Source organism: Scandinavium sp., from assembly GCF_036271055.1.
Taxonomy (GTDB): domain Bacteria; phylum Pseudomonadota; class Gammaproteobacteria; order Enterobacterales; family Enterobacteriaceae; genus Scandinavium.
In genome coordinates this window covers 1-57,671 of record NZ_DATBBJ010000081.1, presented here as the reverse complement: position 1 = coordinate 57,671, position 57,671 = coordinate 1, and the positions used below count along the sequence as shown (strand labels likewise).

Annotated in this window: 52 protein-coding genes and 1 other RNA gene (1 of these 53 running past the window's edge); 29 read left to right on the top strand and 24 right to left on the bottom strand. The window is 52.5% G+C overall.

What is annotated here, in order from left to right:
• The 6 genes from ebgR to ygjK form a co-directional block, all read left to right on the top strand.
• Window positions 1–944, top strand: the 3' portion of a protein-coding gene (gene ebgR / locus VH187_RS18525) for a transcriptional regulator EbgR (protein ID WP_329702923.1). Its footprint begins 40 nt before the window's first position; only the last 944 of its 984 coding nucleotides appear in the window; its start codon lies off the left edge, out of view; the stop codon is at window positions 942–944.
• A gap of 165 nt (window positions 945–1,109) precedes the next feature.
• Complete coding sequence (gene ebgA, locus VH187_RS18520; protein WP_329702922.1) at window positions 1,110–4,172, top strand: beta-galactosidase subunit alpha; 3,063 nt, start codon at window positions 1,110–1,112, stop codon at window positions 4,170–4,172.
• Window positions 4,172–4,621 carry a beta-galactosidase subunit beta gene (locus VH187_RS18515; RefSeq protein WP_329702921.1) on the top strand — a complete coding sequence of 150 codons (450 nt, stop codon included), beginning with the start codon at window positions 4,172–4,174 and terminating at the stop codon, window positions 4,619–4,621. Before ebgA ends, VH187_RS18515 begins: the two co-directional genes overlap by 1 nt.
• 57 nt (window positions 4,622–4,678) lie before the next feature.
• Window positions 4,679–6,112 (top strand): amino acid permease, encoded by a 1,434-nt coding sequence (locus tag VH187_RS18510; protein WP_329702920.1) that lies wholly within the window; start codon window positions 4,679–4,681, stop codon window positions 6,110–6,112.
• An 18-nt stretch (window positions 6,113–6,130) separates the two neighbouring features.
• Window positions 6,131–7,189 carry a protein YgjJ gene (ygjJ, locus tag VH187_RS18505; RefSeq protein ID WP_329702919.1) on the top strand — a complete coding sequence of 353 codons (1,059 nt, stop codon included), beginning with the start codon at window positions 6,131–6,133 and terminating at the stop codon, window positions 7,187–7,189.
• Window positions 7,190–7,202: 13 nt separating this feature from the next.
• Window positions 7,203–9,554, top strand: coding sequence for an alpha-glucosidase (gene ygjK, locus VH187_RS18500; RefSeq protein WP_329702918.1), 2,352 nt, complete (start codon window positions 7,203–7,205; stop codon window positions 9,552–9,554).
• Window positions 9,555–9,634: 80 nt separating this feature from the next.
• On the opposite strand, the gene lsrG is transcribed toward ygjK, so the two are convergent.
• The 6 genes from lsrG to lsrA are packed head-to-tail and all read right to left on the bottom strand — an operon-like array spanning window position 9,635 to window position 15,350.
• Window positions 9,635–9,928, bottom strand: a complete 294-nt coding sequence (lsrG, locus tag VH187_RS18495; protein ID WP_329702917.1) for a (4S)-4-hydroxy-5-phosphonooxypentane-2,3-dione isomerase — start codon at window positions 9,926–9,928, stop codon at window positions 9,635–9,637.
• A complete protein-coding gene (gene lsrF, locus VH187_RS18490) occupies window positions 9,925–10,812 on the bottom strand; it encodes a 3-hydroxy-5-phosphonooxypentane-2,4-dione thiolase (protein WP_329702916.1) in 888 nt (295 codons plus the stop codon). The genes lsrG and lsrF overlap by 4 nt, the downstream gene beginning before the upstream one ends.
• A gap of 11 nt (window positions 10,813–10,823) precedes the next feature.
• Window positions 10,824–11,837: an autoinducer 2 ABC transporter substrate-binding protein LsrB gene (gene lsrB / locus VH187_RS18485; protein WP_329702915.1), complete on the bottom strand. Its 1,014-nt coding sequence runs from the start codon at window positions 11,835–11,837 to the stop codon at window positions 10,824–10,826.
• A 1-nt stretch (window position 11,838) separates the two neighbouring features.
• Window positions 11,839–12,831 carry an autoinducer 2 ABC transporter permease LsrD gene (gene lsrD, locus VH187_RS18480; RefSeq protein ID WP_329702914.1) on the bottom strand — a complete coding sequence of 331 codons (993 nt, stop codon included), beginning with the start codon at window positions 12,829–12,831 and terminating at the stop codon, window positions 11,839–11,841.
• Complete coding sequence (gene lsrC, locus VH187_RS18475; RefSeq protein ID WP_329702913.1) at window positions 12,832–13,866, bottom strand: autoinducer 2 ABC transporter permease LsrC; 1,035 nt, start codon at window positions 13,864–13,866, stop codon at window positions 12,832–12,834.
• Window positions 13,863–15,350: an autoinducer 2 ABC transporter ATP-binding protein LsrA gene (gene lsrA, locus VH187_RS18470; RefSeq protein ID WP_329702912.1), complete on the bottom strand. Its 1,488-nt coding sequence runs from the start codon at window positions 15,348–15,350 to the stop codon at window positions 13,863–13,865. The genes lsrC and lsrA overlap by 4 nt, the downstream gene beginning before the upstream one ends.
• A 217-nt stretch (window positions 15,351–15,567) precedes the next feature.
• Between lsrA and lsrR the strand changes: the two genes are divergently transcribed.
• A complete protein-coding gene (gene lsrR / locus VH187_RS18465) occupies window positions 15,568–16,539 on the top strand; it encodes a transcriptional regulator LsrR (RefSeq protein ID WP_329702911.1) in 972 nt (323 codons plus the stop codon).
• A 37-nt stretch (window positions 16,540–16,576) separates the two neighbouring features.
• Window positions 16,577–18,151 carry an autoinducer-2 kinase gene (gene lsrK, locus VH187_RS18460; RefSeq protein WP_329702910.1) on the top strand — a complete coding sequence of 525 codons (1,575 nt, stop codon included), beginning with the start codon at window positions 16,577–16,579 and terminating at the stop codon, window positions 18,149–18,151.
• Window positions 18,152–18,220: 69 nt separating this feature from the next.
• On the opposite strand, the gene VH187_RS18455 is transcribed toward lsrK, so the two are convergent.
• Window positions 18,221–18,688: a DUF943 family protein gene (locus VH187_RS18455; RefSeq protein ID WP_329702909.1), complete on the bottom strand. Its 468-nt coding sequence runs from the start codon at window positions 18,686–18,688 to the stop codon at window positions 18,221–18,223.
• Window positions 18,689–18,690: 2 nt separating this feature from the next.
• Window positions 18,691–19,545, bottom strand: coding sequence for a YPO3983 family protein (locus VH187_RS18450; RefSeq protein WP_329702908.1), 855 nt, complete (start codon window positions 19,543–19,545; stop codon window positions 18,691–18,693).
• A gap of 407 nt (window positions 19,546–19,952) precedes the next feature.
• On the opposite strand from VH187_RS18450, the gene VH187_RS18445 reads away from it, so the two are divergent.
• From VH187_RS18445 to VH187_RS18430, 4 genes are all read left to right on the top strand, one after another.
• On the top strand, window positions 19,953–20,942 hold the full coding sequence (locus tag VH187_RS18445) for an alpha/beta fold hydrolase (protein WP_329702907.1): 990 nt from the start codon (window positions 19,953–19,955) through the stop codon (window positions 20,940–20,942).
• 49 nt (window positions 20,943–20,991) lie between these two features.
• Window positions 20,992–21,732 (top strand): response regulator, encoded by a 741-nt coding sequence (locus VH187_RS18440; protein ID WP_329702906.1) that lies wholly within the window; start codon window positions 20,992–20,994, stop codon window positions 21,730–21,732.
• Window positions 21,729–23,033 (top strand): ATP-binding protein, encoded by a 1,305-nt coding sequence (locus VH187_RS18435; protein WP_329702905.1) that lies wholly within the window; start codon window positions 21,729–21,731, stop codon window positions 23,031–23,033. The genes VH187_RS18440 and VH187_RS18435 overlap by 4 nt, the downstream gene beginning before the upstream one ends.
• Window positions 23,034–23,143: 110 nt before the next feature.
• A complete protein-coding gene (locus VH187_RS18430) occupies window positions 23,144–25,165 on the top strand; it encodes an NADPH-dependent 2,4-dienoyl-CoA reductase (RefSeq protein WP_329702904.1) in 2,022 nt (673 codons plus the stop codon).
• Between the two features lie 32 nt (window positions 25,166–25,197).
• On the opposite strand, the gene VH187_RS18425 is transcribed toward VH187_RS18430, so the two are convergent.
• From VH187_RS18425 to rlmG, 3 genes are all read right to left on the bottom strand, one after another.
• Window positions 25,198–25,611, bottom strand: coding sequence for a helix-turn-helix domain-containing protein (locus tag VH187_RS18425; RefSeq protein ID WP_329702903.1), 414 nt, complete (start codon window positions 25,609–25,611; stop codon window positions 25,198–25,200).
• Window positions 25,590–25,916 carry a type II toxin-antitoxin system HigB family toxin gene (locus tag VH187_RS18420; RefSeq protein ID WP_329702902.1) on the bottom strand — a complete coding sequence of 109 codons (327 nt, stop codon included), beginning with the start codon at window positions 25,914–25,916 and terminating at the stop codon, window positions 25,590–25,592. Before VH187_RS18420 ends, VH187_RS18425 begins: the two co-directional genes overlap by 22 nt.
• Before the next feature lie 206 nt (window positions 25,917–26,122).
• Window positions 26,123–27,259 (bottom strand): 23S rRNA (guanine(1835)-N(2))-methyltransferase RlmG, encoded by a 1,137-nt coding sequence (gene rlmG, locus VH187_RS18415; RefSeq protein WP_329702901.1) that lies wholly within the window; start codon window positions 27,257–27,259, stop codon window positions 26,123–26,125.
• An 85-nt stretch (window positions 27,260–27,344) separates the two neighbouring features.
• On the opposite strand from rlmG, the gene VH187_RS18410 reads away from it, so the two are divergent.
• The 4 genes from VH187_RS18410 (at window position 27,345) to sstT (ending at window position 31,622) form a co-directional block, all read left to right on the top strand.
• Entirely contained in the window at window positions 27,345–27,845 is a 501-nt protein-coding gene (locus VH187_RS18410; RefSeq protein WP_329702900.1) for a M48 metallopeptidase family protein, read from the top strand.
• Between the two features lie 72 nt (window positions 27,846–27,917).
• Window positions 27,918–28,916 (top strand): Gfo/Idh/MocA family protein, encoded by a 999-nt coding sequence (locus VH187_RS18405; RefSeq protein WP_329702899.1) that lies wholly within the window; start codon window positions 27,918–27,920, stop codon window positions 28,914–28,916.
• A 267-nt stretch (window positions 28,917–29,183) separates the two neighbouring features.
• Complete coding sequence (locus VH187_RS18400; RefSeq protein WP_329702898.1) at window positions 29,184–30,152, top strand: TerC family protein; 969 nt, start codon at window positions 29,184–29,186, stop codon at window positions 30,150–30,152.
• Between the two features lie 225 nt (window positions 30,153–30,377).
• The gene (gene sstT / locus VH187_RS18395; RefSeq protein WP_329702897.1) at window positions 30,378–31,622 is read left to right on the top strand and encodes a serine/threonine transporter SstT; all 1,245 of its coding nucleotides are present in this window, start codon (window positions 30,378–30,380) and stop codon (window positions 31,620–31,622) included.
• Between the two features lie 83 nt (window positions 31,623–31,705).
• Here sstT and VH187_RS18390 read toward each other — a convergent pair whose 3' ends face one another.
• Both VH187_RS18390 and uxaC read right to left on the bottom strand, forming a co-directional pair.
• Window positions 31,706–33,193: a UxaA family hydrolase gene (locus tag VH187_RS18390; RefSeq protein WP_329702896.1), complete on the bottom strand. Its 1,488-nt coding sequence runs from the start codon at window positions 33,191–33,193 to the stop codon at window positions 31,706–31,708.
• A gap of 24 nt (window positions 33,194–33,217) precedes the next feature.
• Window positions 33,218–34,630 (bottom strand): glucuronate isomerase, encoded by a 1,413-nt coding sequence (gene uxaC / locus VH187_RS18385; RefSeq protein WP_329702895.1) that lies wholly within the window; start codon window positions 34,628–34,630, stop codon window positions 33,218–33,220.
• A gap of 466 nt (window positions 34,631–35,096) precedes the next feature.
• On the opposite strand from uxaC, the gene VH187_RS18380 reads away from it, so the two are divergent.
• From VH187_RS18380 to VH187_RS18345, 8 genes are all read left to right on the top strand, one after another.
• Window positions 35,097–36,392: an MFS transporter gene (locus tag VH187_RS18380; RefSeq protein WP_329702894.1), complete on the top strand. Its 1,296-nt coding sequence runs from the start codon at window positions 35,097–35,099 to the stop codon at window positions 36,390–36,392.
• Between the two features lie 119 nt (window positions 36,393–36,511).
• Window positions 36,512–37,279 (top strand): transcriptional regulator ExuR, encoded by a 768-nt coding sequence (exuR, locus tag VH187_RS18375; protein WP_329702893.1) that lies wholly within the window; start codon window positions 36,512–36,514, stop codon window positions 37,277–37,279.
• A gap of 316 nt (window positions 37,280–37,595) precedes the next feature.
• Window positions 37,596–38,261: a DedA family general envelope maintenance protein YqjA gene (gene yqjA, locus VH187_RS18370; protein WP_329702892.1), complete on the top strand. Its 666-nt coding sequence runs from the start codon at window positions 37,596–37,598 to the stop codon at window positions 38,259–38,261.
• Entirely contained in the window at window positions 38,261–38,647 is a 387-nt protein-coding gene (mzrA, locus tag VH187_RS18365; RefSeq protein WP_329702891.1) for an EnvZ/OmpR regulon moderator MzrA, read from the top strand. Before yqjA ends, mzrA begins: the two co-directional genes overlap by 1 nt.
• 150 nt (window positions 38,648–38,797) lie before the next feature.
• Window positions 38,798–39,166 (top strand): DUF1090 domain-containing protein, encoded by a 369-nt coding sequence (locus VH187_RS18360; protein ID WP_329702890.1) that lies wholly within the window; start codon window positions 38,798–38,800, stop codon window positions 39,164–39,166.
• A 37-nt stretch (window positions 39,167–39,203) separates the two neighbouring features.
• Window positions 39,204–39,509 (top strand): ElaB/YgaM/YqjD family protein, encoded by a 306-nt coding sequence (locus tag VH187_RS18355; protein WP_329702889.1) that lies wholly within the window; start codon window positions 39,204–39,206, stop codon window positions 39,507–39,509.
• 2 nt (window positions 39,510–39,511) lie between these two features.
• Window positions 39,512–39,910 (top strand): phage holin family protein, encoded by a 399-nt coding sequence (locus VH187_RS18350; RefSeq protein ID WP_329702888.1) that lies wholly within the window; start codon window positions 39,512–39,514, stop codon window positions 39,908–39,910.
• Window positions 39,903–40,196: a YqjK-like family protein gene (locus VH187_RS18345; protein WP_329702887.1), complete on the top strand. Its 294-nt coding sequence runs from the start codon at window positions 39,903–39,905 to the stop codon at window positions 40,194–40,196. The genes VH187_RS18350 and VH187_RS18345 overlap by 8 nt, the downstream gene beginning before the upstream one ends.
• A 37-nt stretch (window positions 40,197–40,233) precedes the next feature.
• Here the strand turns inward: VH187_RS18345 and VH187_RS18340 are convergent, their stop codons facing one another.
• From VH187_RS18340 to VH187_RS18320, 5 genes are all read right to left on the bottom strand, one after another.
• The gene (locus VH187_RS18340) at window positions 40,234–40,770 is read right to left on the bottom strand and encodes a DUF1120 domain-containing protein (protein WP_329702886.1); all 537 of its coding nucleotides are present in this window, start codon (window positions 40,768–40,770) and stop codon (window positions 40,234–40,236) included.
• Entirely contained in the window at window positions 40,767–43,196 is a 2,430-nt protein-coding gene (locus tag VH187_RS18335; protein WP_329702885.1) for a fimbrial biogenesis usher protein, read from the bottom strand. Before VH187_RS18335 ends, VH187_RS18340 begins: the two co-directional genes overlap by 4 nt.
• Before the next feature lie 17 nt (window positions 43,197–43,213).
• Window positions 43,214–43,894: a fimbria/pilus chaperone family protein gene (locus VH187_RS18330; protein ID WP_329702941.1), complete on the bottom strand. Its 681-nt coding sequence runs from the start codon at window positions 43,892–43,894 to the stop codon at window positions 43,214–43,216.
• Window positions 43,895–43,981: 87 nt separating this feature from the next.
• Complete coding sequence (locus tag VH187_RS18325; protein ID WP_329702884.1) at window positions 43,982–44,668, bottom strand: DUF1120 domain-containing protein; 687 nt, start codon at window positions 44,666–44,668, stop codon at window positions 43,982–43,984.
• A 31-nt stretch (window positions 44,669–44,699) separates the two neighbouring features.
• Entirely contained in the window at window positions 44,700–45,377 is a 678-nt protein-coding gene (locus VH187_RS18320; protein ID WP_329702883.1) for a DUF1120 domain-containing protein, read from the bottom strand.
• Window positions 45,378–45,897: 520 nt separating this feature from the next.
• Here VH187_RS18320 and VH187_RS18315 point away from each other — a divergent pair.
• From VH187_RS18315 to VH187_RS18305, 3 genes are all read left to right on the top strand, one after another.
• Entirely contained in the window at window positions 45,898–46,290 is a 393-nt protein-coding gene (locus VH187_RS18315) for a DoxX family protein (RefSeq protein WP_329702882.1), read from the top strand.
• Window positions 46,291–46,361: 71 nt separating this feature from the next.
• Window positions 46,362–47,348 carry a glutathione S-transferase family protein gene (locus VH187_RS18310; RefSeq protein WP_329702881.1) on the top strand — a complete coding sequence of 329 codons (987 nt, stop codon included), beginning with the start codon at window positions 46,362–46,364 and terminating at the stop codon, window positions 47,346–47,348.
• A 106-nt stretch (window positions 47,349–47,454) separates the two neighbouring features.
• Window positions 47,455–47,820 carry a DUF805 domain-containing protein gene (locus VH187_RS18305; protein WP_329702880.1) on the top strand — a complete coding sequence of 122 codons (366 nt, stop codon included), beginning with the start codon at window positions 47,455–47,457 and terminating at the stop codon, window positions 47,818–47,820.
• A 44-nt stretch (window positions 47,821–47,864) separates the two neighbouring features.
• On the opposite strand, the gene VH187_RS18300 is transcribed toward VH187_RS18305, so the two are convergent.
• On the bottom strand, window positions 47,865–48,770 hold the full coding sequence (locus VH187_RS18300) for a LysR family transcriptional regulator (protein WP_329702879.1): 906 nt from the start codon (window positions 48,768–48,770) through the stop codon (window positions 47,865–47,867).
• A gap of 104 nt (window positions 48,771–48,874) precedes the next feature.
• Between VH187_RS18300 and VH187_RS18295 the strand changes: the two genes are divergently transcribed.
• Together VH187_RS18295 and VH187_RS18290 are read left to right on the top strand one after the other, a co-directional pair.
• On the top strand, window positions 48,875–49,576 hold the full coding sequence (locus VH187_RS18295; protein ID WP_329702878.1) for a pirin family protein: 702 nt from the start codon (window positions 48,875–48,877) through the stop codon (window positions 49,574–49,576).
• 21 nt (window positions 49,577–49,597) lie between these two features.
• On the top strand, window positions 49,598–49,774 hold the full coding sequence (locus tag VH187_RS18290; RefSeq protein ID WP_329702877.1) for a hypothetical protein: 177 nt from the start codon (window positions 49,598–49,600) through the stop codon (window positions 49,772–49,774).
• Window positions 49,775–49,811: 37 nt separating this feature from the next.
• On the opposite strand, the gene VH187_RS18285 is transcribed toward VH187_RS18290, so the two are convergent.
• The 5 genes from VH187_RS18285 to rnpB form a co-directional block, all read right to left on the bottom strand.
• Window positions 49,812–50,222 (bottom strand): Spy/CpxP family protein refolding chaperone, encoded by a 411-nt coding sequence (locus tag VH187_RS18285; RefSeq protein WP_329702876.1) that lies wholly within the window; start codon window positions 50,220–50,222, stop codon window positions 49,812–49,814.
• A gap of 140 nt (window positions 50,223–50,362) precedes the next feature.
• Entirely contained in the window at window positions 50,363–51,844 is a 1,482-nt protein-coding gene (locus VH187_RS18280; RefSeq protein WP_329702875.1) for a GGDEF domain-containing protein, read from the bottom strand.
• A 57-nt stretch (window positions 51,845–51,901) separates the two neighbouring features.
• Window positions 51,902–54,463, bottom strand: coding sequence for a bifunctional diguanylate cyclase/phosphodiesterase (locus VH187_RS18275; protein WP_329702874.1), 2,562 nt, complete (start codon window positions 54,461–54,463; stop codon window positions 51,902–51,904).
• On the bottom strand, window positions 54,456–57,062 hold the full coding sequence (locus tag VH187_RS18270) for an EAL domain-containing protein (RefSeq protein ID WP_329702873.1): 2,607 nt from the start codon (window positions 57,060–57,062) through the stop codon (window positions 54,456–54,458). The genes VH187_RS18275 and VH187_RS18270 overlap by 8 nt, the downstream gene beginning before the upstream one ends.
• A 359-nt stretch (window positions 57,063–57,421) precedes the next feature.
• An RNA gene (rnpB, locus tag VH187_RS18265) (RNase P RNA component class A) lies at window positions 57,422–57,671 on the bottom strand; the annotation flags it as partial.

Here is a 57,671-nt window from a genome sequence, read left to right as displayed (position 1 = left end):
CGCAGGCCACGGTGTCGCGCATTCTCAACGACGACCCGACGCTGAATGTCAAAGAAGAGACGCGGCATCGCATTCTGGAAATTGCTGAAAAACTTGAATATCGCGGCAGCAGCGCGCGTAAAAGCCTGGTGCATCACGATGCCTGCCATCATGTACTGGCGCTGTACAGCTACCGTCAGGAGCTGGAAATCAACGATCCTTACTATCTCGCTATTCGTCATGGCATCGAAACACAGTGTGAAAAACTCAATATCGGTTTGAGCAACTGCTATGAAAATCAGGGGCTTCCTGACGTAAATAAGATCAGCGGGATCCTGATTGTGGGCAAGCCCACGCCGCAAACCCGTCAGGCGGCAGAAGCGCTCAGCGACAATATCTGCTTTATCGATTTCCACGAATCCGGCTCCAGTTTTGATTCAGTGGATATCGATCTGGTGCGCATCAGCAAAGAGGTTGTCGATTTCTTCGTGACCCAAGGCGTTAAGCGGATTGGCTTTATCGGCGGTGAAGATGAGCCAGGAAAAGCAGACATCCGCGAGAAGGCGTTTGTCGAATACGGGCGTCTGAAAGGCGTGGTATCAGAGAAGGATATCTGGCGCGGCGGGTTTTCCAGTTCCTCTGGCTATGATTTGGCGACCAAAATGCTGGCGCAGAAAGACTTTCCAGAAGCGCTGTTCGTCGCCTCGGATTCCATCGCTATTGGCGTGTTGCGGGCTATCCATGAGAAAGGCCTCACTATGCCGCAGCAGATAAGCCTTATCAGCGTAAACGATATTCCCACGGCCCGTTTTACCTTCCCACCGCTGACTACCGTGCGCATTCATTCTGAAATGATGGGCAGCCAGGGCGTTAACCTGCTGCTCGAAAAAGCGCGCGATGGCCGGGCGCTGCCGTTGCAGGTGTTTGTCCCGAGTCGTCTGAAGCTGCGCGGCACCACGCGTTAAGTCTCTGTTCCTCTGCCCGGTAGCGCGATGCTTACCGGGCAATATCCCCTCTCCCCCAAAACTATTTTCGTGATCCGCTTAACTCATTTCGGTTTTACTGATTTTATTTAGTAAAATATTTACTAAACTCCCCAGCAATGATGTTTTTACCCACAGGGAGATGACATGAACCGCTGGGAGAATGTTCAACTTACGCACGAAAACCGGCTCCCGCCGCGCGCGTACTTTTTTGCTTATCACGATTTCGACCAGGCCCGCAGCTTTGCCCGCGAGGCCAGCAGTCATTTCCTGCTACTGAGTGGGCAATGGGCGTTCCGCTATTTTGACCATCCGCTTGAGGTCCCCGAGGAATTTCCTCACCAGCGAATGAACGACTGGGGCCAGATTAGCGTCCCGGCGATGTGGCAACTGGAAGGCCATGGCAAATTACAGTATACCGACGAAGGTTTTCCCTTCCCGATTGATGTGCCGTTCGTGCCGAGCGCCAACCCGACCGGCGCCTATCAGCGCGAGTTTACCCTCGGCGAAAGCTGGGACGCGCGCCAGACATTAATCAAATTCGACGGCGTCGAAACCTATTTCGAGGTCTATGTTAATGGTCATTACGTTGGCTTTAGCAAAGGTAGTCGCCTGACCGCAGAGTTCGATATTTCCGCTTACGTTCACACAGGCGACAACCTGCTGTGCGTCAAAGTCATGCAATGGGCTGACTCCACCTACATTGAAGATCAAGATATGTGGTGGACGGCGGGGATTTTCCGCGACGTTTATCTCATCGGCCGGGCGCTGACCCATATCGACGATTTTACCGTTACGACTACTTTCAACGATGACTATCTCGATGCGACTCTGGCCTGCCACGTCATGTTGGAAAATCTGACCGCACAGGCAGAATCCGTCACCCTCGACTATCAGTTGTTCGACAACGAACGCTGTCTTTATCAGGGCACGACGCATGGCACCGTCGGCCAGCGGCTGGCAATGGATTTCAGTCTCGATGTGCAGCACCCCAAACAATGGTCAGCCGAAACGCCGCACCTTTATCATCTGTTGCTGACCCTGAAAAACGCCGAAGGCGGCATTATTGAAGTCGTGCCGCAGCGCGTCGGTTTCCGCGATATTCAGGTCCGTGACGGCCTGATGTACATCAACAATCATTATGTGATGCTGCACGGCGTCAATCGCCACGATAACGATCATTGCAAAGGCCGCGCGGTGAGCATGGATCGGGTTGAAAAAGATCTGATCCTGATGAAGCAGCACAACATCAACTCGGTGCGCACCGCGCATTACCCTAACGATCCGCGTTTTTACGAGCTGTGCGATCTTTACGGCCTGTTCGTGATGGCGGAAACCGATGTGGAATCACACGGTTTCGCCAACGTCGGCGATCTGAGCCGCATTACCGACGATCCGACGTGGGAAAGCGTCTATATCGAGCGCATCGTACGCCACGTTCAGGCACAGAAAAACCATCCGTCGATTGTCATCTGGTCACTCGGTAATGAATCCGGCTACGGCTGCAACATTCGCGCAATGGCCCGCGCCTGCAAGGCGCTGGATGCCACCCGCCTGGTGCATTACGAAGAAGACAGAGATGCCGAAGTGGTGGATATCATCTCCACCATGTACACCCGCGTGCCGCTGATGAATGAGTTCGGCGAATATCCACACTCGAAGCCGCGCATAATTTGCGAGTACGCCCACGCGATGGGCAACGGCCCCGGCGGCCTGAGCGAATACCAGAACGTGTTGTATCGTCACGATTGCCTGCAGGGGCATTACGTCTGGGAGTGGTGCGATCACGGTATTCAGGCACAGGACGCTGACGGCAACTTGTTCTATCAATACGGCGGGGATTTCGGCGACTATCCGAACAACGCCAATTTCTGTCTCGATGGCCTGATTTATTCCGATCAAACCCCGGGTCCTGGCCTGCTGGAATACAAACAAGTTATCGCCCCGGTAAAAGTCCACGCCGTCGACCTCACTCGCGGTGAGCTGCGAGTAGAAAACAAGCTGTGGTTCAGCAACCTCGACGACTACAGCCTGCGTATTGATGTCAAAGCCGAAGGCGAACTCATCCATACTCAATCGCTGAAAATCATTGGCCTCGCGCCAAACAGCGCTCGCACCCTGCACATCGATCTACCGGAAACCGACGGCCGGGAAAGTTGGGTGAACGTCTACGTCACCAAAGACTCTGCGACGACTTACAGCGAAGCGAACCACCCTATCGCGCAATACCAGTTCGCGTTCGCTCCACGCACTTTGGTTGCCATTCCGTGGCTATCAGACAGTGCAACGCCGCTGGTCATTCGTGATGAACGCCTGGCCTGTACCGTGAGCGGGCACAACTTCCGGATGGTGTTCTCGCGTTTGAGCGGCAAACTCACATCCTGGCAGGTGAATGGCGAAGAATTGATTGCCGCAGAGGGCGAAATCAACTTCTTCAAGCCAATGATTGATAACCACAAACAGGAATATGAAGGGCTGTGGCAGCCGAACCACTTGCAGATTATGCAGGAGCATTTGCGCACCTTTACCGTTGAGCGCGATGGCGATGACGTCTGCCTCACCAGCGAAAGCATCATCGCACCGCCAGTATTTGATTTCGGCATGCGCTGTACTTATCGCTGGCGTGTGACCCCGGCAGGTGCGCTGAGCGTTGAGCTCTCAGGCGTGCCTTATGGCAACTATTCGCACATTATCCCCTGCATTGGCTTCACACTTGGCATCAATAGCAATCTTAACCAGGTGACGTATTACGGGCGTGGGCCGGGTGAAAACTATCCCGACAGCCAGCAGGCGAATCTGATCGACGTCTGGCGCAGTAATGTTGATGCCATGTTCGAAAATTATCCGTTCCCGCAGAACAACGGCAATCGCCAGCAGGTGCGCTGGGCCGCGCTGACCGATCGCCGTGGTCACGGCCTGTTAGTGGTGCCACAAAAGCCCATCCATTTCAGCGCCTGGCCTTACAGCGGCGAAGCTATCCACGCCGCGCGCCACTGCAACGAACTGGAGCGCAGCGGTCACATCACCTTAAACCTCGATCACCAACTGCTGGGGCTCGGGTCTAACTCCTGGGGCAGCGAAGTGCTGGACAGCTGGCGCGTGCGCTTCGATGCCTTCCGCTACGGCTTCACCCTGCTGCCAACCCACGGCAACGTGCAGACTCAGGCGTTTCATCTCACTCCTTCAGCCGCCGAAAGCGAGGCCGAATAATGGACATTATCAATAATCTGGAAGAGTTCAGCCGCCGCTATCACGGTGGGCGCAAATGGCAGCGCTGCGTAGAAGCCATTAACAACATCGACCGTATCCACCCCGGCGTCGCGCATTCGATTGGTGATTCGCTGAGTTATCGCGTGACGACGGACAGCACCACCGATGCGCTGTTCCTGGGGCATCGCCGCTATTTCGATGTCCATTACTATCTGCAAGGCGTGCAAAAAATCGAGTTTGCGCCGAAATCGCAGCTTCAGGTGGTGGAGTGCTACCGCGATGAAACCGACCGCGAGTTTCTGAAAGGCTGCGGCGACACGGTGCAAGTACATGAAGGTCAGATGGTGATTTGCGACATAAATGAAGCCTACCGTTTCATCAGCGACGGCGCGGTGAAAAAGGTGGTGCTTCGAGTCACCGTTGAAGACGGCTATTTCCATAACAAATAAAAAAATCCGGCGGCGCCGATGTAGCGCCGCTATCCTCCCTGTATCCGGAGATTCGTTATGTCAGAGTCCAAGCGTAATACGATTGGCAAGTTCGGCCTTCTTTCGCTGACCTTTGCCGCTGTTTTTAGCTTTAACAACGTCATCAACAATAATATCGAGCTAGGGTTGGCGTCTGCGCCAATGTTCTTCCTGGCAACGCTGTTCTACTTTATTCCGTTCTGCCTGATTATCGCCGAGTTTGTCTCGCTGAATAAAAACTCCGAGGCGGGTGTTTATGCCTGGGTAAAAAGTTCGCTCGGCGGGCGCTGGGCGTTTATTACCGCCTATACCTATTGGTTCGTGAATCTGTTCTTCTTCACTTCGTTATTACCGCGCGTCATTGCCTATGCTTCCTACGCATTTCTTGGCTATGAGTACATTCTGACGCCCTTTGCGACCGTGGTGCTCAGCCTGGTGCTGTTTGCTTTTTCGACGTGGGTCTCGACCAACGGCGCAAAAATGCTGGGGCCGATAACCTCCGTGACTTCCACGCTGATGCTGCTGCTGACGTTGTCTTATATTTTGCTGGCCGGTGCGGCGCTGATGGGTGGCGTGCAACCTGCGGATCCGATTACCGTGGATGCGATGGTTCCGAACTTTAACTGGGCGTTCCTCGGCATTACGACGTGGATCTTTATGGCCGCAGGCGGCGCGGAATCGGTGGCGGTGTACGTCAACGACGTGAAGGGCGGATCGAAATCCTTCGTCAAAGTGATCATCCTCGCGGGGATCGTCATCGGCGTGCTCTATTCCATTTCCTCAGTGTTGATCAACGTCTTTATCAGCAGCAAAGAGCTGAAGTTTACCGGCGGCTCGGTGCAAGTCTTCCACGGTCTGGCGGTTTATTTCGGTTTACCAGAAGTGTTGATGAACCGTTTTGTCGGCCTGGTTTCTTTCACCGCGATGTTCGGATCGCTGCTGATGTGGACTGCCACGCCAGTGAAAATATTCTTCTCCGAAATTCCGTCCGGTATTTTCGGTAAAAAGACCGTGGCGCTAAATGAAAACGGCGTGCCAGCGCGGGCGGCGTGGATCCAATATTTAATTGTTATTCCGCTGATGATTATTCCAACCCTCGGCTCGAATACCGCACAAGATTTAATGAACACGGTGATTAATATGACCGCCGCCGCCTCGATGCTGCCGCCGCTGTTCATTATGCTGGCCTATCTCAACCTACGTCGTAAATTAGACCATCTGCCACGCGATTTCAAAATGGGTTCGCGCACTACAGGCATGGTAGTGGTGTCGATGCTGATTGTGATATTTGCCATTGGCTTTATTGCTTCCACCTTCCCAACTGGCGGCAATATTCTGACGATTGTCTTTTACAACGTCGGTGGCATCGTCATATTCCTTGGTTTTGCCTGGTGGAAATACAGCAAATACGTCAAAGGATTATCCAAAGAAGATCAACGGACTGAAGCCTCTCCTGCTTCAACGATTTCCTGATAACGCCAGAATTCGACAATGAAAATAACACAATCTGTTTGTGGGGCACTCGCTGCCCTCTCTTTTTGCAACCCGGCGATGGCAGTGGAAGAAATTCGACCGGCGGAACATGACGACACCCGAACGCCTGAGCTTTCGGCTACCTCGTTTCGTTTTTATGGCGAAATGGGCATCGGCGGCTATATGGATCTCGAAGGCCCGGAGAAACATAAATACAGCGACGGCACCTACATCGAAGGCGGGTTGGAAATAAAACACGGCTCGTGGTTCGGTCTGATTTACGGCGAAGGCTGGACCGTACAGGCCGACCATCAGGGCAACGCCTGGGTGCCCGATCACAGTTGGGGCGGTTTTGAAGGCGGCCTGAACCGCTTGTACGGCGGTTATCGCACTGACGACAGCACCGAAATTATGCTCAGCCTGCGCCAGGATTCATCGCTCGATGACCTGCAATGGTGGGGCGATTTCACGCCGGATTTGGGCTACGTCATCCCCAACACTCGCGACATAATGTACGCCCTGAAAGTACAGAATCTGACGGGCAAACTGCGCTACAGCGTGACGGCTACGCCCGCCGGGCATCACGACGAAAGCAAAGCCTGGCTGCACTTTGGCAAATACGATCGCTACGACGATAAATACACTTATCCGGCGATGATGAACGGCTATCTGCAATATGAATTCATCGAAGGCGTGACGTGGATGAACGGGCTGGAAGTGACTGACGGCACCGGGCAACTTTTCCTGACGGGGCTGCAATCGTCTAATCTGGCTGCCCGCGCCTGGCATCATACCGGGCGTGCCAACGGTCTCAGCGAACCTGGCACCGAAACGGGCTTTATGGCCAGTGCGATGATTGAAGCGGTGAAAGGTCTCTATTTCTCAACCGCCTGGAGCTACGCCAAACACCGGCCCGACAACGCCGCTGACGAAACCACTTCGTTTATGCAATTCGGCATCTGGTATGAATACGGCGACGGGCGCTTTGCTACTGCTGCCGACAGCCGCTGGTACATGAAAACGGCCTCCGGTGATCCGAGCGATCAAGTTTTCCTGATGCAATATTTCTACTGGTAACAAGGACATGACCATGAAAACCACCTTTTCTCTCGCCCCGCTGGCCTGCGCGCTGTTACTGAGCCTGACGGCACACGCGACCACTGCCGACCAGTATAAAAACGTCATTAACCGCGTCGGTGCGCCGCAGTTTATGCAGGATTTCGACAACGACGACCACCAGCGCTTTAGCCCGTTCTTCGATCTCGGCGCGTGGCATGGGCATCTGCTGCCCGACGGCCCCGCAACGATGGGAGGCTTTCCCGGCCCCGCGTTGCTGACCGAAGAATACATCAACTTTATGGCCACCAATTTCGACCGACTGACGGTGTATCGCGGCGGGAAGAAAGTCGATTTCTCGATGCAAGCCTGGAGCATTCCTGGGGCGTTAATCCAGACACTGACCGCGCCCGGCGTGAAGATCGAGATGACGCTGCGTTTCGCCAGCGTCCGCACTTCGCTATTGGAAACACAAATAACCAGTGACACACCGCTGGTACTGCAATGGGACGGCGAGCTGCTGGAAAAACTGCAAGCCAAAGACGGTAAAGCAGTTTCCGATAAAACCATCGACGGTACTTTCCCGACCTATCATCGCCGTCTTGTCGCCACGCAGGATGGCGTGAACGTAACCTTCGGCAAAGTGCGTTCCACATGGGATTTACTGACCTCTGGTGACTCACAATATCAGGTGCATAAGTCGATCCCGGTTAAAACGACCGTCGATGGACATCGTTTCACCAGTACCGCCCGCGTGAACGGTTCGACGACACTCTGGACCACCTATTCTCACCTGCTGACCACCGAGGATGTGAGCCACGAGAAAGCACAAATTCGCGATATTCTCGCCCGTCCGTCACACTTCATGCGTGCTTCAGAGCAACGCTGGGAAGGGTATTTACAACGTGGGCTGACCAACCCGGACGCTACCGCACAGCAAACACGAGTGGCAGTGAAAGCCATCGAAACGCTGAATGGCAACTGGCGCTCACCCGGCGGCGCGGTGAAATTCAATACCGTGACGCCATCGGTCACCGGGCGCTGGTTCTCCGGTAATCAGACCTGGCCGTGGGACACTTGGAAACAAGCGTTTGCGATGGCGCATTTCAACCCGGATATCGCCAAAGACAACATTCGCGCGGTCTTCTCCTGGCAGGTGAAAGCCGACGATAAAGTGCGTCCGCAGGATGCGGGCTTCGTGCCGGATTTAATCGCCTGGAACCTGAGTCCGGATCGCGGCGGTGACGGCGGCAACTGGAACGAACGCAACACTAAACCAAGCCTCTCGGCATGGTCGGTGATGGAAGTTTACATAGTCACCCAGGACAAGGCGTGGCTGGAAGAAATGTACCCGAAACTGGTGGCCTATCATGACTGGTGGTTGCGCAACCGTGACCACAACCATAACGGCGTGCCGGAATACGGTGCGACCCGCGATAAAGCGCATAACACCGACAGCGGCGCGATGCTGTTCACCGTGAAAAAAGGCGATAAAGAGCAGACACTCTCCGGCCTCGAAAACTATGACGCCACCGTGAGCAAAGGCCAGTACGACAGCCTGCAAATTCCGGCGCAGGTGGCCGCATCATGGGAGTCCGGACGCGACGACGCGGCGGTATTTGGTTTCATCGATAAAGATCAACTTGATAAGTATGTGCAAAACGGCGGCAAACGCAGCGACTGGACGGTTAACTTCGCCGAAAACCGCGATGCTAACGGCACGCTGCTGGGCTATTCACTGCTGCAGGAATCGGTCGATCAGGCGAGCTACATGTATAGCGATAACCACTATCTGGCGGAAATGGCGACCATCCTCGGCAAACAGGAAGCTGCGGCCCACTATCGCCAGCTAGCGGATAAACTCGCGACCTATATCAATACCTGCATGTTCGATGCCAATACGGACTTCTATTACGACATTCGCATTGAAGCTAAGCCGCTGGCGAACGGGTGCGCGGGAAAACCTATCGTTGAACGCGGCAAAGGCCCGGAAGGCTGGTCGCCGCTGTTTAACGGCGCGGCCACGCAGGCGCACGCCGACGCAGTGGTGGCAGTCATGCTCGATCCGAAAGAGTTCAACACCTTTGTCCCGCTAGGTACGGCGGCGTTAACCAGCCCAGCGTTTGGCGCGGATATTTATTGGCGCGGGCGTGTATGGGTCGATCAATTCTGGTTTGGCCTGAAAGGCATGGAGCGTTATGGGCATCGCGATGCGGCACTGAAACTGGCGGACACCTTCTTCCAGCACGCCAAAGGGCTGACCAGTGACGGACCGATTCAGGAGAACTACAACCCGCTGACCGGGGCGCAACAAGGCGCGCCGAACTTCTCATGGAGTTCTGCGCATTTGTATATGTTGTATAACGATTTTTTCCGTAAGGAGTAGTTTTTCATTGCCCGGTGGCGCTACGCTTACCGTGCCTACGGTTTTGTAGGCCGCGTAAGCGCAACGCCATCCGGCATGTTTTACTCCGGCAACAACCCCACAAAGCTGCGTTTCTTACGCGGCTCCGACATCATCTCGTCGAGCTTTTCCACACACGCCAGATAGTGCGGGGTTTTCTTGTGTGCTAATACGGCGGCGTCATTTTTGTAGGCTTCGTAGATGAAAAAGCGGGTACTCACTTCGGGGTCCTGCAACACGTCAAAACGCAGATTTCCCGGTTCGGTGAGCGCCCCTTCGTGGTTGGCACGGAATACGTCTAGAAATTCATCGACCCGTTCCGGTTTGATGTTAATTTCCACCAGCGTCACGTTCATGCCTGCTCTCCCTGTTTTTCTTCCAGCCAGAACTGGTACGCCTCGCGGGCGCTCAGGTTGTCGTGCACCACTTTTTTCACGGCTTTCAGCATCGCCAGCGGCGCGCTGGACTGGAAGATATTGCGCCCCATATCGACGCCGGACGCCCCCTGATCGATGGCGCGCCAGCACATGTCGAGCGCTTCGTCTTCCGGCAGTTTTTTGCCGCCCGCAATCACAATTGGCACCGGGCAGCTGGCGGTGACTTTTTCAAAGCCTTCTTCCACAAAGTAGGTTTTGACGAACGTCGCGCCCATTTCTGCCGCGATGCGACTGGCAAGCGAGAAATAACGGGCATCGCGAGTCATCTCTTTGCCGACGCCCGTTACCGCCAGCACCGGCATGCCATAACGGTTGCCTGCGTCCACCAGCTTGATGATGTTGCTGATCGACTGGTGTTCATGTTCGCTTCCGATATACACCTGCGCCGCCACCGCCACGACGTTCAGGCGCAGCGCGTCTTCCATTGCCACCGCCACGCATTCGTTCGACAGTTCGCTCAAAATCGAGTTACCACCGGACGCACGTAGCACCACCGGTTTATTGGTTGCGGCAGGCACCTGGCTGCGCAAAATGCCACGCGTGCACATCAGCACATCGGTTTCGCCAAACAGCGGCGCAATCGACAAATCGATGCGTTCGAGGCCGGTGGTCGGCCCCTGAAAATAGCCGTGGTCAAACGCCAGCATCACTGTGCGGTTGCTGTGCGGATTGAAAATTCTGGCGAGGCGCGACTGCATCCCCCACTCCAGCGAACCGCAGCCTTTCAACCCGTACAACGTGTTTTTCTGTGGGCGGTCGAGCCCAAAATCTTTACCGTCTTTGATATCGTCTAAATCAGCCATTTTGCCCTCCCTCAGAAATCGTATTTGCCGATGTTCTCTTTAGTGAACACCACGCGTTCCGGCAGCAGCACTATGCCGTTGCCCTTCGCTTCATACTGGTAGCCCTGCACGCTGTTTGGTTCGACTTTCAGATCGCCGATGTCTTTCACCGCCACGCTGTCGCCAACGTTCAGATCACCTTTTTTCAGTAGATGATTGGCGACGTTCACCGCAATATTGCCCTGTTGGACGACATCCCACAGACCGAACGCTTTCACTGTACCTCGCTCAACATACGGGCGCATGACGTTAGGTGTACTGAAGCCGACAATCGCCACGCCCTGACGTTTGAGGTTTTCCGCCGCCTGGGCCGCCGCAGGTAAAGCATTTGCGTCCGGGGCGATGATCGCGTCTAAATCGGGATAGGCTTTCAGGATCCCTTCGGCGGTTTGCAACGATTTGGTGGCATCGTTATAGCCAAACTGGGTGGTGACCACCTGCCATTGCGGGTGATCTTTAGTGATTTTGGCTTTTGCCTCTTTCACCCACTGGTTCTGATCGGTGACGGTGGGGCTGGAATAGAAGAAGGCGACTTTGGCATCCGGCTTCGTCACTTGTTTGCCCGCCATGTCGACCAGCAGGCCGCCAAGCTGCTCCGGCGTGCCCTGGTTAATGTAGATGCTGCGACATTCCGGTTTGGTGTCGGAATCCCATGTCAGCACTTTCACGCCGCGTTGCATCGCACGTTTTAGCGCCGGGCACAGGCCGTCCGGCGATACCGCCGACACGATAATGGCGTTATAGCCCTGGTTCACAAAGTTGTTGATGAGCTGGACCTGACCGGACACACTCGGCTCCGTCGGGCCGTCGTAAGTGACGTCCACGCCCAGTTGTTTGCCCGCCTCTTTCGCACCGTTGCCACCGCTGGTGAAGAAGCCAACGCCCACCAGTTTTGGGATAAACGCAATGCGATCCGCTGCCTGCACGGCCGCCACGCTCATTGCCAGCGCCAGGGCGCTCAGTTGCACACACAGTTTTGCTTTCATCTCATGCTCCGATTGATTTGCGCGTAAGAAGCCGACGCCACACCGTGCGCACCGCTTCACGATGCAGGCTAAGCGAACGCCCCATCACGACCACCACCAGTAGCGCCCCGGAGAGCGCACTCGACACCTGATTGGGGATCCCGACCATCTGTAAACCCTGTTGCAAGTACCCCACCAGCAGCGCCGCCAATGCCGTACCGATAATCGACCCTGACCCGCCGTAAATATTAGCCCCGCCAAGCACCGCCGCGGTCAGCGCGGGCATCAGCAAATCGCGGCCCAAGTCCGAACGTGCCGAGCCGAAATAGGAGACCAACACCAGCGCCGCAATGGCGGAAGCGAGCCCCACGAGGCCATACAGCACGTACGGCATGCCGTTGACCGACAGCGCCGCATAGCGTGCCGCGCGCGGATTTTGCCCGAGTAAAAAAAGATGACGACCAAAGCGCCCGCGGTGAGCCAGCAGCCAGAAGAAAAAGGTGATAACGATGAATAGCTCCAGTGGAATGGGCAGGCCGAGCAGCGTCAGATTGGCGAAGGCGGTGAAACTGTCCGGGAAGCCGCCAATGCCTTCATAGCCTGTCGCGCCTGCCATGCCCGAAAGCAACAGTGCCGCGCCGCCGTAGAGATACAGCGTGCCAAGTGTGATCACTAACGGGCTGATGCCGGTGTAATGGATCAGGGCCGCGTTCACCAGCCCGCACAGCACGCCGAGCAGTAACGTGAGTGGGATTGCCACGCTCATCGGCCAGCCCGCCTGCATCATCACCCCAAGGGCTATCGCGCACAGGCCAATAGTGGAACCGAGCGAAATGTCGATCCCGCCACTAATGATCACCAGCGTCAGCGGTAGCGCCACGATGCCAATGCAGATGAAATCGCTGGTGCTGAACAGCAGCATGTTAGCGTCTAACATCCGTGGGTTCAGGGTGCCGAATAGCCCGATTTCCAGCACCAGTAAAATCAGCAGCGCGCTTTCCCAGTTGAGCTTCATTTACGCCACCTCTTTGCTTTTACGTTTAGGAAACGGGGCGACGTTTTTGCCGCCTTTGTTGCCCGGCTGAAAACGGCTGTATTTCAGTGCCCGTTGATGGCGGGTCAGCGCCTGACGCAGACGCCCGTCGAGTACTAAAACCCCCAGCAACACCAGCCCGGCGATGAAATCGTTCCACCATGCAGGAAGTTTGAACAGCACCAGCACGGTGTCGATTTGAGTGAGGAAGAACGCGCCAAGAAACGCACCCACCAGCGTACCGGTGCCGCCGAGCAGCGATACGCCACCGAGCACGCAGGCGGCGATGGCTTTCATCTCCAGTCCGCTGCCAGTTTGGTTCGGCACGAAGCCAATCTGTGCGGCAAAAATGATCCCGCCGCAAGCGGCCAGCATGCCGTTGAAGGTAAACGCCAGCATTCGCGTACGATTGACGCCCACGCCGAGCTGACGCGCGGCGGCGAGGTTATCCCCAACCGCGTAAAAATCGCGGCCAAAGGTTGTGCGTGCCAGCAGCCACGCACCCACGATAAGCAATGCCAACACCAGCCAGCCAAGCGGTGAAATGCCGACAAACCCGGGTTCTGACAATGCTTTCAGGCTATCCGGTAAACCTTCGATCCACTTACCGCCGGTCCATAGCAGCATGATCCCGCGATACAACCCGAGCGTACCGAGCGTCGCGACAATCGCCGGAATACGTAACCCGACAACCAGCAGCCCGTTGAACGCGCCCGCAAGCGCGCCAATCGCCAGCGCAAAAGCGATAGCTATCGGCAAACCGTAACCGCTGTTTAACGCCACCCCGAAGGCAATCGCACTCAGCCCCACTGTCGAACCGACTGAGACATCAATATTGCGCGTCAGCATCACCAGCGCCGCGCCGAGCGCCAACAGGCAAAGGATCTGCGAGCTGGAGAAGATCATCGCCAGCGTTTGCAGGCTGAAATACGACGGGTTCAGCGCCACAAGCACCGCAAACAACGCCAGAATGGCAAGAAAGGCGCTCAGTTCGCGGTTTTTCAGCAACGTTTTCATACCTGCCCTCCGAACGCTAAGGTCATCATCCGATCGACGCTGACTGCCTGCTGCGCCAGCTCGCCGCTCATTCGTCCCTGATGCATGACCAGCACCCGATCCGCCAGCCCTGGAAATTCATCCAGATCGCTGGAGATCATCAGCACCGCCACGTTTTGCGCCGCGACGCTTTTCAGCAACTGATAAATATCCGCACGGGCAGAAACGTCTACGCCGCGAGTCGGCTCGTCGACAATCAGCAGCAATGGATTGGCCTCCAGACAGCGCGCCAGCAGCACTTTCTGTTGATTACCACCGGAAAGCGTGCGCACCGGTTGATCGGCATTGTTCAGTTTGATCCCCAGCGCCCGGTGATATCGCTCCACCACTGCCGCCTCGCGTTTATTTTCCTGCCACAGTGATGGCTGATTAAACATCACCGTGTTCCAGCGGATAGATGCATCGAGGAACAGGCCGGACACCTGCCTGTCTTCCGGCAGATAGACCAGTCCGCTCGCCAACCGCGCACGCGTGCTGTCGCCGCTGATATCGCGATTCTCCAGCCACACGCGACCGGCTCGCACCGGACGTAAACCGTAAAGCGTTTCAGCCAGTTCAGTACGTCCGGACCCAACCAATCCTGCAAGGCCGACGATCTCCCCGGCGTGGATCTCAAAGCTGAGATCGATAAACCCTTCCCCGGTCAGATCCTCGACCCGCAGCACCGGAAAATCCTGCGCCTGAGTACGCCGATTACCCGGCAGCGCCAGCCATAGCTTTTGCGTGTCGCTCAGATCATTGTCACGGCTGGCGGGCGTCATCGCGGCAACCAGTTCGCTGTCTGAGTAATCTGCCGTTGCACCACTCAACACCACCGCACCATCGCGCATCACGGAGACATGACTTGCCAGCGCGCGGATTTCCGGCAACTTATGTGAAATGAACACGATCCCAACGCCGAGCGCTTGCAAGGCGCGTACCTGACGAAATAAACGATCCGTTTCACCTGGTGTTAATGACGCGGTAGGTTCATCAAGGATCAGGATCTGCGCCTCGCGCATCAGCCCGCGCAGGATCTCCACCATTTGCTGATCCGCCACTTCCAGCGTGCTGGCCGCCGCTTGCAAATTCAGCTGGCAGTTCAGCTGCTGCAATTTTTCCGCCAGCCGCGTTTCGATATCGCTCTGGCGCGGCAGACGAAAAAGAATGTTCTCCCGCACCGTTAAGTTGGGAAATAGCATCGGCTCCTGCGGCACCAGATAGATGCCCATCTGATGCGCCTGACCGGGTTTGAGGCGAGCAAAAGGTTTGCCATTTACCCGAAGTTCACCGTCATCTGCGCTTTCAACACCCGCCACGATCTTCATCAGCGTCGATTTTCCCGCCCCGTTGCCGCCCATCAATGCGTGCACTTGTCCTGAAAATAGCGTGAAATCAATGCCTTTGAGCACGGCGACGCCGGAAAACTGCTTGCGAATGCTACGGGCTTCAATCAGTGGCTTCATCGTCGCGCCTCGGCTGAACAAATGATTTTTTAAATTAATAATGTTCAAAAGCGTAGACCCTGAACTATATTTACAACCGTGCAAGGATCACAGTTTTCGTCTTTCGATCATCCTGCACAGGCTATGAGCAAGGAATGATCGGTTTTGCCAGTGACTTCACATTTTCAGTCCGCGCAACTGCGAACATATGATCTAGATTTTTATAAGAGTTCACTTTATGAGCGAAAAACGCATTACGGAAGAGAGCCGCTTCGCCGGACTGGCGCTGGCGGAGGAAGAGCTGGTGGCACGTGTGGCGTGGTGCTATTACCACGACGGTCTGACCCAAAACGATATCGGCGAACGGCTCGGCCTGCCGCGCCTCAAAATTTCACGTCTGCTGGAAAAAGGGCGTCAGTCGGGAGTGATCCGCGTGCAGATCAACTCCCGCTACGAAGGCTGTTTAGCGCTGGAAACCGAGCTTCAGCAGCGTTTTGGCCTGAAAATCGCCCGAGTGCTGCCCGCTCTGAACACGCCGCCGATGAACGTCCGGTTAGGTGTCGGCGCGGCGCAATCACTGATGGGCGTACTCGAGCCGGGTCAGCTGCTGGCGGTCGGTTTTGGCGAGGCGACCATGAGCTGCATTCAACACCTAAGCGGCTTTATCGGCTCGCAACAGATTCGGCTAGTGACGCTTTCCGGTGGCGTGGGGCCGTACATGACCGGTATTGGGCAACTGGATGCGGCATGCAGCGTCAGCATGATCCCGGCTCCGCTGCGGGTGTCGTCCTCAGACGTGGCAGAGATCCTGAAACGTGAATCCAGCGTGCGCGACGTTATCCTCGCGGCAGGTGCTGCCGATGCCGCCGTCGTCGGGATTGGCGCTATCGATCAACGCCGCGACGCGACAATCCTACGCTCGGGCTATATCAGCGAAGGGGAACAATTGATGTACGCCCGCAAAGGGGCCGTTGGCGATATTCTCGGCTATTTCCTGCAAGCGGACGGGAAACGGGTGGAAGGTCTTGAAATCCATAGCGAATTGCTTGGCGTGACCTTAGACGAACTGGCACAACTGCCAACCATCGTCGGCGTCGCCGGGGGAGAAGAAAAAGCGCAGGCCATTTATGCCGCCCTCATCGGCAAACGTATTAACGGCCTGGTAACGGAAGAGACAACAGCACGCGCGGTGCTGTCGCTGGCGGGATAACCGCCGCGCGCCGCGCGACAACAGCGAGGCGCACGTCATGAGTTACCTTTTAGCGTTAGATGCCGGGACCGGCAGTATTCGGGCGGTGATTTTTGACCTGGCTGGCCATCAGATAGCCGTGGGTCAGGCGGAATGGAAACATCTTAGCGTCGAGAATGTCCCCGGTTCTATGGAATTTGACCTGCATACCAACTGGCAGCTCGCCTGCCAGTGCATTCATCAGGCGCTGGAACGCGCACACCTGAACGCCGCCGATATTCAGTCCGTCGCCTGCTGTTCGATGCGCGAAGGTATCGTACTTTATGACCGCAATGGCGATGCCATCTGGGCCTGCGCCAACGTCGATGCGCGCGCCAGCCGTGAAGTGTCTGAGCTGAAAGAGATCCACGACAACCATTTTGAATCCGAAGTGTATGAAGTGTCCGGCCAGACACTGGCCCTCTCCGCAATGCCGCGCCTGTTGTGGCTCGCCCATCATCGCCCTGATATTTATCGCAAGGCCGCCACTATCACCATGATCAGCGACTGGCTGGCGGCAAAACTTTCCGGCGAGCTGGCGGTGGATCCGTCTAATGCAGGCACCACTGGCATGCTCGATTTGTTCAGCCGCGACTGGCGTCCGGCGCTGCTGGACATGGCTGGGCTGCGCGCCGATATTCTCTCCCCGGTAAAAGAAACAGGCACCGTTCTGGGGGCCGTCACTCAGGAAGCGGCGCAGCAATGCGGCCTGCGCGTTGGTACACCCGTGGTGATGGGCGGCGGTGACGTACAGCTTGGCTGTCTGGGATTAGGCGTGGTGCGTCCAGGGCAAACCGCGATACTGGGCGGGACGTTCTGGCAGCAAGTCGTGAATCTGCCGCAGGTGCGCACCGATCCGGAAATGAATATTCGCGTAAACCCGCATGTCATTCCCGGCATGGTGCAGGCCGAGTCGATCAGCTTCTTTACCGGGCTGACAATGCGCTGGTTCCGTGACGCGTTTTGCGCCGAAGAAAAACTGATTGCCGAGCGTCTCGGCACCGACACCTACGCGCTGCTGGAAGAGATGGCGAGCCGCGTTCCAGCGGGCTCTCACGGCGTGATGCCGATTTTCTCCGACGCGATGCATTTCAAACAGTGGTATCACGCCGCCCCGTCGTTTATTAATCTCTCCATCGACCCGGAAAAATGCAATAAAGCCACGCTGTTCCGCGCGCTGGAAGAGAACGCGGCGATTGTTTCGGCCTGCAATCTGACGCAGATTTCGCAGTTTTCCGGCGTGAAATTCGACAGCCTGGTGTTTGCGGGCGGCGGCTCAAAAGGCGCGTTGTGGAGCCAAATTTTAAGCGACGTAACCGGGCTGCCGGTGCGCGTGCCGGAAGTGAAAGAAGCCACTGCGTTGGGTTGTGCAATTGCGGCAGGTGCAGGAGCCGGACTCTATGCCGACATGGCGAGCGCAGGCGAAAAACTGGTGAGCTGGAGTCGGGTCTTTACGCCGAACCGCGAACACCGGGAGCTGTACGACGGAATGAAAGCCAAATGGCAGGCGGTGTACGCCGATCAATTGGGACTGGTCGACAGCGGGCTTACGACATCGATGTGGCAGGCGCCGGGGCTACATAAACAAGGGTGATATATTCGTTAACGGTATATTCAGCAGGTCGTTATTTTTGTCCTGCTGAATGAGAAAGCGCCGCGACAATTAATCAGGTTTGCGTTCAATTTTTCCATTACCGATTTTCTGGTAGGCTGGCCCACCATACCCAATATCAAAATCAGTAACGCCGTGATTATAAAAATGGACGACCAAAAGTGTATTTTTCTCAATACAGTTTTTCTCCTCCTTTATCGTGTCAAAGCAGAGTAAATCCTCGTGTGGATTTTCACGTAAGCTCATAAATCCCGCTCCAACATCTAAAAAAGTTATTTCATAAATATTTCCCTTTAGCGTCGGGTGATTTTTTTCAAGCTCTTCCCTATGTGTTAAAAACCAGTTAATCCGATCCCTGTCTAACCAAGGCAAATGATCAACAACAATATCAAACATTACTCCTTTATAGGAATCTATATACAGCACCTTGACCGGACGCTGTGACCATAAAATGTATAGAGCGATACAAACCATGATAACAACGGCGAATGAAATAATCCCCTTCCGTTTCTTAGTCATGTTTATCCTTTAACCATGATGCTAGCATTGAAATTTGTAAAAAAAGGTTTGAATGCAAAATCTCGATGCCGCTGAAGAAAAAACCATATACGGAAAAATCTAAAATTCCGATATAGCGGATTACGAATATCAACAACATCCAGGCCGAAATGGTCCTGTGCATCAAATTGAACCCATGCATCCCACCCCATAGCATGCTTATGGATGCTTATAATTTTTATTCTCTGAGAATTCACATCATGAATCGTGATACCTAGGCCATTAAACCGATCTGTGGCTCTGTTAAATTTTGGAAGCCTCGACTTAAATAACTCTCGTTTAATTCTATCTAGCAGATTTACCTGTCTCTCCAGACTCATTCTCTTGCCAAACTCGATATCAATATTGTTTGTTATAATTGATAAGGGGCTATCAATGCCACGCTCCTGAACTAAACGTTTGAATGCTAAATTTAATGTACCGTTTGAGAACGAAGAACCGTTTCCATTATGAAGATGATCAATCATCTCACCTATAAGATATGAGTACTCCCCCCAGAAAGAAAACATGCTGGAAAGCTCTTTCATTTCATCAAATAAAATATGCACGCACTCCTCATGGCTGATTTTTCTGCCTCGAACGGATTGGTGATAAAAGTTATTATCAAATACACTATAATCTTGAGGTTTAGGATGGTCGTAACAGATCAGGTTATAGGGATCCACTTTGGCAGATATATCATCCAAACCAAGCGTTCGCAGTTGCTGCTCATCCATATCGCCGAATTGCATATCATCAGCTTCTGTATCATTAAATTTATGCTTTGTTTCAAAGACTGTACAAGGCAAATACATTGATAACAACATATTGTTTTGCATAACATTCTCTCCATGAATAGTTATGAGTGGTAATAATTCGGTGTCACTTTAGACAGTTCGCTATATAAAAAACAAATACGGGATCACATTCTCCATTATTTTCCCTACACTACGCTGACACATGTAGAGCCATCATAATTGTAAGCTGATTTTGTATCCCCGTCATATCTAAGACTCTCTTCATTCCCGCTAACGTTAAAGATGCGCAAAATGTAAAAAGACCTCGATTCACCCCTTCCCTCTCTTCAGGGCAGGCCATCAAGTCTCCCCAGCCACTTTGTATCGCAATGTATCTCTTGTCGCTTCGCACACACTCTCATGCAAAATTCCGCATTCTGAACACATGCTCTATACATGGCGGTGATGAAATGACCTCGTCAACTCAAACACCTCGCGGAGCTAACATCATGTTCAACAAATTGACGACTTCATCGCTGGTTGTGGCTTTATCTCTCTCCACCGTGGCGGCCTGTCAGGCCGAAGCGAACACTTTTGATTTCAATCATCAGCAGCACATTAATGCAGGTGTGCTAAACGTCGGCTATGTCGACATTGGACCAAAAGAGGGTCAACCGGTGATCCTGCTGCACGGCTGGCCGTATGATGCGCACAGTTTTGACGAAGTCGCCCCTCAGTTGGCTCGTCAAGGCTACCGGGTGATCGTGCCGGATCTGCGCGGTTTTGGCAGCACTCGCTTTATCTCCGCGACGACGCCACGCAACGGTCAGCCGTCTGCATTGGCGAAAGATGTCGTAGATTTGATGGATGCGCTGAATATCAAACAGGCGGTGTTCGCAGGCTACGACTGGGGCGCACGTACCGCTGACATCGTTGCCGCGCTGTGGCCGCAGCGGGTGAAAGCGCTGGTATCGGTCAGCGGTTATCTGATCAGCAGTCAGCAAATCGGCGAAAAACCGCTGCCGCCGAAAGCGGAGCAGCAGTGGTGGTATCAGTTCTACTTTGCGACTCCGCGTGGAGCTGCGGGCTATGCGCAAAACACACACGACTTTGCCAAACTCATCTGGCAGCAGGCGTCACCAGGCTGGAAATTCAGCGATGCCACCTTTGATGCCAGCGCCAAAGCGCTGGATAACCCAGACCACGTCGCGGTTACCCTCAGTAACTATCGCTGGCGTCAGGGGCTGGAAAAAGGTGAAGCTAAATACAGCGCTTACGAGCAAAAACTGGCGAAACTGCCCGCCATCAGCGTGCCCACTATTACCATCGAAGGTGATGAAAACGGCGCACCGCATCCGGATCCAAAAGTCTATGCCGCTAAATTTACAGGCAAATATCAGCATCTGACCTTCAGCGGTCACATCGGTCATAACCCGCCGCAGGAAGCCCCGCAGGAATTTGCCAAAGCGGTCGCCGATGCTGACGCGCTGGCGCAGTAAAGCAGCTATGCTTTTTCCTGCCCTTCCCTCTTCACATCAGGAGCTTCCGTTGGATCACATCGACCATATCCTGGTGGTCGACGACGATCGCGATATCCGCGAGCTGGTCGTCGACTACCTGCTGAAATCCGGCTACCGTGCCAACGGGGCGGCGAACGGCAAGGAGATGCGCGCCGCGCTGGATAAACAGCATGTGGACTTAGTGGTACTCGACGTGATGATGCCTGGCGACGATGGCCTGACGCTGTGTCGCCAACTGCGCAGCAGTGAGCATAAGGATTTACCGATCCTGATGCTGACCGCGCGCAGTGACGATACCGACCGGATCCTCGGCCTGGAAATGGGCGCTGATGATTACGTTGTTAAACCGTTTGTCGCGCGCGAGCTGTTGGCGAGGATCAAAGCGATTCTGCGCCGTTTTCGCACTATGCCGCCGAATTTACAGGTCACGGAAGCTGGACGGCTGATAGCATTTGGTGACTGGGAGCTGGATACCGTGACACGCCAACTGATCGACAACGACGGCACGCTGGTCGCGCTGAGCGGCGCGGAATATCGGCTATTGCGCGTGTTTCTCGATCACCCACAGCGGGTGTTGACGCGCGATCAACTGTTGAATCTCACGCAGGGCCGCGATGCCGAATTGTTTGAACGTTCAATTGACTTGCTGATAAGCCGTGTGCGCCAGCGCCTCAACGACGACGCACGCACTCCGGCATACATCAAGACCGTGCGCAGCGAAGGCTACGTGTTATCGATGCCGGTAACGATTAAAGCGTTACGTGAATGAGACTGTGGCCCCGCTCGCTTCTCGCCAGACTGAGCATTGTGGTGCTGGCTGGGCTCTTACTGGCAAATAGCCTGAGTCTGTCACTGGTGATGCTTGAACGCACCAATAGCGTGCGCAACGTGATGCTGGGGAATCTCGAATATGACGTCGCCACCAGCGTGGCGATCCTCAACAGGTTGCCCGCCGAAGAACGTGCGGCATGGCTGCCGAAACTGGCGCGCGGGAATTATCGTTATGAATTGGGAACAGGGGAAGCGGGCGTACCGCCCACGGATAAACGCTCCCGTGATGCCATCCGTTCTTTAACCGACACACTCGCCAATCAATATCCGTTGCATTTCACCGCCGTTCCAGGCCCGATATCGCATATTCAGGCCCATATTACGCTTCACGACGGCGCGCCGTTAACGCTGGATTTAATTCCCCACATGCCGCCGGTTGCCCGTTGGCTGCCCGTGGTATTAATCATTCAGCTGTTCCTGGTGCTGCTTTGCGCCTGGCTGGCGGTACGAATGGTTATCCGGCCTTTCACCCGCTTCACGCGCGCAGTGGAGGAGTTACAACCCGCGGCTGGCGAAGCCCATATTCTTCCCGAGCAAGGCCCTCACGAAGTCCGGCAGGCTGCGCGTGCCTTTAATGCGATGCAGGACAGAATTCAGGGGCATCTGAAAGAGCGCGCGCAGATTCTGGCGGCTATCTCTCACGATCTGCAAACGCCGATTACGCGCATGAAGCTGAGAGTTGAAATGGCCGATGATGCGGTAATGGGTGAAAAATTGATGCAGGATCTCGACACCATGACGCAGCTTGTGCGGGAAGGGATCGCTTATGCCCGTTCATCTGACCGACTGGAAGAACCCCGCCAGCGCATTGCGCTGCCCGCCTTTCTCGACAGCCTCGCCTGTGATTATCTCGATGTTGGGCACGCCGTGACATTCCATAACGATGTTCCCTCACTTGCTGTTTCAACCCGCCCACACGCTCTGCGGCGGGTACTCAGCAATCTGCTGGATAACGCTTTGAAATATGGCGGTAACGCTGATTTGTCACTCACGCAGCCTTCGCCCGATGCCGTGCAAATCACCCTCTGCGATAATGGGCAAGGGATCCCGGAAGCCGAACTGGAAGCCGTACTACAGCCCTTTTATCGAATCGAAAACTCACGTAATCGCACAACCGGCGGCACCGGACTCGGGCTGGCGATCGCTGCACAGCTCGTCGCGCAACTGGGCGGACGACTGGTATTAGCCAACCGTCCAGAAGGCGGTTTGTCGGTCAGCGTCACTTTGCCGATCACGTAATTTGACCCCCATCACAATCAACGCACGCCCCTTTTCCCTTTTTCCTCACGAACGCTAAATTAGTAACTCATCCGACCACATAACAATAAATTTACATACTGGAAGCGATTATGAGCCACTACCCGTCGTTATTCGCCCCGCTCGACCTGGGCTTTACCACGCTGAAAAACCGCGTCCTGATGGGTTCGATGCATACCGGTCTGGAGGAACGGCCGGACGGCACCGAGCGGCTGGCAGCGTTTTATGCCGAACGTGCCCGTCACGGCGTGGCGTTGATTGTCACTGGCGGCGTGGCCCCGGCGCTGTCGGGCGTCACGATGGAAGGCGGCGCGGTACTTAACGATGCAACTCAACTGGCGCACCACCGTCCTATTACAGAGGCGGTGCATAAAGAAGGTGGCAAAATCGCGCTACAAATTCTGCATACCGGGCGCTACAGCTATCAGCCGCGCCCGGTTGCGCCGTCAGCACTGCAGGCTCCAATTAACCGTTTCACACCGCACGCCCTGACACACGACGAAATTCTGGTGCTGATCGACGACTTCGCTCAGTGTGCGCTGTTGGCGCGGGAAGCGGGCTATGACGGCGTGGAAGTGATGGGTTCGGAAGGTTATTTGATTAACGAGTTTCTCGCCGCTCGCACCAACCAGCGCCACGATCAGTGGGGTGGCGACTGGCCGCGCAGAATGCGTTTCGCCTTGGAAGTAGTGCGTGCTGTACGCGAACGCGTGGGCGAGGAATTTATCATTATCTATCGCCTGTCGATGCTCGATTTAGTTGAGGGCGGTGGCAATTTCGATGAAACCGTTGAACTGGCGCAGGCCATCGAAAAAGCCGGGGCGACGATCATCAACACTGGCATTGGCTGGCATGAAGCGCGGATCCCGACCATCGCGACGCCAGTGCCGCGCGGGGCATTCAGCTGGGTGACACGCAAGCTGAAAGGCAAAGTGACGATCCCGCTGGTCACCACCAACCGCATTAACGATCCGCTGGTCGCAGACGAGATCCTCGCGCGCGGCGATGCGGATATGGTGTCGATGGCGCGCCCTTTCCTTGCTGATGCTGAACTGTTGTCGAAAGCGCAAAGCGGACGAGCGGACGAGATCAACACCTGTATCGGCTGTAACCAGGCTTGCCTCGATCAGATTTTTGTCGGCAAAGTGACGTCCTGTCTGGTGAACCCACGCGCCTGCCATGAAACACAAATGCCGATTACGGCGACATCACAGAAGAAAAACCTGGCGGTTGTGGGTGCAGGCCCGGCCGGACTGGCGTTTGCAGTCAACGCCGCCGCACGTGGACATCAGGTCACGCTGTTCGATGCGGCAGGGGAAATCGGCGGTCAATTCAATATCGCCAAACAGATCCCCGGCAAAGAAGAGTTTTACGAAACCCTCCGGTATTACCGCCGGATGATCGACCTGCACGGCGTGAAGCTGGAACTCAATCGTTTTGTAAATGCGGAACATTTGGCTGAGTTTGACGAAACGATCCTCGCGACCGGCATTGAACCGCGCATGCCTGATATCGACGGCATTTCTCATCCTAAGGTACTGAATTATCTTGATGTACTGCGCGATAAAACGCCCGTCGGACAGAAAGTGGCGATTATTGGCTGCGGTGGGATCGGTTTTGATACCGCGATGTATTTAAGCCAACCCGGTGAGGCCACCAGCCAAAACATCGCCGAGTTTTGCGTGGAATGGGGGATCGACACCAGTCTGCAACTGCATGGCGGGCTGCGTCCGGAAGGGCCGCAATTGGAGAAAAGCCCGCGACAGATTGTGATGCTTCAGCGTAAGGCCAGCAAGCCAGGCGAAGGGCTCGGCAAAACCACTGGCTGGATCCATCGCACTACCCTGCTCGCTCGCGGCGTGAAAATGTATCCATCCGTTAGCTACGAGAAAATCGACGACGAAGGACTGCACGTAACGATCGGTGGCGAACCGCAACTGTTGGCGGTGGATCATGTGATTCTGTGCGCCGGACAAGAACCGCGCCGCGATTTAGCTGATTCGCTACTTGCCTCGGGAAAACCGGTGCATCTGATTGGTGGCTGTGATGTGGCGATGGAGCTGGATGCGCGTCGGGCTATCGCGCAGGGAACGAAGCTGGCGCTGGAGATTTGAGCCAAACGGCTGGCATCTCCAATGCAGAGGTGTCAGTCAATAAACATGGCGGGGGAAATCCCGAAGCGTTTTGACAATTTTTTGGCATGTTCGAGAGTTAATTTACGTTTGCCATTCAGCACGCGGGAGACCATCGATTTACTGCCGATTTCCGGGAAATCGGAGAGCGTCAGTTGATACTGGTTAATCAGGGTATGGAGCATGGCAACGCCACTGGGCATAGAATTCATTAGAGCCAAAAATTCTGCAAATTCCGGCGCCGATTTTTCATAAACCGCGATGCTGTTGCAGGCTATATCTAACAATGGATGATCAGGATCGTTAAGAAGAAGGTATTCCACAAATTCAAGCGCTTCTTCGTGCTGCTCTGCGTTTTGTATCGCGAGCAGAAAGGGAGCTGTAGATGCCAGCACTTCGCCAGCCTTCAGAATGTCAGCAATAACCATTTGTTTTTCCTTTTCCTTCGGTGAATCGCTGTGAATGAATCGTATTCTTTGTGCGTAAAAACATGACGAACATAAAATTTCTGGCTTTCAAAAAAGATAAGCGCGACCAGGCGAAGTTCGTTATGTCCCAGATTAATCACGTAATATTTATCAAGGTACTTGAAATTATCCAGGGTTGAAAACACGGCCCTGAGATTATCTGGACCTTTAAAATAACCTTTGGAAACCAGCGAACCTAACGCCAGTAACTCCTGTTCGTGCTGGGGAAATTTCTTCGCAGAGGCCTTAAGCGTTAGCAAGTGCATTTCATCATATCCCTGATAATGTGGTTAGGCAATGAACAAAGTTGCCATAATGGCAACTTTCATTCGCCAGCATTCCAGGAAGAAATTACGGTAAAAAGGGGAAGAGAGACCAGAGGAGAAGCGGATTTAATGACTATAAATTAACGCGTTGCGAGCAGCATTCCAAAAAATGGCCCGACAGGCTATTACGCCGCCGGGCATTAAAACTAGCGAGTACGCCCTAACTTCACTGCTTTGAGGATCACAAACTTTTGGTTGGTGGCGACGGTGGTGCAGTTACCAAAAATCTTCTTCAGTTTGTGGAAATAGTCGAGGTGGCGGTTGGCGACGATCACCAGTTCCCCGTTGATTTTCAGGCAACGACGGGCATGGTGGAACATTTCCCATGCGATGTTATCGGTCAGCGCGTGCTGCTGATGGAATGGCGGGTTACACAATATCGCGTTGAAGCGGAACGGCTCTACACCTGACAACGCGTTGTTGATCATGAATTCGCAGCGGTCGAGCGCTTCTGGCATGTTGGTTTCAACATTCAGACGGCTCGAACTGACCGCCATTGGCGATTCATCCACAAAGACCACATTCGCCAGCGGGTTACGTTCCAGCAGGCTCAGGCCAATCACACCATTGCCGCAACCGAGATCAACGATCTCGCCTTCCAAATCTTTCGGCAGATGCTCCATAAAGAAGCGCGCGCCGATATCCAGCCCAGTGCGTGAGAAAACGTTCGCGTGGTTGTGGATGGTCCAGTCGGTGCCTTCCAGCGGCCAGCTGATCACTTGATCGACGTCTTTCAGAGCAGGCGCGCTGAAAGTGCTGTTAATCAGACGCGATTTTTTCCACGCCAGCGTAGTGGTGGTCGGACCGAGAATTTTCTCGAACAGTTCAATCGTCGAGTTGTGGATATCACGCGTTTTTGCACCCGCGATAATGCGTGTTTCCGGTGTCGCCACAGCACGTAATGCGCGCAGTTGCTGTTCAAGCAGTGCCAGCGTTTTCGGGATTTTGATCAATACAACCGCAGGTTCCTGCGGATATTCACCTGTGCTATCGCGGAAGGTGACGCTGTTTTCTGCGATATCGTTGTGGCGCAAGTTTTCGCGCGTTGCGAGCTCACTTAAGTACGAATCGCCGATGCTGTACGGTTGGTACTCTGCCAGCGCGCAGGCCAGTGCGCCAAAGGTGTCGTTAAAGACGAGGACCGGGCCGCTGATGTCAGTGCCGTCCAACTGTTGCAGCAGATATTCATCTGCCGCTTCCCACGCTTGCAGCGGGCTAACGTCGTCCGTTTCCGGGAAACGTTTTAAATTCAGTGAACGAAAACCGTTGTCTGATTGGCTCATCGGCCCTCCTGGATGGTAAAATTCGGTGGTGTCCCCTTTTCGGGGTGCGTGAGTATACCCTTTTTTCCCGCAATTCGAGACAAGCATGAGCGAACTGACGTATTTAAGCGGTTATCCCGAGCATCTTCTCGCTCAGGTTCGCACCCTGATTGCCGAGCAGCGCCTTGGCGAGGTGCTGCAAAAGCGCTATCCCGAGAAGCACGACATTACTAACGATAAAGCGCTGTGGGAATTCACGCAAAGCCTGAAAAACCGCTATATGCGGAGCGCCCCGCCGATCAACAAAGTGGCATTCGACAACAAAATCCACGTGCTGAAAAATGCGTTGGGTTTACACACAGCGATTTCCCGTATTCAGGGCGGCAAGCTCAAAGCCAAAGCGGAAATTCGCGTGGCGACCGTGTTTCGCCAGTCGCCGGAAGCCTTTCTGCGGATGATCGTGGTGCATGAACTGGCACACCTGAAAGAGAAAGATCACAACAAAGCGTTCTATCAGCTGTGCTGTCATATGGAACCGCAGTATCACCAGTTAGAGTTTGATACCCGCCTGTGGCTGACGGCGCTTTCGCTGCCGGGTTCTGCGTGAGTGCGCACTGGTTTTGTCATCATGGCGTGCTAAAGTGGCAAAAGGCCCCTTCTTCGGAGTACGTTAATTCTCATGATACGTTTCGCAGTCATTGGCACAAACTGGATCACTCGCCAGTTTGTCGATGCCGCCCATGAAACCGGCAACTATAAATTAACCGCCGTTTATTCCCGCAGTCTTGAGCAAGCCCAGGCTTTCGCTAACGATTATCTGGTTGAACATCTCTTCACTTCGCTTGAAGAGATGGCGCAAAGCGATGCCATTGATGCGGTGTATATTGCCAGCCCGAACTCCCTGCACTTCCCGCAAACCAAACTGTTCCTGAGCCATAAAAAGCATGTGATTTGCGAGAAGCCACTGGCGTCGAATATTTGCGAAGTGGAAGCCGCCATTGCGCTGGCGCGTGAAAATCAGGTGGTGCTGTTCGAAGCGTTCAAAACCGCCAGCCTGCCGAATTTCCTGCAGTTGCAGCAGTCGCTGAGCAAAGTCGGCAAGGTGCGTAAAGCGCTGATTAACTACTGCCAGTATTCATCGCGCTATCAGCGTTATCTCGACGGTGAAAACCCAAACACCTTTAATCCTGCGTTCTCTAATGGATCGATTATGGATATCGGTTTCTATTGCCTCGCCTCAGCGGTGGCCCTGTGGGGCGAGCCGCACAGTGTTAACGCGAGCGCTGCTCTGCTGGAGAGCGGCGTGGATGCCCATGGCGTGGTGGTGCTGGATTACGGCGATTTCAGCGTAACGCTGCAGCATTCCAAAGTCAGCGATTCTGTCCTGCCGAGTGAAATTCAGGGCGAAGAAGGCTCGTTGGTTATCGAAAAAATCTCCGAATGCCAGAAAGTGTCGTTCGTACCGCGCGGCGGCAAAGCGCAGGATCTGACTCAGCCGCAGCACATCAATACCATGCTGTATGAAGCTGAACTCTTTGCGCGTCTGGTGGAAGAGAACGAAGTTAATCATCCAGGGCTGACGGTGAGCCGTATTACCGCGAAACTGTCGACCGAAATTCGGCGTCAAACCGGTGTCGTGTTCCCGGCAGATGGCGTTAACGAGACGCTTCCCGCGTAAAGCTGTGTAAAACAATGGTTATGGGCCATTGACGCCATCAATGGCCTGTAATATTTTGACACACGCAAAGGGGAGTAACTTGTTAGCCGGTGGATCGTCATTACGGTGCGAAAGCATCCGGTCGCCGGGCAACAGGAAAGAGATTCGTTACTGATTTCTTTCCTGTTGTAAGTGAGACCTTGCCGAAAGGCGAGGTCCGAGCAAAAAATCCTGCAACGGCTATCGTCTTTTGGACGTTAGCCGTTTTTTTTGCTTAAGGGATAGATTATGAATACTGTCGGCACACCGTTACTTTGGGGCGGATTTGCTGTTGTGGTCGTCATTATGTTGGCGATCGATTTACTGCTGCAAGGCCGTCGTGGCGCGCAAACCATGACCATGAAACAGGCGGCGAGTTGGTCGCTGGTGTGGGTTACGCTGTCATTGCTGTTTAATCTCGCGTTCTGGTGGTATCTCGCGCAGACACAGGGTCGTGCGGTGGCAGACCCGCAGGCAATGGCGTTCCTCACCGGTTATCTGATTGAGAAAGCGCTGGCAGTCGATAACGTCTTCGTTTGGTTAATGCTGTTTAGCTACTTTGCTGTGCCTGCGGCGTTGCAACGTCGGGTGCTGATTTACGGCGTATTGGGCGCGATTGTGCTGCGTACGATCATGATCTTCACCGGTAGCTGGCTTATCTCGCAGTTTGAGTGGTTGCTGTACGTGTTCGGCGCGTTCCTGCTGTTCACCGGTATCAAAATGGCGCTGGCGAAAGAAGACGACGGCGGGATTGGCGACAAACCGCTGGTGCGTTGGATCCGCAGCCATCTGCGCATGACCGATAAAATCGAAAACGAACACTTCTTCGTGCGTAAGAATGGCCTGCTGTACGCCACGCCGCTGCTGCTGGTGCTGATTTTAGTTGAACTGAGTGATGTGATTTTCGCGGTAGACAGCATTCCGGCTATCTTCGCGGTGACCACCGATCCGTTCATCGTCCTGACGTCGAACCTGTTTGCGATCCTCGGCCTGCGTGCGATGTATTTCCTGCTGGCGGGCGTGGCAGAGCGCTTCTCGATGCTCAAATACGGCTTGTCGATTATCCTGGTGTTTATCGGTATCAAAATGCTGATTATCGACTTCTTCCATATCCCAATCGCTATTTCGCTGGGCGTGGTATTTGGCATTCTGGTGGTGACGCTGCTGATTAATATGTGGGTCAATCATCAGCATGATAAAAAGAAAATAGAGAACTAATTGTCATACGACCCGGCATGTCCGGGTCTTTTTTTTGTGGTTTATGTCAATTAACTGTTATGTGACAGTTAAAAAATAAGACATGGACGAAATAATCAGCATCTTCCCCTTCCCTGAAGCCTGAACATCCTTATACTCAACCATGCAAACATTTGTTACATCCTGTTAACTGCGACCGAAAGAGCCGCCGGGATGGAACCACATTACGACTGAAGGAAGAGTTTAATGACGACACAACGCCCCTCTGGCTTATTCCAGCGTCTCGCTGGTGGCAGCCTGGTAAAACAAATTCTGGTGGGCCTGGTTCTGGGTGTTTTACTGGCCTGGATCTCTAAACCAGCCGCCGAGGCCGTTGGCCTGTTCGGTACTCTGTTCGTCGGCGCGCTGAAAGCGGTCGCTCCGGTACTGGTACTGATGCTGGTTATGGCGTCCATTGCCAACCACCAACACGGACAAAAAACCAGTATTCGCCCGATCCTGTTCCTGTATCTGCTGGGAACTTTCTCCGCCGCGCTGACTGCTGTGCTGTTTAGTTTCTTGTTCCCTTCAACGCTGCACCTGAGCAGCGCTGCGGGCGATATCACGCCGCCATCAGGCATCGTTGAAGTATTGCGTGGCCTGCTGATGAGCATGGTCGCCAACCCCATCGACGCACTGCTGAATGCCAATTACATCGGGATTCTGGTGTGGGCCGTGGGTCTGGGCTTTGCGCTGCGTCACGGTAACGAGTCCACCAAAAATCTGGTGAACGATGTCTCCAACGCTGTCACCTTTATGGTGAGAGTGGTCATTCGCTTCGCGCCAATCGGGATTTTCGGTCTGGTGTCGTCCACGCTCGCAACGACCGGTTTTGAAACACTGTGGAGCTACGCGCATCTGCTGGTGGTGTTGGTGGGTTGTATGCTGCTGGTGGCGCTGGTGGTTAACCCGCTGCTGGTATTCTGGAAAATTCGCCGTAACCCGTATCCGCTGGTACTGATGTGTCTGCGTGAAAGTGGCGTGTATGCCTTCTTTACTCGTAGTTCTGCGGCCAACATCCCTGTGAACATGGCACTGGCTGAGAAACTGAACCTGGATCGCGATACCTATTCCGTTTCGATTCCGTTGGGTGCGACCATCAATATGGCGGGTGCGGCGATCACCATCACCGTGCTGACACTGGCGGCAGTGAATACGTTAGGTATTCCGGTCGACCTGCCAACCGCGCTGCTGCTGAGCGTTGTTGCGGCCCTGTGCGCTTGTGGCGCATCGGGCGTGGCGGGTGGTTCTCTGCTGCTGATCCCATTGGCGTGTAACATGTTCGGTATCCCGAACGATGTGGCGATGCAGGTGGTTGCTGTTGGCTTTATCATCGGTGTGTTGCAGGACTCCTGCGAAACCGCGCTGAACTCCTCTACCGACGTGTTGTTCACCGCCGCAGCCTGTCTGGCTGACGATGAGCGCCTGGCAAAAGACGCGCTGCGAAGCTAATCTTTGCCCCTTCCGCTTCCGAGTGGATGACACAAAAAGAAACGGCGCTTCAGATTATGAAGCGCCGTTTTTGTTTTAAAGCTTTAGAGCGTGACGCCAGATTTAAACAGCGCCAGTTCGCGGAAGTCATTCTTTTCGTTGCAGGTTTGCTTGCCGTTGGCGAACTCGACGATGGCATCGACGAATTCGGTCAGCAGTTCCGGCATCGCTTTGCCGTGGATTAACTGCCCGGCATCGAAGTCTATCCAGTGTTTTTTCTTCGCCGCCAGTTCGCTGTTGGTGGCGATTTTCACCGTTGGCACAAAACCGCCATACGGTGTGCCGCGTCCGGTACTGAACAGCACCATATGACAGCCCGCTCCGGCCAGTGCGCTGGTCGCAATGGCATCATTACCCGGTGCGCTCAGCAGATTCAGACCGTGGGTTTTCAGACGCTCGCCGTAGCGCAATACGTCAACCACCTGGCTGGAACCCGCTTTCTGCGTACAGCCGAGCGATTTCTCTTCCAACGTAGTGATCCCGCCCGCCTTGTTGCCCGGCGAGGGATTCTCGTAAATCGGCTGGTTATGCGCGATGAAGTACTGTTTGAAATCGTTCACCATCGTGACCGTCTTCTCAAACGTGGCTTCGTCGCGGCAATGGCTCATTAAAATCTGCTCTGCGCCAAACATCTCCGGCACTTCCGTCAACACTGTCGTGCCGCCGTTGCCAATCACATAGTCGGAGAAACGCCCGAGCATTGGGTTAGCGGTTATCCCGGACAAACCATCCGAGCCGCCGCATTCGAGGCCAAATTTTAGTTCGCTAAGCTTGCCCGGCTCACGTTTGTCGTGACGCATGACTTCATAAAGCTGATGCAGTTGCTCCAGACCCGCCTCCACTTCATCGTCCTGCTTCTGACAAATCATGAACTGCACGCGGTCAGCATCGAATTCACCCAGCGTTTCACGGAAAACATCGACCTGATTGTTTTCACAACCGAGGCCAATCACCAACACGGCCCCGGCATTCGGGTGACGCACCATGTTTTGCAGCATGGTGCGGGTGTTGATGTGATCGTCGCCGAGCTGTGAACACCCGTAGGTGTGGCTGAACAGGAACACGCCGTCGGTGCCTTCGGCATCGTTAGTCTCTTTCAGAAAACGGTTCTGAATTTGACGCGCAATGCCGTTTACGCAGCCGACCGTCGGCAGGATCCACAATTCATTACGCACGCCCACTTCACCGTTCGCACGGCGATAGAGTTGTACGTCACGATCGCCCGCCTGACTCAGTTCGGTATGAAGATCCGGTTGATAGCTGTACTCGTCCAAATCGCTGAGATTGGTCCGCGTATTGTGGGAATGAATATGTTCCCCTGGCGCAATGTCCGCCAGCGCATGACCAATCGGCAGACCATATTTGACGACGTTTTCGCCCTTCGCAATCGCGCAAAGCGCAAATTTATGCCCGCGCACGACATCGGACAACAGTCGTACTGTCTGACCTTCCACGGTCACTTCCTGCCCCGCCGCGATATCAGCCAGCGCGACGACTACGTTGTCCAGCGAATGGATTTTGATGTATTGCATATCAACCAACCTTAATGCCCGGTATTAGTTCAGTTCAATGGCGAAGTAGTCACGCGCATTGTTAAAGCAGATGTTTTTCACCATCTCGCCCAGCAGTTGGATATCCGCAGGTGCTTCACCCGCCGCCACCCAACGGCCGATCATCTGGCACAGAATGCGGCGGAAATATTCATGACGGGTATAAGACAGGAAGCTGCGGCTGTCGGTCAGCATGCCGACAAAGCGGCTCAACAGGCCGAGCTGCGCCAGTTGGGTCATCTGACGTTCCATGCCGTCTTTCTGATCGTTGAACCACCAGCCGGAACCGAACTGCATTTTGCCCGGCATCCCTTCGCCCTGGAAGTTGCCGATCATCGTACCCAGCACTTCGTTATCGCGCGGGTTCAGGCAGTAGAGAATGGTTTTCGGCAGCAGGTTTTCTTCGTTCTGTTTGCTCAGCAGTTTCGACAACTCTTCCGCCAGCGGACGGTCGTTGATCGAGTCAAAACCGACATCAGCGCCAATCAGTTTGAACTGGCGTTGGTTGTTATTGCGCAGCGCACCAATGTGGTACTGCTGTACCCAACCGCGACGAGCATATTCACCGCCAAGCCATACCAGCACAGCCGTTTTGAACTGCGCCACTTCACGCTCGCTTAGCGCTTCACCGGACAGGCGACGCGCCAGAATAGCGTCCAGCTCTGCGTCGGTGGCATCGGCAAACAGCACCACGTCCAGCGCATGATCCGACACTTTACAGCCGTGGGCCGCAAAGTGATCCAGACGGCGGCCCAGCGCAGTTTGCAGATCGCTGAAACGACGAATGTCGGTATCCGACACTTCGCCGAGCTTCGCGATGTAATCGTTAAAGGTTGCCTGCTCAATATTGAACGCCTTATCCGGACGCCAGCTCGGCAGCACTTTTACGTCGAAACTGGTGTCTTTGGCGACGATCGCGTGATGTTCCAGGGAATCGATCGGATCGTCAGTCGTACCGACCATCTTCACATTCATCTGCTTCATGATCCCACGCGCGGAAAACTGATCCTGCGCCAGCAGATCGTTGCACTGGTTCCAGATCTCATCGGCCGTCGACGGCGACAGTAATTTGCCGGTGATGCCAAACGGACGGCGCAGTTCGAGATGCGTCCAGTGATACAGCGGGTTCCCGATGGTGTGCGGCACGGTCGCCGCCCACGCATCAAATTTTTCACGGTCGGATGCGTCGCCGGTACACAGACGCTCAGCCACGCCGTTGGTGCGCATCGCACGCCATTTATAGTGGTCGCCTTTCAGCCAGATGTCATACAGGTTTTTAAACCGATAATTTTCGGCAACCTGCTGCGGCGGAAGGTGGCAGTGGTAGTCGAAAATCGGCTGGTCTTTGGCGTAGTCGTGATACAGACGGCGAGCAAATTCGGTGTCGAGCAGGAAATCTTCGGTCATAAACGGCGTCATTATCGTCTTCCTCGTTAAGAGTGCGTCAGATGCTTAACTGCAATGACGCAAAGTTATCACACCAATTCCCTGTCACCGAAAAATTTTTCGTGAGTCAGATCAATAAAAACGGACAAAAAAAGTAACCAGAAAGAAGTAAACAACGCGCTAAGCCGCATAGACTCAGGCTTTGCACGCCTGGGATAAAGACCCTACGGTTATTCCAGCATTTGTGACGGTTCTCACCTTTTAAAGTTGTATGACAAGTTATCGTTTGCCCCGTCGCAACCTATCAGCCGACGGAATGCATTACCGATGATTCAGTCATCGGAATTACCGGTACGGATACCGAATTAGCAGGATTACTGATGGCAAGGTTCGGGCCGTTACAGGTTATCTGTTACGCCCCCCGTTACTTAAACATCCTCCCTCCGCCGAGGAAGATGACCGCGCGGTGCGCGGATAATACAAAATGACGAGGTTTTAGATGCGTAAAATTAAAGGGTTACGTTGGTACATGATCGCACTGGTGACGTTAGGCACCGTGCTCGGTTACCTCACTCGTAACACCGTGGCTGCCGCCGCGCCAACCCTTATGCAGGAACTGCATATTTCCACCCAGCAATATTCTTATATTATCGCGGCTTATTCAGCGGCTTATACCGTCATGCAGCCTGTTGCAGGCTACGTTCTTGATTTGCTCGGCACCAAAGTCGGTTACGCAATGTTCGCGGTCCTTTGGGCTGTGTTCTGCGGCGCAACAGCGTTGGCAGGCAGTTGGGGTGGACTGGCCGTGGCGCGTGGCGCGGTCGGTGCAGCAGAAGCCGCGATGATCCCGGCAGGTCTGAAGGCCAGCTCCGAGTGGTTCCCGGCGAAAGAGCGTTCGGTTGCCGTCGGCTACTTCAACGTTGGTTCTTCCATTGGCGGCATGATTGCGCCGCCACTGGTCGTGTGGGCGATTGTGATGCACAGCTGGCAAATGGCGTTCGTCATCTCCGGCGTGCTGAGCTTCGCATGGGCGATGGCGTGGCTGATTTTCTACAAGCATCCACGTGACCAGAAAAAACTTACCGATGAAGAGCGTGATTACATCATCGGCGGTCAGGAAGCACAGCATCAGACCGACAACGGCAAGAAAATGTCTGCCTGGCAGATTATCCGTAACCGCCAGTTCTGGGGCATTGCGCTGCCACGCTTCCTGGCAGAACCGGCCTGGGGTACGTTCAACGCCTGGATCCCACTGTTCATGTTTAAAGTCTATGGCTTTGACCTGAAACACATCGCGATGTTTGCCTGGATGCCGATGCTGTTCGCTGACCTCGGCTGTATCGTTGGCGGCTATTTACCCCCGCTGTTCCAGCGTAAGTTCGGCGTGAACCTGATTGTTTCGCGTAAATTAGTGGTGACCATGGGCGCCCTTCTGATGATTGGCCCTGGCATGATTGGCCTGTTCACAAGTCCGTATGTCGCGATTGCCCTGCTGTGCGTCGGCGGTTTTGCTCACCAGTCACTGTCCGGCGCGCTGATTACGCTCTCTTCCGACGTGTTTGGTCGTAATGAAGTCGCAACCGCTAACGGTCTGACCGGCATGGCGGCCTGGACCGCGAGCACCCTGTTTGCTCTGGTCGTTGGTGCGCTGGCAGATACCCTTGGCTTCAGCCCGCTGTTTGCGGTGCTGGCAGTGTTCGACCTACTGGGCGCAGTGGTCATCTGGACCGTGCTGCAAAACAAACCGGCAGCCGAAAACGCACAGACCATCGGCGGCACGGCAACGCAGAGCTAAGCCTTATCACACCTGCGATGAAGCCGCCTTCGGGCGGCTTTTTGCCGTGAAGAAAGTGGAGAGTTTTCCATAAAAGTGGTATAACAAATCTCTCATGCCGTACGTTGCCTGGAGCGCAGATGGAAATCACGGAACCCCGCCGTTTATATCAACAGCTTGCCGCTGAGCTGAAAAATCGCATTGAGCAAGGCGTTTATCTTGTGGGCGACAAACTGCCTGCGGAACGTTTTATTGCCGATGAGAAAAGCGTCAGCCGCACGGTTGTCCGTGAAGCCATCATTATGCTGGAAGTTGAAGGCTACGTTGAAGTGCGTAAAGGCTCCGGCATTCATGTGATTTCCAGCACCGCCAAACACAACACCGTTCCGGATGAATCCCTCGAATTTGCCAATTACGGCCCATTCGAACTGCTTCAGGCCCGTCAGCTTATCGAAAGTAATATCGCCGAATTCGCAGCGACTCAGGTCACCAAGCAGGACATCATGAAGCTGATGGAAATCCAGGAAAAAGCGCGTAAAGAGAAGTGCTTCCGTGACTCCGAGTGGGATTTGCAATTCCACGTACAGGTCGCACTGGCAACGCAAAACACGGCACTGGCCGCCATTGTCGAAAAGATGTGGACCCAGCGCGTGCATAACCCGTACTGGAAAAAACTGCATGACCATATTGATCTGCGCACGGTCGACAACTGGTGCGACGATCACGATCAAATCCTCAAAGCCTTGATCCGCAAAGATCCGCACGGGGCAAAACTGGCGATGTGGCAGCATCTTGAAAACACCAAATTGATGCTGTTTAACGAAACCAGCGATGATTTTGAATTCAACGCTGACCGCTACTTATTTGCCGAAAATCCAGTCGTTCATCTCGATACCGCCGCGAAATAAGACTTTCCTTACCCTTAGCACGGCGCTGAGGGTAAGCAAACTCACTATTATGTCAGCCTGTGTAAAATCCCTCGCCCTCCCCGCCCTAAACAGTAAAAATCACTGTGCAACAATCTGCAATTTCTGTGACGTATAACCCGTGCCTTTGTTACACTTAGATGCATTTTGTCGTGGGCGGATTGGACTCTTCCAATTCGCATGAAACATGGAAAAGTTCGGAACGTGTTGCCAGCGTCCATAATCAATCAATAACTACTGACGTCCGGCAGAATAACGCGTTCAGGCGTGACATTAATCGATGTACCAGGAATCGTGAATGGAACTGTTAACTCAATTACTTAATGCTTTGTGGAGCCAGGATTTCGAAACCCTTGCCAACCCCTCCATGATAGGCATGCTCTACTTCGTTTTATTTATGATCTTGTTCCTTGAGAACGGATTGCTGCCTGCCGCCTTTTTACCGGGCGACAGCCTTCTGGTGCTGGTCGGTGTCTTAATTGCTAAAGGGGCGATGGGCTTCCCGCAAACGCTGCTGCTGCTGACGACTGCGGCCAGTCTCGGCTGCTGGCTGAGCTACATCCAGGGCCGCTGGCTCGGGAATACGCGCATCGTGCAAAACTGGCTGTCGCATCTGCCCGCCCATTATCACCAGCGCGCGCATCATTTGTTCCATAAACACGGGTTATCCGCTCTGCTGGTCGGGCGTTTCATCGCCTTTGTGCGAACGCTGTTGCCGACCATCGCGGGCCTTTCTGGCCTCAGCAGCGCCCGTTTCCAGTTTTTCAACTGGATGAGCGGCCTGCTGTGGGTGCTGATTCTCACATCATTGGGTTATCTGCTGGGGAAAACGCCTGTCTTCCTGAAATATGAAGATGCGCTGATGTCCTGTCTGATGCTGCTGCCGGTGGTGCTGCTGGTGTTCGGCCTCCTGGGTTCCGTGTTCGTCCTGCTGAAGAAAAAATACGGTAACCGGAGCGAATAATGGGATTCCGGAATATCACCTTTCGCCGTTTCACGCTCAGCCTCGGCGCACTACTCATGCTGTGCGCCCTGCTCTGGTTTTGGGCAGCGCTTCAGCAACGAGAGTCATCGCTGGCCATTCGTGCGGTGAATTCAAATATCAGTATGCCGGATGGGTTTTCCGTCTGGCATCATCTGGATGCCAACGGCATCCGTTTCAAGAGCATCACGCCGCAGAATGACACCTTAGTCATTAAATTTGAATCCAGCGACCAGAGCGCTGCCGCCAAAGCAGTACTGGATCGTACGCTGCCCCACGGTTACATCATTGCGCTTCAGGATGACGAAGACTCACTGACCCCGCAATGGCTTTCCCGCCTCCGTGACACCCCACATCGGTTCGGTTAACCGCCTTCCAGGATTCTGAATCTTTTCACAGGCTTTGGTGATTTGGTGTTTACTTACTATCATTGAGTAAGCGGAAGTCACTCTTATCATTTCATCGACTGGGTGGGGCAAGACTTGACATTGCCCACAACACAATGGAAGGTTTCACCTATGAAATACCGCACTTTTCTGGCTTTGGGCCTCGTCACTTTGAGTGCTGGCGCGTTTGCCACCACGCCGTGTCAGGAAAAAGAACAGGACATTCAGCGTGAAATTCACTACGCCGAGAAACACAAAAACCAAAGCCGCATTGATGGTCTGAACAAAGCGTTACGCGAAGTGAAAGACAACTGTAGCGACAAAAAACTTCGCGCCGATCATCAAAAGAAAATCGCCCACCAGAAAGATGAAATCACTGAGCGTCGCCACAGTCTCAATGAGGCCAAAGCCAAAGGCGATGCGGAAAAAATCAGTAAACGTGAACACAAGCTCGATGAAGCGCAGGAGCAACTGAAAGCGCTGGAGTCTCGTGACTATTGAATCAATGGAAGTCTAACGCCTTACACTGGAGAACATCATGTCAAAAGATACCACCTCAGAAAATCTGCGTAACGAACTGAAATCCCTGGCGGATACCCTGGAAGAGGTGCTGAATTCCTCCTCAGATAAATCAAAAGAAGAGCTGGGCAAACTGCGCAGCAAAGCAGAACGTGCGCTGAAAGATAGCCGCTATCGCCTGGGTGAAACCAGCGATGCTATTGCCAAACAAACTCGTGAAGCCGCAGCGCGTGCTGACGAATATGTGCGTGATAATCCATGGACTGGCGTAGGTATCGGTGCAGCCGTTGGGCTGGTGCTGGGTGTGCTGCTGACGCGTCGTTAATTATGGCTGACTCACATCAACACGGGCCGGGTAAAAGCGTATTTGGCATTGGCCAGCGGATTGTCACCATTATGGTCGAGATGGTGGAAACCCGTCTGCGGCTGGCGGTGGTCGAACTGGAAGAGGAGAAAGCTAATCTCTTCCAGATGCTGCTGATGCTCGGCCTGACCATGCTGTTTGCGGCGTTCGGGTTAATGAGTCTGATGGTCCTGATTATCTGGGCCATCGATCCTCAGTACCGCCTGGACGCTATGATTGCCACCACTGCTGTATTGCTATTGCTGGCACTTATCGGCGGTATCTGGACGATGGTTAAGGCGAAACGGTCGACGTTTATGCGTCATACCCGTAATGAGCTGGCGAACGATCGGGCACTGCTTGAGGACGACGAGCGTGAGTAGCAAACTTGAGTTGCACAAACGTAAAGCGTATCTGCTGAGCCAAATCCAACAGCAACGGCTTGACCTGTCTGCCAGTCGTCGTGACTGGCATGAGGCCACTGGCGTTTATGATCGCGGCTGGAATACCTTGCTCAGCCTGCGCTCATGGGCGCTGGTTGGCAGCAGCGTGATGGCTATCTGGTCGGTACGCCATCCCCGCTTTCTGGTGCGCTGGGCCCGTCGCGGCTTTGGTGCCTGGAGCGCGTGGCGATTGGTGAAAAGCACGCTGCGCAATCAACAACGCTAAGCTTTGCTTAGCGTTTTCTTTCCCACAAAAGCCTGCGTTATTGCGTCTCCACGCTGAAACGAAGATGGCTCTCTAACGTTGTACTGTCCTTAACCAGCGTATCTCGCTCACTCAGCGCAACAATGAACTTGAGTGTCATGGTAAACTTTTGCCCCTCCAGCATTCGATTTCCCGACATGGGCAAAATCCCGCGATCGTTAAGAATGAGTTTTTTATCTCGGGTCTCCCCACGGACAAGAAAGGGTGTATGGCGAAGGGTTCTGCCCAGTTGTACCGGTTTACCATCAAGTACTGCGTGGGTGGCCACCGCCGCAATCAGACTGTCGGAGGCAAAACGTAAACCGAATGGATGATCGCCAGAATGGGTAAAGATAGCCATGACGGTCGGTTTATCACACAGGGCCGTCAGCTGTACCTCACGCTCACTTAAGGTCTTCCAGCGTCTAAATTGACCGACATAATTTTTGTCGTGTACGTGACCATAGTTCAGCGTGGGTCTCGATAACGTTATCTGGCAGGCCCCAAAACTTGGTGACGCGCTAACCAGCAGCAGAAGAAGCAGCAAGCGCCTCACAAACACATTCCTTGTGCTTCTTCATAAATAGAATGGGCATCATGCTCTTTCGCCAACGCGTATTGGAGGGTGCATTGAATTTTCCCATCATCATCAATCAGATGTAGCCCGTGGATGTGCTCTGCGTCATTGAGATAAACCTGCCCATTGTCGACAACGGTGGTGACGTAGTTACCGTCGTCGTCTACCAGCGTGGCATTTTTCGGTAACGGGCGATGTGTCTTTTGCATGACGACCGTCAGCATCACGCGGCGAACGCTCAGAATGCTAAAGTCCATTTCACTCACTGAACCGTGACCTGCCGATACCATGTTTATCCCGTTGCTGACATCTACATTCTTCGGTAGCGAGTCTGTATTCATCTCTATGCGGGCCGCTTTATAAGCAGGCAATGACGGGACCACTGCCTTTCCCCAACGATCGGTCCAGATAGCGCCATCAGGCGTCATTATTTCGACACCGCCGACAGACTGCCCGACTGATGCAATACCAAACGTTTCCTGTACTGTATAGGGCGAGAATGTCAGGCCGGAATGATGAGCCACGACACCACCGCTGAACGTGAAGCTCCGATTAGTACCTGACGTCCCATCTTTTCCTGCCCCAACCGCAAGCTGGGTGTAATGCAGATTGCTGTTCAACGAGCCGTTGATATTGCGCTCGCCATTGCCGCTACTGCGTTCCATTGCCAGCGAATAGCTATTCTCCCGTCCAATATTGCCGGACGTCCCCAACCCACTGCGGAGCTCTTGCCCACTTTTGTGGGCATAGGTAGAAAGAGACTGGCTGCCAAGCGGGACCGAAAGCGTGAAAAATAGCATGTCGCCTGCGTTCGGGTTCCCCACCCCTTCGTTGGTCGCCTGACTGAGCAAATGCTGCCAGTTCAGGGATAACGACACCCCGAAGAGCGTTCTCCCCCACGATGCGGACAGATAGCGCGAATCAGACTCGCCATCACTTCCTTCACTGAGGCTGTAACTGAACGAGAAGGAGCCAAGCAATGCTGTCCCCCATGAGAGGCTACCGCTGTACTGACCGTTATATTGTGTGAAATCGTCATCAAGGGTATCTGAGAATTCCCGATAGCCGGGCGTATATCGCGTTGCGGATAACGTTAGGGTGAGTGCTTTTGTCATTGTGGCGTTAACGTTTACATTGATACTTTGCCCAGCATAGTCATGGAGTACGTCCTGCGATCCTCTCAGTGTGGCGTCCAGACTGAGATCGCTGTAGGGCGCAAATTCAAACTGTGTCGCCACGGAACGGTAGGCCTCTGCAAGCATACCGCCAGCACTGACGTTCAACCATGTTGTGAGATTCCAACCATCGGTGACGCTCGCAAGCCAAGGCTGGCGACCGTCTTCCGCTTGGTCCTGAGATTGCCCTAATGCAAATGAAAGGCCCTGAGGGGCAATCATGCGACCGCGCAACGCATCCGCCGAAACGGTGTAATGACTGCTTGAGCCATCAATTTCAATAACCGATACCTCAATCGCACTGCTGAGGCTCGTGACCGGCACATTATCCAGCGTAAAAGGCCCGGCAGGCACTAACGTTGAAAAGACCACACGCCCGAACTGTTTTACCTCCACACGCGCTTGTGCGGAATTCGCCATGCCCGTCACCGTTATCCCTTCGCCGTTCTTGTCCGAAAGCGCGCTTTCTGGCACAAACTGTATTCCATTGATGGCCGCACCCGACACTAACGCGCTGCTGATGTTGATTTGTCCGGCCTGCATGATTTTTTTAGTGTGCTCAAACGTATGCTGAACGTAGGTGTAAAGCAGTTCTTGGGATCGGGTATTATCCATCTGCGTCATTATTTGGCGGCTTCGCAAAAGCCAGTCATGCATATTGACGCCATCTTCGAGCGTGAGCTGATCGTAACGACTTGCCCCGCCGCTATAGCGTGACTGTGAGGACATTACGGAATAGTTGACCAATGCCGCGCTACCGCCGTGATTGATGCGTTCGGCAAGAGAATCGTCGGTGGCCAGTGCGTCTTGCGGAACCACGAGCAACAGGCTTTCCTCACCAGGTTTGGGCGTCACCACGGCGCTGGGATAATCGTTTCTGTAGTCGTGACACGCCATGTCCTCAGCCTTCCCAACAGGAAGATCGGAGGGCACCTTAAGGCCCGCATTTTGCAAAAATGCTTCGTCGACACAGAGTTCGCCCTTTTTGCCGAAAAAAGCCATTACGGTACCTTTTTCCTGCCCATTTACCGATAAGACAACGGACTTTCGCCCCGGCATGAATTTGGCAGAATCAGCAAAATACTGACCAAGCGATGTATCAAGCCCCCGGCTCTTTAATATCGCCAAATCAAACTCTAGCGCCTGTGCATGCGCGAGACCGGGAAGGAACAACGCCTGAGCCAATGAAAAAACGATCCTTCCACAGATCCATTGCTGTCGATGCTTCATTATTGGCTCAGGTTTTTTTAACGATGATTGAGTGGCGCGGTAACACTCTCAACCTGAATACCATAGCGACTGACCGGCATGAAGGTCACGTGGGTATTCCCGCCAGCGCCTGCACCACCTGACACCGTGAGCGTTTGTCCGGGAAGAATATAGTTTTTTTCCAGCTGGTATCGGGTGTGTGAGGGTAATAGCTCGTATTGCGGCGTCATTCGGACCACATACGCGCTGGGATTTTTGACCGTAAGGGTATCGCCTGACAGATTCCAGTTCAGCAGTGTCCAGGCATCTTTCACAATGGGCAGTCCGGCGGGATGAATAAGCACCGGCAGATCCTGGCGAATGTTAAAGCCCACTTTATTTTTGCCAGGCATTCTCTGCGGGATCCCCTCAAAGTGCACACGCTTGAGGTGCTCCGTTTGCAGTGGTTGCTGGGTTTGCAAAATAAAACGAATATGTTGCGTCTGCCCTGCATCTACACGCACGACCGGTTGCGTCACAATAAGATGAACGCCTTTATCGTCAGGCAAATCAACAATACTGGTATACAAAAGCCCCGCACTTTCATCGGTATTTTTAATGTTTATACTGCCGCCTTCCTCCGCCTCATTAATCATTAATAATGACGTCTCTGGCACCATACCGGCGGCATGTGAATGAAGCGAAAACAATCCTCCCACAATGAATAATGTGAGACACATGAAATTTTTAAAACCATTCATTATGCACCTGCTTTTATCTCAAAAAGAAAAACAAAACGTTCAGCGATGTTGCTGCCCTAATATTGACTAAAGATAAACAACTGAAATGGTTAATGACCCTGCCAACGGGGTATCATCCGAAATATTCAATGCGTCCGTTCCTTGAATAGCGGCAGTGATTTTCAGTGGCCAGATATAAACCCGTGCGCTCATCGGTACCGCGGAGCTACTCCCGAGAGGTTCGCCAGATATGATATAGCCATTATCATTTCTGATCTCACCCGCCCCCGAGGGATACCAGGGCGAGTTTTGCGGATATTTGTACATCACCTTGAGAGGGTTTCCATCTCCGGTCACACGTTGCAGATCGGTATAGACGGCATACGCACCTAAATTAACGCCCTCTCGGGTTTTCCCCAGACCGAATTCATATCCCACGTCACTTAGATCGCCCGCTATAAATTTCGGACTTATTATCGTCAGTGCGTGTACGGAATCTTTTTTATTATCCGTCACCGACCAGCCGACAGGCGTTGCTTCAGCGCAGCTTATCGTTAAGGTCAAAAATTGCGAGCCCAGTTGATTGCTCTCTTTCTTATTCAGCTTACTTAAAGGAATATGACCGAAGTTAGCTTCGCCATTATGATCCAATGCGGGTGTGCAAGCTGGAGCATCAAACAGTGCCGTGATTGTCAGGTCAACGCTATCAGCCGCCAACACCGTTGTCAGCCACAACGCTGGCGCGACGACGATGCCAAGGAAAACAGGGTTCATCAGGGTCTGTCCGACATCATCATCGCAATAATCAGATATAGCTCAATGAAATCGTGACCATACCATCCAGATTGGTATCCTCCGTAATTTGCAAAACATCGGTTCCCTGCACGGCGGCTGTCACTTTGAGGGGGAAAATGCCCGTTTTAAACGCCTTCGGGGTCGTTTCCCCGGTCGCTCCCACGGTAAAAGTACGAACGCCCGATTTAGAAACACCTTTCGTACTTTTTTCCCATGCAGTGCCATTCCCATTACCGACATTATCGGCTTGCAGTAAATCCCCTGGGTTGCCATCGTAGGTCACACCATGCGTTTTTGCCGTGAGCGCAAATGACCCAAGGTTTACCATGCCGACGGTGCCTAAGCCATATTCCTCCGAGATCTCGGTAACATTACTGCTGTCTGCTGCGGCAGTCGTGATAGTCATCGCTTTGACCGAATTGCTGCGACCATCTACGGTTGTCCAACCCATGACCATCGCGTTGTCGCAGGTAATCGTCAGAGTAACGTTTCTTTCACCAAGCTGGTTAGCGTCAGTTTTATTGAGGCTGGAAATAGGGATATTACCGAAGTCGACTTCATTTTTATCCAGCGAGGGAGAGCACGCGGCATTCACCAGCACACCTTTAACATTCAATCGAGTTGAATCTGCGGCTATTACGCCAAATACAATACAGGGTAGGATCGCTAGCAGCAGTTCTTTCTTCATGGCACATTCCTGAGATATATCACTCAATTGTAGACAGGGGTCGTCATGCAAAATAAAATTTAACTTAATTGATGTGATGTATAAAAGAATAGCCAATCAGTACGATGCGTGAGGCGCTAATTGCAGCCTAACTTAAATTTCGTTCTCTAAATAAAATTCATGCTGCTTTATAATTAATACTGAAAACTAAAGTAGGGCTGGCGCTATTAATACCCCAGAATAACCTTAATGACAACAAGGTTGCGTAAATTATGAGAAATTCATACGCCTCCCTATATCAGGGAAATCATGCCAGCAAAGAAATGACGCTGCGCTTCCAACGCCTTTATTTGCCTTTAGGATCCGTCTCTCGCGCCGCCTCACTTTGTCAGATTTTTTGATTTAGTGTAGCAATTTTCCTTGCTAACAATCCCCCTCCGTCACGTTTACACTCCTTTCCATCGACAGCAAGCCCGCGGTATCCCCCCGGAATTGCACAATAAATCAATAAAACCGCCAAAATGGTTTGATGGAGAGTTAAATGAAAAAATTAGAAGATGTTGGTGCACTGGTCGCGCGTATTCTGATGCCAATCCTGTTCATTACCGCAGGCTGGGGAAAAATCACCGGTTACGCGGGAACCCAACAGTACATGGAAGCGATGGGCGTTCCGGGCGCACTGCTGCCACTGACCATTCTGCTTGAGTTTGGCGGCGGTCTGGCGATTCTGTTCGGTTTCCTGACCCGAACTACCGCGCTGTTCACTGCCGGTTTTACGTTGCTGACCGCATTCATCTTCCACAGCAACTTTGCTGAAGGTGTTAACTCATTGATGTTCATGAAAAACCTGACCATCGCGGGCGGCTTCCTGATGGTGGCTATCACCGGTCCTGGCGCATTCAGTATCGACCGTGTACTGAACAAAAAGTGGTAAGCCCACTATACTGACTGAAGCGTAAAGCGAGGATTTATCCTCGCTTTTGTCATTTTGAAGGAGAGAGAACCATGGGACAACTGATTGACGGCGTCTGGCATGACACCTGGTATGACACCAAATCTACCGGGGGACGATTCAAACGTTCTGTTTCGGCGTATCGCAACTGGCTGACCGCCGACGGTACGCCTGGCCCCTCCGGAGAAGGCGGATTTGCGGCAGAAAAAGATCGCTATCACTTATACGTTTCCCTGGCCTGCCCGTGGGCACATCGCACTTTGATTATGCGTGCGCTGAAAGGGCTGGAATCGTTTATCGATGTCTCTGTTGTTAACCCGCTGATGTTTGAAAACGGCTGGACCTTTGACGACAGCTTCCCGGGTACAACCGGCGACAGCCTGTATCAGAACGAATTTCTCTATCAGCTTTATCTGCACGCAGACCCCAATTATACCGGGCGCGTGACGGTGCCCGTTTTGTGGGACAAAAAGAACCACACCATCGTCAGCAACGAATCGGCTGAAATCATCCGTATGTTGAATACCGCGTTTGATGGTCTGGGCGCGCGTGCGGGTGATTACTATCCAGAAGCACTGCGCGGAAAAATTGACGAACTGAATGGCTGGATTTACGACACCATCAATAATGGCGTGTATAAAGCCGGATTTGCCACCAGTCAGGAAGCCTACGACGAAGCAGTGACGAACGTGTTTACGTCACTGGAACGCGTGGAACAACTTCTCGGCCAGCATCGCTATCTGACGGGCAACCAGCTCACCGAAGCAGACATTCGCCTGTGGACCACGCTGGTGCGCTTCGATCCGGTGTACGTGACCCATTTCAAATGCGATAAGCACCGTATCAGCGATTACCTGAATCTGTACGGCTTCCTGCGCGATATTTATCAACTGCCAGGCGTGGCAGAAACGGTGAATTTCGATCATATTCGCCATCACTATTACCGCAGTCATAAGACGATCAACCCGACTGGCATTATCTCCATCGGCCCGTGGCAAGATCTCGACGAGCCGCACGGACGTGACGTGCGCTTCCGCTAAGTATTCAGGGCATCCATTGATGCCCTTTTTTAATTCACCAATAACGACTATTCTTACCTCGATCGCTTAAAAAACAAGTGATTGACTGATTATCGAGGCAAGGAAAATGGACTGGTATCTAAAAGTACTGAAGAATTACATCGGGTTTGGTGGCCGCGCGCGTCGGAAAGAATACTGGATGTTCGTGCTGGTGAGCTTCATTCTGGCAGGCGTATTGAGCATTATCGACAAAATACTTGGCTGGGAGCGTGTGAGCGGTGAAGGCGTACTGGCAAGTATTTATGGCCTGCTGATACTGATCCCAACGTGGGCCGTACAGTTTCGTCGCCTGCACGACACCGATCGCTCAGCGTGGTGGCTGTTGCTGCTGCTGATCCCTATTGTCGGCTGGCTGGTTATCCTGGTGTTCAACTGCCAGAACGGAACGCCGGGCGACAACCGCTTTGGACCCGATCCTAAGCAACTACCCTAAAAGCAAAAAAGCGCCTTATCAGGCGCTTTTTCATTTTCAGTGGCTTACTTACGTACTTTGTGCGCGAACAACTTTGGGATTTCGCGCAAGCACCAGGCTTTCGCTTCACCCATGCTATCGCGACGCCACGCCATAATAATGTCCACTTCGTTGGTGTATTCCGGGCTGACGACACGCAGTCGCCCTTCCGCAATATCCTGCTCAACTAACGGATACGGCATCGTCGCCACACCCATGCCGGCTAACAGTGCCTGACGCTTATCTTCAATTGTACTGACCGTCAGTCGCGGCTGCTTGTCGAGCAACTGCACCGTCAATACCGGGCGCTCACGCGCAGTGTCAGCCACTGCCACGCCGCGATATTTCACACGCGTCACTTCCGATAACGGCTCCGGTTCCTGATGGATCGGATGATCCGGCGCGGCGACGTAGACGTTGAGCACCGAGTAAAGCTTGCGGGAGTTTATTTCCGATGATGAACGAAAATGCATGTCCGGGGCGATCACGATATCCGCTCGTCCCTGCTCCAGACGCTCCCAGGCACCGGCCAGCACTTCAGTGATGATCGACAGTTGAGTATTCGCTTTGAGGGCCAGTTTCTCGACCAGCGGGAAAATTTCCGGCGTAGGCACCAGCGCTTCAGCCACCAGAGTTAAATGCGTTTCCCAACCGCGCGCCAATGCTTCCGCGTCGGTGGTGAGCTTGTCGGCGGCTTCCAACAAAACCCGCCCACGTTCCAGCAACATCCGGCCAACGTTCGTAAATTTTGTGCGATGGCCTGAGCGGTCAAATAGCACCACATCCAGCTCTTCTTCCAGCTTCTGCATGGTGTAGCTCAACGCAGACGGCACGCGACCCAGCTCGTCCGCAGCGGCGGCAAAACTACCGCGTCGGTCGATAGCATCCATTACTCTTAACGCTTCCAGCGTCAATGCTCTCTCTTTAGCCATGGCGTTCTCATTCAGGAAATTTGAACATACCCGGCAGAATATCTGGCTAACAATGCAGCGTCCATAGCTTTACCATTGTTTTAGTGTAAAGAGAGGTCAAGAATATGATTACTACCCGAACAGCCAAACAGTGTGGACAAGCCGATTTCGGCTGGCTGCAGGCACGATACACCTTCTCCTTTGGACACTACTTCGACCCGAAACTGTTGGGATACGCTTCGCTGCGCGTCCTCAATCAGGAAGTACTCGGTCCCGGCGCATCGCTGCAGCCCCGTACATACCCGAAAGTAGATATCCTTAATCTGATTCTGGAAGGTGAAGCGGAGTATCGTGACAGTGAAGGGAATCACGTTCAGGCCAAAGCTGGCGAAGCGCTGTTGATAGCGACTCAACCCGGCATGAGCTATAGCGAGCATAATCTCAGCAAAGACAAATCGTTGACCCGCATGCAACTGTGGCTCGACGCTTGCCCGGAGCGAGAAAACTCACCAGTGCAGAAACTGACGCTCACTGACGGCGCGCAACAACTATTAGCCTCCCCGGACGGCAGCCAGAACAGCGTACAGCTACGCCAGCAGGTATGGATCCATCACATTCAACTGGAGAAAGGCGAACAACTCAGCTTCCAGCTCCACGGGCCGCGCGCGTATCTACAGTCGATTCACGGCACCGTTCATGCAGTAACGCCTCAAGCAGAGCGCGAAGGGCTCACCTGCGGCGATGGGGCTTTTATTCGTGACGAGGCTAACATTACGCTGGTTGCTGATACGCCGTTGCGCGCATTGCTGATAGATTTACCGGTATAACCCTGACGTCAGGCGGTCAATGTGAGCAAAAAGAAACAGAAGAAAGTACCGATAGCAGAAACCGTCGCTGAGCCAGAAGCACTGGCAACAGTCAGTGCTGCGCCATTGGCATTTGGTGCCGATGAGATGCTCGGCGAGCTGGAATCTATCGTCGCAGAAGCAGAGGTCAGACAGGCTCAGGATGCCAGCCTGATGTAAGAATAGCCCGCAAGCGACAGCATTGCGGGCTTGTTACTTAGTTGCTGATAGACTGAATCAAATCGTCCTGAATCTGCTTACGCTGGTCCGGCGTCAACAACTGGTTCAGATCAAAATAGTATTTCACGCGGTAGTAGCGCGTCTGCTGCTCAACTTTGCTGAACGCTTCAAGCTGATGCTTGACCGCCTTCTCGTTCCATTTTCCAGACTGGATAACGTCAATCAGCGCGCCATCTTTCACGTCTTTCATGGAAACCTGTTCCACGTTTTTTTCCATCGAGTCATGCAGGCTTTTGATTTGGGCCACCTGCTCATTGGTCAGCTTCAAATGCTGAACGATAGGGTCCTGAGAAGGTGCCGGAGCCACATCAGTATTGGCGGCCTGAGCCAGGCCGTTGAAGCCAATCATAGAAGCCGTCAGCAGTGCAATGCGAGTCAATTTGTTCATTATTAATGTCCTTAAAATAGTGTCGCGGGCATTATTCCCTGATGAGCAGTGTCAAACTATAAAAATTGATGAATACATATTTGAATGTAAAAGAAAAACGGTGGCATACCTGCCACCGTTTTCATCGTCAGAGCCCGGATTTATACGTTCGCAAGTTGTAACGAATCTTTCTGCATTTTTCGCTGTTTTTTCATTTCATACAGGTTTTCATCGGCCTTTTTATAACTCTCCGTAAAGCCATGAGTGAGCTCACTAATACCGAATGAAAACGAAAGAGGGATCGTCGTATTTTCAAACGGAAAATCAGACAACTCAGCAACGCGTCTATCCATCACCTGGCGAGCCTGCTCAGGAGTGGTATTTTGCAGCAGCAGGACAAACTCATCGCCACCCATTCTGATCAAATGATCGCCCTGTCGGACGGATTGCAATAAATAATCAGCAAAGAAGATCAGCGCCTCATCACCCGCATGATGACCCCAGGTATCATTGATGATTTTAAAATCATTTAGATCCATCGTGACCAGCACTGTGCTACGGCTATGGGCAATATTCTCCGTGACGATTTTTCCACCTTCACGTGACAACGCCTGGGTTAACGAATCGGTGGTGAGCTTATCCATCATCTGCTCGATGCGATGATGTGAGCGAATAAAAATAATGAAGAAAAATAGCATGACGATATTTGCGATGACGAAGCCTATTATCTTAATTCGGAGCAGTTCCAGCAGGTGAACACGAGTGCTCAAGCAGAAGCCATCCATCAGCTTGATATCCCCAAGGTCAAAATGCACCCGTGGCCAGTTTTCAGGGAAGATATTCATCGCAATATCATTACCCTTCGCACTATGAATGCTGATGTCATAGCCGTCCTTCTGCAGCCCCAACTCTTCAAAGGCATTGCGGAACAACAGGGCGAGATCGTTCTGAGTGTAGTCGGTGGCAATAATGCCCGACATTTTGCTGCCCTGCGCGCTGAAATCATTTATCACCACCGGACTGCCGATGGTTATGGTCGGCAATTGTGTCATCGAGTCTTCATAGACATTGCTGTAAAACAGTTCCGGAACGATAAACCCACGGTTATTTTTTAACATCGCTGAGGTATTTTCTACATACCCGGAGAGGCGAAAATGAGGGTTGCTACCATGAATTTTTATAGCCTTCTGGCTGTTAAACATATAGTAGTAGCCAGCATCTCCGTCGGTGTAATAGGTGGTGAATTTAGACTTATTACCGTCGCTAAAATTACGCCAAAAATAGCGCAGGATAGTGAATTTTTTGCGATGGGTAGCATCAATATCTGCCTTCCAGGCCGGGAGTTCACTGTCACTTAGACGGTCGTTAATCACCCCACTTAACTTATTAATATCCACACGCAGACTCGTACTCAGCATCTGATCAGGGAGCTGTAGCATTGAACCCAGATCGGAAGCGATACTGCGGTTGTTTTGCGTGTCCTTATTGATGACGCTCACCACCCGCGAAGTCACCAGTTCAATATTCGTTTTCGCACTTGAGAATGACAGGTACAGGATGAAAGCGTTCACCGTAACCAGCATCACCGTAAGCACTATCAAAAAGATTTTCTTTTCTGATTTAAGCTGATGCGTGTTTTTCATTTGTCGTCATCCTTTAAACGGTCATTCCCGAGAAACTCGTTACTCAACGTTGGGCACTTACACATCTGTCTGCACCCTAATCACGCCATCTTGTGGCGTCCAGGAAGAAAAACGCTGCGGGCGAGAATAGTAATAACCTTGCGCTTTCGCACACCCCATCGACTCAAGTTTTTCGCCCATTTCGACCGTCTCTATGCCTTCAGCAACCAGCGGCACACCAAAGGAGTGCGATAGCATAATCACCGATGAAATAATGGCTTCACTCTTCTGGTCGTCCAACACGCCCTTCACAAAATCGCGATCGATTTTCAGGCAATCGAAGGGCAACGAATGCAGATAGGACAAGCTCGAATAACCGCTGCCAAAATCGTCTATAGCCACGGAAAGGCCCAGACGGCGCAGATAATTGAGCGTTTCAATCACCTGTTGGCTGTCCTGCAACAGGACACTTTCGGTGATTTCGAGACAGATATTGCTGTTTATTAGTCCATTACGTTGAATACACGTCAGCAAATGCACGGAAAAATCCGGTTGCTGTAACTGCACAGCGGAAATGTTAACGTGCAATTTAAAATCAGTTGGCGCCCCGCGAAGAATAAAGTCTGAAAGCTCACGGCAAGCCTCTTCAATTATCCAGCGGCCCAGTTTAATAATGGTGCCGGTTCGCTCTGCAAGACCAATAAAGACATCCGGCGGCACAAAGCCTAGCGTGGGGGACTGCCAGCGAATCAGGCATTCTCCCTCAGAAAAGGTTTTCGTATCATTCAGACTGACAATGGGCTGGAGCACCAGATGAAAACCGCCATTCAGGAGATCTTCACGAAGGGCCTGGAACATCCGAATATTATTCAGCTCTGTTTCACGCATGTCTGGCGTGAACAGAACATATTCACGGTTGCCTCCAGAACGAATCTGCTGCAACGCAAGTCCGGCATTCATCATGCAGTCCGCGATATTCTCCGCCGTAAGCGTTGTCAGCATGGTCCCACCCTGGCCGGTAAAGACGTAGGAAGCCTCTTGTGGATCGCCAGGGATTTGTTTGGCTGGCGTATCCTGGAACAGAGAAGAAATTAAACTCCAGTATGTATCCAGGTCTTTTTGTTCGTTAATACCCGGGAACACCACAATAAACAGATCTTCTGAATAGCGGCAAAAGATGCTGTCAGCCGGGGCCAATTGGATAAGATGCTCGACAAAAAAGCAGATAAACTTTTTGGCATATTGATGTCCGAGCGTGCTTCTCATATCACGGAAGTTGGTCACGCGAATCATCAGTAATAAATTACGATTATCAAAAAGTCTCGGCTCGTTAAGGAAACCTTCACGCGTCAGTACCCCGGTATCAGGATCATTCTCAATACGTTTTTTCTGCTCATTGAGCATATCGGTAATTAAACCAGACGCGTTGCTTAATTCTTCTTCAAGAACCGCAATTTCAGTAAACAGCGTGCCTTCAGAGGCTGGCTCCCAGGATTGCTTTCCGAGCAAACGCGTCTTGTGTACCAAACGGTGCAATGGACGGAAGAAATGCCGCACAAACATGATCAGCATCGTCATAAAGAGAACCGTCATGAGCGTCAGCCAAATGAGCATTGGCGCATGTTCATTTCTGAAGAGTCGATAGGGATGCACATTCGGCGTGAGGATAACTAAAGACCAACGGAGCGAGCCTGAGGCATCACGCACAGGATGGGTTATGACAAAATAATCCTGCCCCTGATACGAAATGATGTGTGATGACCCTGAGGGCAAACTAACGCTTTTCATCATCGCCTTTAATTCAGGGAAAGAGTGAATATTGTTTAGCTTCTGCGGCTGTCCTTTATGCCCTGCTTGAGCAGGCGCTAAATATTCACTACGGGATGAAGAAACAACATTCTGGTCTTGATCAACCAACAGAATAGTACTTTCCTTTGTCGGCGTTGATTTCGTTAAGTAACGACTGATAGCGGAAGGGTTAATATCCGCAAATAAAACCCCGACAAACGACATACGTTGGTCATAGAGTGGTAAACGCCAACTCATTACCGATCCGTTACTCGTGGACATGTGATAATAATTTTTCGTCCAGAACGGTTTTTGATGCGTCATTGCATTGATAAACCATGCTCGCGAATAAATATTATACTGGTTCACATGATTTACCACGTCAGACTGCTCCGATGCGGTACGATAAATATTTAAGGTATCGGGTTTCGTTGGCGATGTTTTAATCAAAAATATATTGTCTGAATTACTATTCCGCTCATAGGCTATGTATTTCCCGCTGGCGGTCGCCAACCCAAGGCGAGAAATCGAATCCTGGCGAGAAAAATCACTGCTCAGCACATGTTTTAACTGCTGCTCAATGAGGGGAGCGTTGATATTTGAAGAGGCGTTCACCAAATCACGCATCAGAATCCCAGCCTGTCGAGGTTTATCCAGATACATCTCGATCCGGTGGCCTATAAACTGACTTTTTTCCGTTAGCGTTCTTTGCTCTAATTCGGTGAACCAGCTGCCTGTTTCCCGATGTTGAAGAAAGACAAATAGAGCCACCATCACCATAGCGCAAAGCATCAGCATAATGATCAGAGTCTTCGCGAAAGAAACTGGATATTTTTTCAATCTATTAGACATAAGATATCTCCGGCTGCGGACCGTTATTTGCGATTACCGCGTTCAGCGCATCTGTTTTGTTCACTTTCTCATACTCATCAAACAATGAAGTGAAAGGCGCGGGAATAGCAAGGTGGTAGCCCTGCACCTGATCGCAGCCCAGTTCAAAGAAATGTTCACGCATTTCCGCATCCTCGATGCCAATTGCTATCAATGGCACCTGAAAACCTTTCGCCAGAATCAGTAACGAATTGAACACGCTGATACTTTTTTCATTATTCAGTCGATTCGAGATCAAATGTCGCGAAATTTTAAGGCTGTCGAAAGGAATAGAATGCAGATAGGACAGGCTTGAAAAACCTGCGCCGAAATCATCCAGACAGATGGAAATATGGTGCCGACGGAGATAATTCAGAACCTCACAAGCCTGAGTCATATCCCGATTCAGCACACTCTCAGTAATTTCAATACAGATATTTTCATTCTTTAGACCATGCAGCTGGATGGTATCCATCAGATGCCATGCAAACCCTTCCTGCAGCAACTGAACCGCTGAAATATTGATGTGCAGTTTGAAGTTTTCTGACGCGCCGCGCGCGATCATTGCGGCCAGTTCCCGACACGCCTCTTCAATAATCCATCGCCCAAGAGGGACAATCAGCCCGCTTTCTTCTGCAATGGGGATAAAGTCTTCCGGAGGGATCTCGCCAAGCTGCGCAGAATGCCAGCGAACGAGGCATTCACCTGCCGTACAAAATGCTTGATCGTTTTGCCCAACGATTGGCTGTATCACCAAATAGAGCTCATTGCTGGCCATAGCACCACTGAGGGAATCATGTAAGTGGATATTGTTCAACTCAGTTGCCAACATCTCGGGTGAATACAACCGTGTTTGTGCATTACCTGATTTTTCCGCATGCCGCAGGGCAATCCAGGCATGCATCAGGATGTCCGTTATGGTTTCCGGTGTAATTTCCTGAATAACCATTCCAGCATTTCCCGCGAAAAGCGTATTGGTTTTACTGTTTTTGCCAACTTTACTGTTTAAAGAAAACAAAGAATTCAGCACGTTTTGATATTTTACGTAATCAGCTTCCTGATTAACCCCAGGGAAGACGATGATAAATTTATCAATATTATCTCGTGCTATAATGACATTTGTTGGCAGAACTGCTTGTGCTTGTTTAATAAACTCCGCAATAAACTCATCCGCATATTTATTGCCAAGCGTATTCATAATCGACTTCATGTTCGTCACGTGGACCAACGCCACCAGATTATGATGGTGATAAATCCGCGCGTCATTCAGCAAACCATTACGAGTATACAGCCCTGATGCAGGGTCGAATTCTATCTTATTGCGCATTTGCTCAAAGCTGTCAGAAAGCCGTTGTGACAAGTTTTTAAATCCAGACTCCAGCTCGGCAATTTCTTGAAACTGATTTTGACAGTTGCTTTCAGGCCACTGCCCGAATTCTAATTCTTTTGTTCGTTGTGCAATCTGACGTAACGGGGAGGTTATGCGGGACAACAACACATGTATCAAGGCCGCGCTAATCAGGAACGTTAAAATGAGTGCCACAATCATAAAATTATCATGCAGTTTAACGGTACTGATAATTGCAGAAGCAGGAACAATCACCACCGCTTGCAACTTTAATTCGCCGGATTGATCGGTGACAGGAAAACGGCTGGCAAAATATCGCTTATCTCCAAAGGTTAACTTGAGCACTTCATTCGGACTGACTTGCTTGAGGGACTTACCGATTTTCTCAACAACAGGTGATGCGTTTTTTGTCAAAGATGATAATGCCGCCGACGCATTTTCCGGTGCCGTTAATTTTTGCTCTGAAGAGGCGATGATTTGATCATGTTCATCAATAATCAGGACATTGCTCTCTTTGTACGGACGCAGTTTCCTTAGCATCTTATTCAGATTCTGTAGGTGCAACTCGCTGGCAATAACACCAATAAAATGGCCCTTGCCGTCGAATGCTGGAATGCTATAGGCGATCCCTAATTCCTTCGCGGTATTGAGATCACGATACACCGGAGTCCAGAGTGGTTTTTTGTTTTCATAGACAGACTGATACCATGGGCGTTTTTCCATGATGTAATCAGGTTTTTTCATTGCCACTGTAGACTGCGTCGACGCTCCAACATAGGAGGTCAGGATATTCTTCGTCGAAGCATCTTTTAATGTCAGATACTCTTCTTTCGCGTTTTCGGTCTTATGGCTAATACCGATATAATTGCCATGCAGGTCACCATACTGCAATAGATTAAGATCCACATCCCCTTGATAGATATCATTCATTATATTCATGATATCTTTATAAATATCAATAACTGCGGTATTGTCATCTTGATAATGCGTCAAAGAATCTCTTAGCATTGCATCTGCCTGATGCGGTATATCAATATAATTCTCTACGGCAGATTTAATCATATCTGTTTTGGACATAAAAAGATTATGACTCATGGTATCAAGCAGGCTTTGGCGATCCAAATAAATCACCGTTGAAACAATGACAAACACCATGCAATAAAATGCAATAAATAAAACCCTGATAGCGCTCGTTAGAGAGAAAGATGATGTTTTACAAGCATGTGAAATCATATGAGGCCCCAGGATCGCTAAAGATAAATGCAGATCATGCGCAGAGGATGCGTTAACACACAGGAAAGAGAGGTGACATCGGGGGACAAGATCTGGTTACATTTCCACGATTAGGGTATCACAGGCAAAAAAGAGCGCCATCGATAATACATTTAATAATAAATATGGCACAGGCAGAAGTGAATCACCTCTATAAGGTTTATTTCAATATTACTCTGGCATTTGATCCCTGTAATATACCGATCACTTCTAACCAATCCGCATATAAAAGTGGATTTATATTATATATAACATCTTCGACAGTCATTCATCTGCTACGCTACAAAAGCAAAACCCCGCCGAAGCGGGGTTTTATAAGAAGTTGAAGCTGACCGATAAGCCGGGTTCTGTCGTGGACAGTCATTCATCTAGGCCAGCAATCGCTCACTGGCTCAAGCAGCCTACCCGGGTTCAGTACGGGCCGTACCTTGTGAACCCCTATTTGGCCTTGCTCCGGGTGGAGTTTACCGTGCCACGAACTGTTGCCAGTCGCGCGGTGCGCTCTTACCGCACCCTTTCACCCTTACCTGATCCCGCTTGCGCGGGCCATCGGCGGTTTGCTCTCTGTTG

What these genes read in the sequence shown, in the direction of transcription:
- ebgA (WP_329702922.1), top strand. Translation starts at nt 1,110, where the DNA reads ATGAACCGCTGGGAGAATGTTCAACTTACGCACGAAAACCGGCTCCCG.
- VH187_RS18515 (WP_329702921.1), top strand. Translation starts at nt 4,172, where the DNA reads ATGGACATTATCAATAATCTGGAAGAGTTCAGCCGCCGCTATCACGGT.
- VH187_RS18510 (WP_329702920.1), top strand. Translation starts at nt 4,679, where the DNA reads ATGTCAGAGTCCAAGCGTAATACGATTGGCAAGTTCGGCCTTCTTTCG.
- ygjJ (WP_329702919.1), top strand. Translation starts at nt 6,131, where the DNA reads ATGAAAATAACACAATCTGTTTGTGGGGCACTCGCTGCCCTCTCTTTT.
- ygjK (WP_329702918.1), top strand. Translation starts at nt 7,203, where the DNA reads ATGAAAACCACCTTTTCTCTCGCCCCGCTGGCCTGCGCGCTGTTACTG.
- lsrG (WP_329702917.1), bottom strand. Translation starts at nt 9,928, where the DNA reads ATGAACGTGACGCTGGTGGAAATTAACATCAAACCGGAACGGGTCGAT.
- lsrF (WP_329702916.1), bottom strand. Translation starts at nt 10,812, where the DNA reads ATGGCTGATTTAGACGATATCAAAGACGGTAAAGATTTTGGGCTCGAC.
- lsrB (WP_329702915.1), bottom strand. Translation starts at nt 11,837, where the DNA reads ATGAAAGCAAAACTGTGTGTGCAACTGAGCGCCCTGGCGCTGGCAATG.
- lsrD (WP_329702914.1), bottom strand. Translation starts at nt 12,831, where the DNA reads ATGAAGCTCAACTGGGAAAGCGCGCTGCTGATTTTACTGGTGCTGGAA.
- lsrC (WP_329702913.1), bottom strand. Translation starts at nt 13,866, where the DNA reads ATGAAAACGTTGCTGAAAAACCGCGAACTGAGCGCCTTTCTTGCCATT.
- lsrA (WP_329702912.1), bottom strand. Translation starts at nt 15,350, where the DNA reads ATGAAGCCACTGATTGAAGCCCGTAGCATTCGCAAGCAGTTTTCCGGC.
- lsrR (WP_329702911.1), top strand. Translation starts at nt 15,568, where the DNA reads ATGAGCGAAAAACGCATTACGGAAGAGAGCCGCTTCGCCGGACTGGCG.
- lsrK (WP_329702910.1), top strand. Translation starts at nt 16,577, where the DNA reads ATGAGTTACCTTTTAGCGTTAGATGCCGGGACCGGCAGTATTCGGGCG.
- VH187_RS18455 (WP_329702909.1), bottom strand. Translation starts at nt 18,688, where the DNA reads ATGACTAAGAAACGGAAGGGGATTATTTCATTCGCCGTTGTTATCATG.
- VH187_RS18450 (WP_329702908.1), bottom strand. Translation starts at nt 19,545, where the DNA reads ATGCAAAACAATATGTTGTTATCAATGTATTTGCCTTGTACAGTCTTT.
- VH187_RS18445 (WP_329702907.1), top strand. Translation starts at nt 19,953, where the DNA reads ATGTTCAACAAATTGACGACTTCATCGCTGGTTGTGGCTTTATCTCTC.
- VH187_RS18435 (WP_329702905.1), top strand. Translation starts at nt 21,729, where the DNA reads ATGAGACTGTGGCCCCGCTCGCTTCTCGCCAGACTGAGCATTGTGGTG.
- VH187_RS18430 (WP_329702904.1), top strand. Translation starts at nt 23,144, where the DNA reads ATGAGCCACTACCCGTCGTTATTCGCCCCGCTCGACCTGGGCTTTACC.
- VH187_RS18425 (WP_329702903.1), bottom strand. Translation starts at nt 25,611, where the DNA reads ATGGTTATTGCTGACATTCTGAAGGCTGGCGAAGTGCTGGCATCTACA.
- VH187_RS18420 (WP_329702902.1), bottom strand. Translation starts at nt 25,916, where the DNA reads ATGCACTTGCTAACGCTTAAGGCCTCTGCGAAGAAATTTCCCCAGCAC.
- rlmG (WP_329702901.1), bottom strand. Translation starts at nt 27,259, where the DNA reads ATGAGCCAATCAGACAACGGTTTTCGTTCACTGAATTTAAAACGTTTC.
- VH187_RS18410 (WP_329702900.1), top strand. Translation starts at nt 27,345, where the DNA reads ATGAGCGAACTGACGTATTTAAGCGGTTATCCCGAGCATCTTCTCGCT.
- VH187_RS18405 (WP_329702899.1), top strand. Translation starts at nt 27,918, where the DNA reads ATGATACGTTTCGCAGTCATTGGCACAAACTGGATCACTCGCCAGTTT.
- VH187_RS18400 (WP_329702898.1), top strand. Translation starts at nt 29,184, where the DNA reads ATGAATACTGTCGGCACACCGTTACTTTGGGGCGGATTTGCTGTTGTG.
- sstT (WP_329702897.1), top strand. Translation starts at nt 30,378, where the DNA reads ATGACGACACAACGCCCCTCTGGCTTATTCCAGCGTCTCGCTGGTGGC.
- VH187_RS18390 (WP_329702896.1), bottom strand. Translation starts at nt 33,193, where the DNA reads ATGCAATACATCAAAATCCATTCGCTGGACAACGTAGTCGTCGCGCTG.
- uxaC (WP_329702895.1), bottom strand. Translation starts at nt 34,630, where the DNA reads ATGACGCCGTTTATGACCGAAGATTTCCTGCTCGACACCGAATTTGCT.
- VH187_RS18380 (WP_329702894.1), top strand. Translation starts at nt 35,097, where the DNA reads ATGCGTAAAATTAAAGGGTTACGTTGGTACATGATCGCACTGGTGACG.
- exuR (WP_329702893.1), top strand. Translation starts at nt 36,512, where the DNA reads ATGGAAATCACGGAACCCCGCCGTTTATATCAACAGCTTGCCGCTGAG.
- yqjA (WP_329702892.1), top strand. Translation starts at nt 37,596, where the DNA reads ATGGAACTGTTAACTCAATTACTTAATGCTTTGTGGAGCCAGGATTTC.
- mzrA (WP_329702891.1), top strand. Translation starts at nt 38,261, where the DNA reads ATGGGATTCCGGAATATCACCTTTCGCCGTTTCACGCTCAGCCTCGGC.
- VH187_RS18360 (WP_329702890.1), top strand. Translation starts at nt 38,798, where the DNA reads ATGAAATACCGCACTTTTCTGGCTTTGGGCCTCGTCACTTTGAGTGCT.
- VH187_RS18355 (WP_329702889.1), top strand. Translation starts at nt 39,204, where the DNA reads ATGTCAAAAGATACCACCTCAGAAAATCTGCGTAACGAACTGAAATCC.
- VH187_RS18350 (WP_329702888.1), top strand. Translation starts at nt 39,512, where the DNA reads ATGGCTGACTCACATCAACACGGGCCGGGTAAAAGCGTATTTGGCATT.
- VH187_RS18335 (WP_329702885.1), bottom strand. Translation starts at nt 43,196, where the DNA reads ATGAAGCATCGACAGCAATGGATCTGTGGAAGGATCGTTTTTTCATTG.
- VH187_RS18330 (WP_329702941.1), bottom strand. Translation starts at nt 43,894, where the DNA reads ATGTGTCTCACATTATTCATTGTGGGAGGATTGTTTTCGCTTCATTCA.
- VH187_RS18325 (WP_329702884.1), bottom strand. Translation starts at nt 44,668, where the DNA reads ATGAACCCTGTTTTCCTTGGCATCGTCGTCGCGCCAGCGTTGTGGCTG.
- VH187_RS18320 (WP_329702883.1), bottom strand. Translation starts at nt 45,377, where the DNA reads ATGAAGAAAGAACTGCTGCTAGCGATCCTACCCTGTATTGTATTTGGC.
- VH187_RS18315 (WP_329702882.1), top strand. Translation starts at nt 45,898, where the DNA reads ATGAAAAAATTAGAAGATGTTGGTGCACTGGTCGCGCGTATTCTGATG.
- VH187_RS18310 (WP_329702881.1), top strand. Translation starts at nt 46,362, where the DNA reads ATGGGACAACTGATTGACGGCGTCTGGCATGACACCTGGTATGACACC.
- VH187_RS18305 (WP_329702880.1), top strand. Translation starts at nt 47,455, where the DNA reads ATGGACTGGTATCTAAAAGTACTGAAGAATTACATCGGGTTTGGTGGC.
- VH187_RS18300 (WP_329702879.1), bottom strand. Translation starts at nt 48,770, where the DNA reads ATGGCTAAAGAGAGAGCATTGACGCTGGAAGCGTTAAGAGTAATGGAT.
- VH187_RS18295 (WP_329702878.1), top strand. Translation starts at nt 48,875, where the DNA reads ATGATTACTACCCGAACAGCCAAACAGTGTGGACAAGCCGATTTCGGC.
- VH187_RS18285 (WP_329702876.1), bottom strand. Translation starts at nt 50,222, where the DNA reads ATGAACAAATTGACTCGCATTGCACTGCTGACGGCTTCTATGATTGGC.
- VH187_RS18280 (WP_329702875.1), bottom strand. Translation starts at nt 51,844, where the DNA reads ATGAAAAACACGCATCAGCTTAAATCAGAAAAGAAAATCTTTTTGATA.
- VH187_RS18275 (WP_329702874.1), bottom strand. Translation starts at nt 54,463, where the DNA reads ATGTCTAATAGATTGAAAAAATATCCAGTTTCTTTCGCGAAGACTCTG.
- VH187_RS18270 (WP_329702873.1), bottom strand. Translation starts at nt 57,062, where the DNA reads ATGATTTCACATGCTTGTAAAACATCATCTTTCTCTCTAACGAGCGCT.